The 55,701-nt window shown below is 71.6% G+C and carries 52 protein-coding genes (1 of these 52 only partly in view); 25 read left to right on the top strand and 27 right to left on the bottom strand.

Annotation, left to right across the window (positions count from 1 at the left end; genetic code table 11):
- The 3 genes from ACZ5VD_RS36485 to ACZ5VD_RS36475 all read right to left on the bottom strand — a co-directional run.
- Positions 1-615, bottom strand: partial view of a hypothetical protein gene (locus ACZ5VD_RS36485; protein WP_468684761.1) — the 5' portion only. 381 nt of this gene lie to the left of the window's left edge; 615 of the gene's 996 nt are visible here — the first part of the coding sequence; its start codon is at positions 613-615; its stop codon lies off the left edge, out of view.
- 156 nt (positions 616-771) lie between these two features.
- Entirely contained in the window at positions 772-2,133 is a 1,362-nt protein-coding gene (locus ACZ5VD_RS36480) for a polysialyltransferase family glycosyltransferase (protein WP_468547461.1), read from the bottom strand.
- Positions 2,133-3,119, bottom strand: coding sequence for a glycosyltransferase family 2 protein (locus tag ACZ5VD_RS36475; RefSeq protein ID WP_468547460.1), 987 nt, complete (start codon positions 3,117-3,119; stop codon positions 2,133-2,135). Before ACZ5VD_RS36475 ends, ACZ5VD_RS36480 begins: the two co-directional genes overlap by 1 nt.
- Before the next feature lie 234 nt (positions 3,120-3,353).
- On the opposite strand from ACZ5VD_RS36475, the gene ACZ5VD_RS36470 reads away from it, so the two are divergent.
- The 4 genes from ACZ5VD_RS36470 to ACZ5VD_RS36455 all read left to right on the top strand — a co-directional run bounded on the left by ACZ5VD_RS36470 (position 3,354) and on the right by ACZ5VD_RS36455 (position 8,243).
- Positions 3,354-4,688 carry a DUF6716 putative glycosyltransferase gene (locus ACZ5VD_RS36470; protein WP_468684820.1) on the top strand — a complete coding sequence of 445 codons (1,335 nt, stop codon included), beginning with the start codon at positions 3,354-3,356 and terminating at the stop codon, positions 4,686-4,688.
- A 230-nt stretch (positions 4,689-4,918) separates the two neighbouring features.
- Positions 4,919-6,154 (top strand): cytidylyltransferase domain-containing protein, encoded by a 1,236-nt coding sequence (locus ACZ5VD_RS36465; RefSeq protein ID WP_468684758.1) that lies wholly within the window; start codon positions 4,919-4,921, stop codon positions 6,152-6,154.
- A gap of 14 nt (positions 6,155-6,168) precedes the next feature.
- The gene (locus tag ACZ5VD_RS36460; protein ID WP_468547458.1) at positions 6,169-7,107 is read left to right on the top strand and encodes an N-acetylneuraminate synthase family protein; all 939 of its coding nucleotides are present in this window, start codon (positions 6,169-6,171) and stop codon (positions 7,105-7,107) included.
- 41 nt (positions 7,108-7,148) lie between these two features.
- Entirely contained in the window at positions 7,149-8,243 is a 1,095-nt protein-coding gene (locus ACZ5VD_RS36455; RefSeq protein ID WP_468547457.1) for a hypothetical protein, read from the top strand.
- 101 nt (positions 8,244-8,344) lie between these two features.
- On the opposite strand, the gene ACZ5VD_RS36450 is transcribed toward ACZ5VD_RS36455, so the two are convergent.
- Positions 8,345-9,004 carry a class I SAM-dependent DNA methyltransferase gene (locus tag ACZ5VD_RS36450; protein WP_468684755.1) on the bottom strand — a complete coding sequence of 220 codons (660 nt, stop codon included), beginning with the start codon at positions 9,002-9,004 and terminating at the stop codon, positions 8,345-8,347.
- A 269-nt stretch (positions 9,005-9,273) separates the two neighbouring features.
- Between ACZ5VD_RS36450 and ACZ5VD_RS36445 the strand changes: the two genes are divergently transcribed.
- The 8 genes from ACZ5VD_RS36445 to ACZ5VD_RS36410 all read left to right on the top strand — a co-directional run bounded on the left by ACZ5VD_RS36445 (position 9,274) and on the right by ACZ5VD_RS36410 (position 19,208).
- Complete coding sequence (locus ACZ5VD_RS36445; protein ID WP_468684752.1) at positions 9,274-10,494, top strand: M20 family metallopeptidase; 1,221 nt, start codon at positions 9,274-9,276, stop codon at positions 10,492-10,494.
- Between the two features lie 265 nt (positions 10,495-10,759).
- The gene (locus tag ACZ5VD_RS36440) at positions 10,760-11,818 is read left to right on the top strand and encodes a BMP family lipoprotein (RefSeq protein ID WP_468547454.1); all 1,059 of its coding nucleotides are present in this window, start codon (positions 10,760-10,762) and stop codon (positions 11,816-11,818) included.
- Positions 11,819-12,113: 295 nt separating this feature from the next.
- Positions 12,114-13,163, top strand: a complete 1,050-nt coding sequence (locus tag ACZ5VD_RS36435) for a BMP family lipoprotein (RefSeq protein WP_468547453.1) — start codon at positions 12,114-12,116, stop codon at positions 13,161-13,163.
- A 208-nt stretch (positions 13,164-13,371) separates the two neighbouring features.
- Complete coding sequence (locus ACZ5VD_RS36430) at positions 13,372-15,039, top strand: ABC transporter ATP-binding protein (protein ID WP_468547452.1); 1,668 nt, start codon at positions 13,372-13,374, stop codon at positions 15,037-15,039.
- Positions 15,039-16,169, top strand: coding sequence for an ABC transporter permease (locus tag ACZ5VD_RS36425; protein WP_468547451.1), 1,131 nt, complete (start codon positions 15,039-15,041; stop codon positions 16,167-16,169). Before ACZ5VD_RS36430 ends, ACZ5VD_RS36425 begins: the two co-directional genes overlap by 1 nt.
- Entirely contained in the window at positions 16,166-17,431 is a 1,266-nt protein-coding gene (locus tag ACZ5VD_RS36420; protein ID WP_468547450.1) for an ABC transporter permease, read from the top strand. Before ACZ5VD_RS36425 ends, ACZ5VD_RS36420 begins: the two co-directional genes overlap by 4 nt.
- The gene (locus ACZ5VD_RS36415) at positions 17,428-17,829 is read left to right on the top strand and encodes a cytidine deaminase (RefSeq protein ID WP_468547449.1); all 402 of its coding nucleotides are present in this window, start codon (positions 17,428-17,430) and stop codon (positions 17,827-17,829) included. The genes ACZ5VD_RS36420 and ACZ5VD_RS36415 overlap by 4 nt, the downstream gene beginning before the upstream one ends.
- 101 nt (positions 17,830-17,930) lie before the next feature.
- Positions 17,931-19,208: a thymidine phosphorylase gene (locus ACZ5VD_RS36410; RefSeq protein WP_468547832.1), complete on the top strand. Its 1,278-nt coding sequence runs from the start codon at positions 17,931-17,933 to the stop codon at positions 19,206-19,208.
- 79 nt (positions 19,209-19,287) lie between these two features.
- Here ACZ5VD_RS36410 and ACZ5VD_RS36405 read toward each other — a convergent pair whose 3' ends face one another.
- Positions 19,288-20,208, bottom strand: a complete 921-nt coding sequence (locus tag ACZ5VD_RS36405) for an AEC family transporter (RefSeq protein ID WP_468547448.1) — start codon at positions 20,206-20,208, stop codon at positions 19,288-19,290.
- A gap of 142 nt (positions 20,209-20,350) precedes the next feature.
- On the opposite strand from ACZ5VD_RS36405, the gene ACZ5VD_RS36400 reads away from it, so the two are divergent.
- Complete coding sequence (locus ACZ5VD_RS36400) at positions 20,351-20,737, top strand: STAS domain-containing protein (RefSeq protein WP_468547447.1); 387 nt, start codon at positions 20,351-20,353, stop codon at positions 20,735-20,737.
- On the opposite strand, the gene ACZ5VD_RS36395 is transcribed toward ACZ5VD_RS36400, so the two are convergent.
- Positions 20,621-21,631: a sigma-70 family RNA polymerase sigma factor gene (locus tag ACZ5VD_RS36395; RefSeq protein WP_468547446.1), complete on the bottom strand. Its 1,011-nt coding sequence runs from the start codon at positions 21,629-21,631 to the stop codon at positions 20,621-20,623. The two genes, ACZ5VD_RS36400 and ACZ5VD_RS36395, sit on opposite strands and share 117 nt — an antisense overlap.
- A gap of 289 nt (positions 21,632-21,920) precedes the next feature.
- A complete protein-coding gene (locus ACZ5VD_RS36390; protein WP_468547445.1) occupies positions 21,921-23,198 on the bottom strand; it encodes an MFS transporter in 1,278 nt (425 codons plus the stop codon).
- A 63-nt stretch (positions 23,199-23,261) separates the two neighbouring features.
- Here ACZ5VD_RS36390 and ACZ5VD_RS36385 point away from each other — a divergent pair, with 63 nt between their 5' ends.
- Positions 23,262-24,215, top strand: a complete 954-nt coding sequence (locus tag ACZ5VD_RS36385) for a LysR family transcriptional regulator (protein ID WP_468547444.1) — start codon at positions 23,262-23,264, stop codon at positions 24,213-24,215.
- A gap of 425 nt (positions 24,216-24,640) precedes the next feature.
- Here the strand turns inward: ACZ5VD_RS36385 and ACZ5VD_RS36380 are convergent, their stop codons facing one another.
- Positions 24,641-25,402, bottom strand: a complete 762-nt coding sequence (locus ACZ5VD_RS36380; protein ID WP_468547443.1) for an alpha/beta hydrolase — start codon at positions 25,400-25,402, stop codon at positions 24,641-24,643.
- 113 nt (positions 25,403-25,515) lie between these two features.
- On the opposite strand from ACZ5VD_RS36380, the gene ACZ5VD_RS36375 reads away from it, so the two are divergent.
- Positions 25,516-26,679, top strand: a complete 1,164-nt coding sequence (locus ACZ5VD_RS36375; RefSeq protein WP_468684751.1) for an adenosine deaminase — start codon at positions 25,516-25,518, stop codon at positions 26,677-26,679.
- 137 nt (positions 26,680-26,816) lie between these two features.
- On the top strand, positions 26,817-27,176 hold the full coding sequence (locus ACZ5VD_RS36370; RefSeq protein ID WP_468547441.1) for an ATP-binding protein: 360 nt from the start codon (positions 26,817-26,819) through the stop codon (positions 27,174-27,176).
- A 79-nt stretch (positions 27,177-27,255) separates the two neighbouring features.
- Here ACZ5VD_RS36370 and ACZ5VD_RS36365 read toward each other — a convergent pair whose 3' ends face one another.
- The 5 genes from ACZ5VD_RS36365 to afsQ1 form a co-directional block, all read right to left on the bottom strand.
- Entirely contained in the window at positions 27,256-27,459 is a 204-nt protein-coding gene (locus ACZ5VD_RS36365; RefSeq protein ID WP_468547440.1) for a PspC domain-containing protein, read from the bottom strand.
- A 56-nt stretch (positions 27,460-27,515) separates the two neighbouring features.
- Entirely contained in the window at positions 27,516-28,103 is a 588-nt protein-coding gene (locus ACZ5VD_RS36360; RefSeq protein ID WP_468547439.1) for a VanZ family protein, read from the bottom strand.
- 92 nt (positions 28,104-28,195) lie between these two features.
- Positions 28,196-28,798, bottom strand: coding sequence for a hypothetical protein (locus tag ACZ5VD_RS36355; RefSeq protein ID WP_468547438.1), 603 nt, complete (start codon positions 28,796-28,798; stop codon positions 28,196-28,198).
- Complete coding sequence (locus ACZ5VD_RS36350) at positions 28,798-30,381, bottom strand: ATP-binding protein (protein WP_468684749.1); 1,584 nt, start codon at positions 30,379-30,381, stop codon at positions 28,798-28,800. Before ACZ5VD_RS36350 ends, ACZ5VD_RS36355 begins: the two co-directional genes overlap by 1 nt.
- Positions 30,378-31,055, bottom strand: a complete 678-nt coding sequence (gene afsQ1, locus ACZ5VD_RS36345; protein WP_468547436.1) for a two-component system response regulator AfsQ1 — start codon at positions 31,053-31,055, stop codon at positions 30,378-30,380. Before afsQ1 ends, ACZ5VD_RS36350 begins: the two co-directional genes overlap by 4 nt.
- 255 nt (positions 31,056-31,310) lie before the next feature.
- Here afsQ1 and ACZ5VD_RS36340 point away from each other — a divergent pair, with 255 nt between their 5' ends.
- Complete coding sequence (locus tag ACZ5VD_RS36340; protein ID WP_468547435.1) at positions 31,311-32,057, top strand: SigE family RNA polymerase sigma factor; 747 nt, start codon at positions 31,311-31,313, stop codon at positions 32,055-32,057.
- Between the two features lie 208 nt (positions 32,058-32,265).
- Here ACZ5VD_RS36340 and ACZ5VD_RS36335 read toward each other — a convergent pair whose 3' ends face one another.
- The gene (locus ACZ5VD_RS36335) at positions 32,266-32,901 is read right to left on the bottom strand and encodes a uridine kinase family protein (RefSeq protein WP_468547434.1); all 636 of its coding nucleotides are present in this window, start codon (positions 32,899-32,901) and stop codon (positions 32,266-32,268) included.
- Between the two features lie 127 nt (positions 32,902-33,028).
- Between ACZ5VD_RS36335 and ACZ5VD_RS36330 the strand changes: the two genes are divergently transcribed.
- Positions 33,029-33,433: a hypothetical protein gene (locus ACZ5VD_RS36330; protein ID WP_468547433.1), complete on the top strand. Its 405-nt coding sequence runs from the start codon at positions 33,029-33,031 to the stop codon at positions 33,431-33,433.
- A 102-nt stretch (positions 33,434-33,535) separates the two neighbouring features.
- Here ACZ5VD_RS36330 and ACZ5VD_RS36325 read toward each other — a convergent pair whose 3' ends face one another.
- From ACZ5VD_RS36325 to deoC, 3 genes are read right to left on the bottom strand one after another with little or no spacing between them, the layout of a single operon-like run.
- The gene (locus tag ACZ5VD_RS36325; RefSeq protein ID WP_468547432.1) at positions 33,536-34,444 is read right to left on the bottom strand and encodes an aldehyde dehydrogenase family protein; all 909 of its coding nucleotides are present in this window, start codon (positions 34,442-34,444) and stop codon (positions 33,536-33,538) included.
- A complete protein-coding gene (locus tag ACZ5VD_RS36320) occupies positions 34,437-35,879 on the bottom strand; it encodes an aldehyde dehydrogenase family protein (protein WP_468547431.1) in 1,443 nt (480 codons plus the stop codon). Before ACZ5VD_RS36320 ends, ACZ5VD_RS36325 begins: the two co-directional genes overlap by 8 nt.
- Positions 35,880-35,884: 5 nt before the next feature.
- Positions 35,885-36,835 carry a deoxyribose-phosphate aldolase gene (gene deoC / locus ACZ5VD_RS36315; RefSeq protein ID WP_468547831.1) on the bottom strand — a complete coding sequence of 317 codons (951 nt, stop codon included), beginning with the start codon at positions 36,833-36,835 and terminating at the stop codon, positions 35,885-35,887.
- 202 nt (positions 36,836-37,037) lie between these two features.
- Here deoC and ACZ5VD_RS36310 point away from each other — a divergent pair, with 202 nt between their 5' ends.
- Positions 37,038-37,763, top strand: a complete 726-nt coding sequence (locus ACZ5VD_RS36310) for a PH domain-containing protein (protein ID WP_468547430.1) — start codon at positions 37,038-37,040, stop codon at positions 37,761-37,763.
- 16 nt (positions 37,764-37,779) lie between these two features.
- Here ACZ5VD_RS36310 and ACZ5VD_RS36305 read toward each other — a convergent pair whose 3' ends face one another.
- The 4 genes from ACZ5VD_RS36305 to ACZ5VD_RS36290 form a co-directional block, all read right to left on the bottom strand.
- The gene (locus ACZ5VD_RS36305) at positions 37,780-38,991 is read right to left on the bottom strand and encodes a hypothetical protein (protein WP_468547429.1); all 1,212 of its coding nucleotides are present in this window, start codon (positions 38,989-38,991) and stop codon (positions 37,780-37,782) included.
- 223 nt (positions 38,992-39,214) lie between these two features.
- Entirely contained in the window at positions 39,215-40,846 is a 1,632-nt protein-coding gene (locus ACZ5VD_RS36300; RefSeq protein ID WP_468547830.1) for a phospho-sugar mutase, read from the bottom strand.
- 249 nt (positions 40,847-41,095) lie between these two features.
- A complete protein-coding gene (locus tag ACZ5VD_RS36295) occupies positions 41,096-41,920 on the bottom strand; it encodes a purine-nucleoside phosphorylase (RefSeq protein WP_468547428.1) in 825 nt (274 codons plus the stop codon).
- A gap of 107 nt (positions 41,921-42,027) precedes the next feature.
- The gene (locus tag ACZ5VD_RS36290) at positions 42,028-42,465 is read right to left on the bottom strand and encodes a gamma-glutamylcyclotransferase family protein (protein WP_217241348.1); all 438 of its coding nucleotides are present in this window, start codon (positions 42,463-42,465) and stop codon (positions 42,028-42,030) included.
- A gap of 107 nt (positions 42,466-42,572) precedes the next feature.
- On the opposite strand from ACZ5VD_RS36290, the gene ACZ5VD_RS36285 reads away from it, so the two are divergent.
- Entirely contained in the window at positions 42,573-44,021 is a 1,449-nt protein-coding gene (locus ACZ5VD_RS36285) for an NAD(P)H-quinone dehydrogenase (RefSeq protein ID WP_468547427.1), read from the top strand.
- Between the two features lie 175 nt (positions 44,022-44,196).
- The gene (locus tag ACZ5VD_RS36280; RefSeq protein WP_468547426.1) at positions 44,197-45,159 is read left to right on the top strand and encodes a DeoR/GlpR family DNA-binding transcription regulator; all 963 of its coding nucleotides are present in this window, start codon (positions 44,197-44,199) and stop codon (positions 45,157-45,159) included.
- A gap of 662 nt (positions 45,160-45,821) precedes the next feature.
- Here ACZ5VD_RS36280 and ACZ5VD_RS36275 read toward each other — a convergent pair.
- Positions 45,822-47,594: an acetyl/propionyl/methylcrotonyl-CoA carboxylase subunit alpha gene (locus ACZ5VD_RS36275; protein ID WP_468547425.1), complete on the bottom strand. Its 1,773-nt coding sequence runs from the start codon at positions 47,592-47,594 to the stop codon at positions 45,822-45,824.
- A 373-nt stretch (positions 47,595-47,967) separates the two neighbouring features.
- On the opposite strand from ACZ5VD_RS36275, the gene ACZ5VD_RS36270 reads away from it, so the two are divergent.
- Positions 47,968-48,471, top strand: a complete 504-nt coding sequence (locus ACZ5VD_RS36270) for a hypothetical protein (protein WP_468547424.1) — start codon at positions 47,968-47,970, stop codon at positions 48,469-48,471.
- Between the two features lie 12 nt (positions 48,472-48,483).
- Here ACZ5VD_RS36270 and ACZ5VD_RS36265 read toward each other — a convergent pair whose 3' ends face one another.
- The 4 genes from ACZ5VD_RS36265 to ACZ5VD_RS36250 all read right to left on the bottom strand — a co-directional run bounded on the left by ACZ5VD_RS36265 (position 48,484) and on the right by ACZ5VD_RS36250 (position 51,263).
- Positions 48,484-49,104, bottom strand: a complete 621-nt coding sequence (locus ACZ5VD_RS36265) for a Maf family protein (protein WP_468547423.1) — start codon at positions 49,102-49,104, stop codon at positions 48,484-48,486.
- Between the two features lie 34 nt (positions 49,105-49,138).
- Positions 49,139-49,267: a morphogenic membrane protein MmpB gene (gene mmpB / locus ACZ5VD_RS36260; RefSeq protein ID WP_468547422.1), complete on the bottom strand. Its 129-nt coding sequence runs from the start codon at positions 49,265-49,267 to the stop codon at positions 49,139-49,141.
- Between the two features lie 122 nt (positions 49,268-49,389).
- Positions 49,390-49,599: an acyl-CoA carboxylase subunit epsilon gene (locus ACZ5VD_RS36255; protein WP_468547421.1), complete on the bottom strand. Its 210-nt coding sequence runs from the start codon at positions 49,597-49,599 to the stop codon at positions 49,390-49,392.
- Between the two features lie 53 nt (positions 49,600-49,652).
- Positions 49,653-51,263 carry an acyl-CoA carboxylase subunit beta gene (locus tag ACZ5VD_RS36250; protein WP_468547420.1) on the bottom strand — a complete coding sequence of 537 codons (1,611 nt, stop codon included), beginning with the start codon at positions 51,261-51,263 and terminating at the stop codon, positions 49,653-49,655.
- A 110-nt stretch (positions 51,264-51,373) separates the two neighbouring features.
- Between ACZ5VD_RS36250 and ACZ5VD_RS36245 the strand changes: the two genes are divergently transcribed.
- Together ACZ5VD_RS36245 and ACZ5VD_RS36240 are read left to right on the top strand one after the other, a co-directional pair.
- Positions 51,374-52,234, top strand: a complete 861-nt coding sequence (locus ACZ5VD_RS36245) for a biotin--[acetyl-CoA-carboxylase] ligase (protein ID WP_468547419.1) — start codon at positions 51,374-51,376, stop codon at positions 52,232-52,234.
- 153 nt (positions 52,235-52,387) lie between these two features.
- The gene (locus tag ACZ5VD_RS36240; protein WP_468547418.1) at positions 52,388-53,503 is read left to right on the top strand and encodes an adenylate/guanylate cyclase domain-containing protein; all 1,116 of its coding nucleotides are present in this window, start codon (positions 52,388-52,390) and stop codon (positions 53,501-53,503) included.
- 4 nt (positions 53,504-53,507) lie between these two features.
- Here the strand turns inward: ACZ5VD_RS36240 and ACZ5VD_RS36235 are convergent, their stop codons facing one another.
- Positions 53,508-54,161 (bottom strand): hypothetical protein, encoded by a 654-nt coding sequence (locus tag ACZ5VD_RS36235; RefSeq protein WP_468547417.1) that lies wholly within the window; start codon positions 54,159-54,161, stop codon positions 53,508-53,510.
- A gap of 214 nt (positions 54,162-54,375) precedes the next feature.
- Here ACZ5VD_RS36235 and ACZ5VD_RS36230 point away from each other — a divergent pair, with 214 nt between their 5' ends.
- Entirely contained in the window at positions 54,376-55,176 is an 801-nt protein-coding gene (locus tag ACZ5VD_RS36230; RefSeq protein WP_468547416.1) for an enoyl-CoA hydratase/isomerase family protein, read from the top strand.
- Positions 55,177-55,701 lie beyond the last annotated feature (525 nt).

Below are 55,701 nucleotides of genomic sequence, written 5' to 3'. Positions count from 1 at the left end.
GATCGGCGGCCCCGCGATCTCGATGTACGGCAGCAGGGCGCCCGTGCTCCAGTGCAGCCACGGCAGCCGCGGGCCCGCGAAGTCCTGGTGGAGGACGACCGAGCCGGGCCCGAGCCGGGTCAGGAAGCGCTCGGAGACACAGCGGAAGACCCGGGCCGTCTTGGCGATGTCGATGTGCAGGAACTCGACCGGCGTGGTGTCGTCCGGGTCGGAGGTCTGCCAGAGGTCGCCGGCGTGGATCTCCAGGAACGGCAGGAACGGCTCCAGGCGGCCACGGAAGTCGTTCAGGAACGAGTTGTCGTCCGCCGGCCGGTGGCCGGCCGTGAAGAACTTCTCCGAGGCGAAGGTGCCCTTGCCGACGCGGAAGAAGTCGTACGCGTGCAGCCGCCCCGTCCGCTCGTCGAACACCGGGCTCTCCTTGAGGCCGAGCGCCAGGGCGTACGTCGATCCGCCGCCGCCCGAGCCCAGTTCGACGACGCGGCCCTCGCCCGACAAGGTGTGGCGCCCGACGAGGTACAGGAACTGCAGCTCCCAGGTGCTGCACTGGGTGTAGGGCAGGTCGTCGGGCAGGTGGACGCTGTCGAACATCGAGTAGAGCCGGCCGAGCTTCGTCATGAGTGCCTCACGGGATTCGGATGCGGTGCCCGTGATCCTAGAGTCACGAGCACCGCATCACCATGGAATCAGTGGGGTCGCTGGATGGTTTCCCTCTGTTTCCTCGGCTTTAGCCGGGGGTTCATCCCTGAGTCGCTCAGCGCTTCCCCGCCGTCCTCAGCGCTTCACGGCCTTCTTCAGCGCCTTCGCCCGCCGCACGATCCGCCGTGCCGTCGCGTTGCGCGGCAGGAACGCCAGCTTCTCCGGGATACCGCCGGGCAGCCCCAGCGCGGTCAGCCGCTTGCGCTTGAAGTAGCGCTGGGTGCGCGGCCCGAAGTGCTGTGCGAGATAGCCCTCCGCCGCCGGGCGCAGCCCCGGGTGGATCTGCGGCTGCATGGTGAAGCCGACCGCGGTGACCAGACCGTTCAGCTCCTCGGCGGGCACCGGGTCCTCGCCCTCGCGGGACTCCAGGTCCGCCAGCACCGCGTCCGCCAGGACCGCCGGGACCCGGTTGCTGTTCTGGTACGGCGTCAGCCGCTCCAGCAACGGCCGGGTGCCGATGCGGGCGACCGGGAGGTCGTAGAACGCGGACGCCGTGAACAGGGCCGTGGAGAAGCAGCCCACGACCAGACCCGGGAGGGTCTGCTCGAACAGCACCTCGGCGAGCACCGGAGTGTCCAGCACCGTGAGGTCGACGCCCAGTTTCCCGGCCTCGGTCTCCAGGGCGCGGCTGTAGCGGGCCGGTGCGGTGGGGTGCGGCTTGAAGACGATCGAACGGTGACCGCGCTCGACCGCGCCCCGCATCATCCGCACATGCAGGTCCTCCTCCTCCTGGGCGGAGAGGATGTTCAGCGCGGACAGGTACTGGCCGAGCAGCAGCGCCGCGTTCTCCGGGAGGACCGGCAAGTCCGCCACGGACGCGGAGAGTTCACCCATCACCTTCAGGAACGCGGACGTCGGCACGACCACCGCGGGCACGTCGAACTCGGTGAGCAGCATCGGGACCAGCCCCGGCACCAGGTCCAGGTGCAGCAGCCGGGTCACGCGGGTCCCGACCAGCGGGTCGAGCTTGTTGCGCGTGGGGCCGTAGCTCATCAGGCCGTCGGCGTAGACGTCGACGGGCGCGCCGGTGAACAGCTGGGCCAGCGTGAGCGCGGGGGTGACCTGGATGGACTCCAGGACCAGTTCGACCCGGTCGTCGCCGAGCCCCCACAGCAGGCGCAGATAGCGCTCGAAGAGCGGGACGTCGTCCGGGCGCGGGGTCCAGGCGCCGGGGTGGAAGGGGTGGATGGCCTCGTTCCAGGACAGCACCTCGTCGAAGTGGCTGCGCAGCGGCTCGAAGCCCGGCATCTCGTCGAGCGCCCAAGTGGTCTCCGGGGCCGCGGAGTTGTTGAAGACCAGCAGCACCCGGCGGTCCGGCTCGGCGAACAGGTCGGAGTCGATCGCGGCGGCCAGGGTGGCCGCCCCGTACAGCGTCGAGGCGCAGAAGATCTGCGTGGTGCGCGGGTTGGCGGTGGTACGCGGGTCGGTGGCGGACATCAGGCGGCCGCCTTCGCTGTGCCGACCCGGCGGCGCAGCCGCCGCAGCCTGGCGGATCGGCGCATGTCCATGGTCTCCAGTACGTCACCGAGCGCGCCCTGCGGCAGGCGCTGTATGGCCGCCGCGCTCCTCGTCCGCAGCTCCTTGGCCACGGCCGGCTCCCACTTGGCCTCGTCGGCGAGATGGTGGGCGATGATCGCGCAGTAGGTGCGCACCGCCTTGGGGAGCAGCCGGACGGCGTCCGGATCCGCCGCCGTCTCCTCGACCACCTGGTCGAAGGCGCGGATGAAGTCGAGCTGGCGGGCGTCGCCGATCTGGGTCAGCGAGGAGGCGACCCCGCGCCGGTAGAACACGCCCAGCAGGCTCACCACGGAGAACGACTGCGCCTCGCGGTGCAGCTTCCAGATCCACGGCCGGTCCTCGGCCGTCCGCAGCCCGTCGGTGAAGTGCAGCAGACCCTTGTCGAGGAGGCGCCGGTGGTAGGCCCCGGCCCAGGCGTAGGCGTAGTCCACGGAGGTCGTCCGGTCCGCGGGCAGGATCGCCTCGCGCGGGTTCAGCACCTCCCCGCGCCGCCCCACCGGGGCCCGCTGCACGGTCCGTGCGCGGGCGGTGGCCTGCACATGGTCGGTGCGGACGAAGTCGCAGCCCAGCCCCTCGATCGCCGCCACCAGTTCGGCGAGGTGACCGCGGGCCAGCCAGTCGTCGCCGTCCAGGAACGTCAGGTACTCGCCCCGCGCCGCGTCCAGACCGGTGTTGCGCGCGGTGGCGAGCCCGCCGTTCTCCTCGTGGCGGATATATCTGACCTGGGCGACATCCGAAAGCTCGTCGGCCGCGCGTTCGAGAATGGCCGGGGTGGCGTCCGTCGATTTGTCGTCGACCAGCACGAACTCGAAGTCCGGCCGGGCGTTCATTCGAAGGCTTCTGAGAGTGTCCGGGGCGAATTGCTGCACGTTGTAGAACGGCACGATCACGGAAAGCTTTGGCACCTGCGAAACCCTAGGAGCCGGTCCGGCAGCAGAACCGTACGATGCCCGTACGGGGGGTGAACTCCATGTGTCGGAACGGTGCATCCCGTGTACTTTCCGCTTTCCGGCGGGCCAGTTCGGCTCTCGGTGGGCTGTTGTTAACTTTTCGTTGATTCCCGGTTGGGCCGCACCTAGGAATTGCTTCCTAGCGTCTTCCTCGTGCCACCAAGCCCCTCAAGTACGACCACCCCGCGAATCGCCGTCCTCGCGGACTCGGACACCCGCTGGAAATGGGGTGCGCTGACCGCGGACCGCATAGCGCCGGGCCCGTCCATGGAAACCGCACCGTGTGACGCCGCGCAAGCCGGCCCCGCCCTGAGCGGATTCCTGCTGCGGGGCCGGTCCACCCCCACACCCCGCCAGCTGGCGGAGGTGGGGGTGCGCACCGACTCGCTGCGCGAGGTCACGGCCGTCGAGTTCCTGCGGGCCATGGCCGAGGAGGAGTACGACGTCGTCGTCATCGCCCTCGTCGGCGGCGGCGTCCAGGCCATGCTGCACGGCCTCAAGCGGGCCTGGGAGGGCCGCGAGAGGCGCCCCGTCGTCGTCACCGGCTATGTCGGCGTCGTCTACGAGAAGCTCGCCGACGGCCTGCTGCTGCGGCACGGAGCCGACCTCGTCCTCGCCAACTCCCGCCAGGACGCCGACCGGTTCCGTGCGGTGTACGAGGGAGTGGGCGCCGACGCCTCGTCGGTGACCGAGGTGGCACTCCCGTTCCTCGGCGGAGCGGCCTACGAGGGCGAACACGACCCGTACACCGTGGTGTTCGCCGCCCAGCCGTCCGTCCCGGACAACCGCCGGGACCGGGCGTACCTGCTGGAGCGCCTGGTCCGGCACGCGAAGCTGCACCCCGAGCGCGAGGTGCTGCTCAAGCTGCGCTCCAGGCCCGGCGAACACACCACGCATATCGAGGAGTTGCCGTACCAGAAACTGGTACAGCGGCTCGACCCGCCGGCCAACTTCCGGATGGTCTACGGCCACATGGGCGAGGTCCTGGACCGGACCGACCTGCTGGTGACCGTCAGCTCCACGGCCGCCCTGGAGTCGCTGCACCGCCGGATCCCGACCGTGGTCCTCACCGACCTCGGTATCCGCGAGGTGCTCGGCAACCACCACTTCGTCGGCTCCGGCTGCCTCGCCTCCTGGGACCGGCTCGACGCCGGTCACCGGCCGGAGCCCGAGGCCGGGTGGGTGGCACGGCAGGGTGTCGCCGCCGGGGGATCCGCCTCCGGGGGAGGCTCGTACGCCCACGCCTTCGACACGGCCCGCGAGCGCATCGCCGAGCTGCTCGACCGGCCCGGCGGCCTGCCGCCCCTCACCCCGTACTACACCCCCGCGACCGCGCCCGGCTATCTGCCCGGCATCCTCGCCCGCCACCACCTCGGCCCGGACGGCAGCCCGTTGCCCGGGGCCCCCGCCGCCGACAAGGAACCCGGCCCGGTCCGGCAGATCGTGCGCCGGGCGGCGCGCGGCGCCTACCGGCACGGCGTGCAGCGGGTCGCCCCCGTCATCCGACGGATGGGGGAGCTGTGAGCCCTCAGACCCCGGCATCCGACCTGCCCTGCGCGGCCGACCAGTCCCTCGCGGACCGAAAGTCCCTCGTGGACGGTCCGGCCCCCATAGGCGGCCCGGTCCTCGCAGGTGGCCCGGCCTCCCTGGGCGGCCGGCCCCTCTCGGACCGTTCGGTCCCCGCGGACCGCCAGACCCTCGCAGGCGGCCCGGCCGCCACCGACTGCCCGGTCCCCGCTCAAGGAGTAGATCCCATGTCCCATCCGGAAGCGGGCCAAGGCGCCTCGGTGCGCCGGGTGCTCGCGGTGATTCCCGCACGCGGCGGCTCCAAGGGCGTGCCCGCCAAGAACCTCGCCCCCGTCGGCGGTGTCCCGCTGGTGGCCCGCGCGGTCCGCGAGTGCCGCGCCACCCGCCTGGTGACGGACGTCGTGGTCTCCACCGACGACCAGGCCATCGCCACCGCGGCCCGCCAGGCCGGCGCCGAGGTCGTGCTGCGTCCCGCCGCCATCGCCGGCGACACGGCGACCTCCGAGGCCGCGGTGCTGCACGCCATGGACACCCACGAGGCCCTGCACGGCGCGGTCGTCGACGTGGTGCTGCTCGTGCAGTGCACCAGCCCCTTCATCGTCCGCGAGGACGTGGACGGGGTCGCCGCGGCCGTCGTCGAGAACGGCGCCGACACGGCCGTGACCGTGGCCCCCTTCCACGGCTTCGTCTGGCGGGACGGCGACGACTCCGGTGACACCGACGGCGGGCACGGCGTCAACCACGACAAGTCCTTCCGCCCCCGCCGCCAGGACCGCCCCCAGGACCTCCTGGAGACCGGCGCCGCCTACGCGATGGACGCGGCCGGCTTCCGCGAGCACCGCCACCGCTTCTTCGGCCGCACCGACCTCGTGCGCACCGACCCCGCCCGGGTGCTGGAGATCGACGACCAGCACGAACTGGCCCGCGCCCGGGCCCTCGCGCCGCTGTTCGACGCGGACCGCCCCGGCGCCCTCCCGACCGCCGCCGACATCGACGCGGTCGTCCTGGACTTCGACGGCACCCAGACCGACGACCGGGTGCTGATCGACGCCGATGGAAAGGAGTTCGTCTCCGTGCACCGCGGAGACGGCCTCGGTATCGCCGCGCTGCGCGACAGCGGCCTGGACATGCTGATCCTCTCCACGGAGCAGAACCCGGTCGTCGCCGCCCGGGCCCGGAAGCTCCGGCTCCCGGTCCTGCACGGCATCGACCGCAAGGACCTCGCACTGAAGCAGTGGTGCGAGGAGCAGGGCATCGCGCCGGAGCGCGTGCTCTACGTCGGCAACGACGTCAACGACCTCCCCTGCTTCGCCCTCGTGGGCTGGCCGGTGGCGGTCGCGAGCGCCCATGACGTAGTCCGCGGCGCCGCACGTGCGGTCACCACCGTCCCCGGTGGCGACGGCGCGATCCGAGAGATCGCCAGCTGGATCCTCGGCCCCTCTCTCGACTCCCTCAACAAGTAAGGACAGTTCCTGCCATGAGCACCAACTCCCGCCTGCGCACGTTCGGTTCGAAGACCGCCGGCCCCGGCCACCCCGTCTACGTCGTCGGCGAGATCGGCATCAACCACAACGGTGAGCTGGAGAACGCCTTCAAGCTGATCGACGCCGCCGCCGAAGCCGGCTGCGACGCCGTCAAGTTCCAGAAGCGCACCCCCGAGATCTGCACCCCGCGCGACCAGTGGGACATCGAGCGCGACACCCCCTGGGGCCGGATGACGTACATCGACTACCGCCACCGCGTGGAGTTCGGCGAGGACGAGTACCGCCAGATCGACGAGTACTCCAAGAGCAAGAACATCGACTGGTTCGCCTCCCCGTGGGACACCGAGGCCGTCGCCTTCCTGGAGAAGTTCGACGTCCCCGCCCACAAGGTGGCCTCCGCGTCCCTGACCGACGACGAGCTGCTGCGCTCCCTGCGCGACACCCACCGCACGGTCATCCTCTCCACCGGCATGTCGACGCCGAAGCAGATCCGGCACGCGGTCGAGGTCCTGGGCAGCGACAACATCCTTCTCTGCCACGCCACCTCGACGTACCCGGCCAAGGCCGAGGAACTCAACCTGCGGGTCATCAACACCCTCCAGGCCGAGTACCCGAACGTCCCGATCGGCTACTCCGGCCACGAGACCGGGCTGCAGACCACGCTGGCCGCGGTCGCCCTCGGCGCCACCTTCGTCGAGCGTCACATCACCCTCGACCGCGCCATGTGGGGCTCCGACCAGGCCGCCTCCGTCGAGCCGCAGGGCCTCACCCGCCTCGTCCGCGACATCCGCACCATCGAGGCCTCCCTCGGCGACGGCGTCAAGAAGGTCTACGAGTCCGAGCTCGGCCCGATGAAGAAGCTGCGCCGCGTCAGCGGTGTCGTCGCCGAGGCGGAGATCGCGGCGGCGGCGGGCGAGCCGGTCTCGGTCTGAACCACCTCCGGATCCTCCTACGACGGGACGGTCGTACGTAGATGAGCCGCCGCGCCGGGTCCGCCGGCCCCCGCACTCTCGCCTTCGTGGAGAGTCCGGTCCAACTGCTGAACGTGCTGGAGTGGGCGCACGCGCACGCGCGCCCGCCCGAGCACGACCAGGCGCCGCCCGGCGCGGGGCTCACCCTCGTCGTCCTCTCCCCGATCGACCCCATGACCCGCGGCCAGCTGCGCCGTATGTCCGAACTCGCCCGCGAGGAGGGCCACGCGGTCCGCTGGGAGGAGGCGCGGGGTGGTGCGATGGCCCCGTTCCACACCATCGGCGGCCTGGCCGGGATGTTGCGGCGGGCCGAACGGATCGTCCTGGGCGACCCGTTCTCCCGCTACGTCCAGCTGCTCCTGACGATCACCAGGGCCCGCGACCTCGTCGTCGTCGACGACGGCACCGCGACCATGGAGTTCGTCGCCCAACTCGCCGGTGGCGAACGCCTGGTCCGCTGGCACCGCAAGGGGGGCCGCCCCGGCCCCCGCGACCTGCTCTTCGCGCCGGTGTCGTCGGTGGCCCGCCGGCGGCTGACGCCGAACGGGAGCCGCCGGGTGGAGATCTTCTCCTCCATGCCGATGGAGGAGACACCGGAGGGCGTCACGGTCACCGCGCACACCTTCGCCTGGACCCGCTCCCGCTTCGGCCCGCCCCGCCTCACCAAGGGCGCCGACCTGGTCGGCACCTCGCTGGTGGAGACCGGGGTGGTGGACGCCGACCACTACCTGGAGGCCGTCCGCTCGCTGGCCAGGACCCACGGGGCGACCCGCTACTTCGCGCACCGCCGCGAGAGCACCGAGAAACTGCACCGGCTGGCCGTGGAGACCGGCCTGGAGATCGTCCGCCCCGACCTTCCGCTGGAGCTGATCGCCCGGCGCGGCCCGGTCGGCCGGACGATCCTGAGCTTCCCCTCGACCGTCGTCCACACCCTGCCCCTCGCCCTGGCCGGCACGGAGGTACGCGTCGCGGTCTGCGACATCGACCCCGCCTGGCTCACCGAGCACGCCTCACCCCGGGCCCAGGGCTTCCTGTCCGGCGTGACGGGAACGGCCAAGGACGTCCACCGGCTGCCGTCGGTGAGCGGCGCGGTGTAGCCCGCGGGGACGGGCACCCCGAGGAGCGCAGCGCGCGGCTCGGAAGGCGCTCCCCTCGCCGACGCGGCCGACGCGAGGCCCCGAAGGACGCCGCCCGGCTGTCAGAGGGGCTTCCTCGCCAGCACGAAGGCGCGCGGGCGGGTCTCCTCCTCGTACGGCTCACGCAGCATCCGGGCCTGGAGGCGGAGGCCGGCCTTCTCCAGGTGGTGCGCCACGGTCCCCGGCGTACGCCAGTGGTAGTCGAGCGAGACCACCTCGCCGAAGCGCTCGGCCAGGTGCAGCCGGCCCTCCTCGTCCCCGGACTGGAAGACGAGCAGGACGTGCCCGCCCGGCACCAGGACCCGGTGGAACTCGGCGAACATCCCGGGCAACTCCTCGTCCGGCACATGGATGATCGAGTACAGGGCGCAGATCCCGCCGAGCGTCCCGTCCGGCAGATCCAGCGAGGTCAGGGAACCCACGTGGAAGCGCAGCCCGGGATGGGCCCGGCGGGCCAGCTCCACCAGCCGGGGCGACACATCCACGCCGAAGACCGGCAGCCCGAGCGCGTGCAGCCGCGCGGTGACATGGCCGGGCCCGCTGCCGAGGTCGGCGACAGGGGCCGGACCGGTCTCGCGCACCAGCTCGACGAAGGCCGTGACCAGGGCGGACTCCAGCGGTCTGGTCCCGAGCCCGTCGGGGTGGCGCGCGCTGTAGGCGTCGGCGATGGCGTCGTACGAGCTGCGGGCGGCCTGTATGAACCCGGGGTCCTGTGCACTCACGCTGCCGCACCCTAGAGCACCGGCCGCGGGGGAAGAGTCCCGACAGGTGAACAGATCGGCCTCTTCCGGGCGCGGCGTGGTATCCGTGGAGGAAGGGGTCGGGTGCCTCACGGCAGTCACCCGGTCGCAAAGTCGGCCGAGTGTACCCACCCCGAACGGTACATATGCGTCCGGCGATCAGATTTTCTTCCCCTATCGGGTTGAACTTTTGTTGATCGAGGGTCAGTTGACCACCCGGGCGTCCTACCCTTCAGAGGGTGAAGCAATTGATGTCGCTAGAGTCCGAGGCCGACGCCGCCGGGGAAGCCGCGCTTCCCGGTGTGCTGCCCGAGGCGCTCCGTGCCGAGCTCGTCGCCTTCCGCCGTGACCTGCACATGCACCCGGAGCTCGGCAACCAGGAGTTCCGCACCACCGCGGCGATCAAGGAACGGCTCGAAAAGGCCGGCTTGAAGCCGCGCGTGCTCGCCGTCGGCACCGGGCTCGTCTGTGACATCGGCGAGTGGGACGAGGGGCGGCCCGTGCTCGCCCTGCGCGCCGACATCGACGGCCTGCCCATCCCCGACACCAAGACCGAGTGCGCCTACCGCTCCACCGTGCCGGACCGCGCGCACGCCTGCGGCCACGACGTGCACACCACCGTGGTGCTGGGCGCCGGGCTGGTCCTCGCCGACCTGCACCGGCGCGGGCTGCTGCCCCGGCCCGTGCGGCTGATCTTCCAGCCCGCCGAGGAGGTGCTGCCCGGCGGTGCCGCCGACGCCATCGACTGCGGCGTGCTCGAAGGCGTCGGCCGGATGATGGCCGTGCACTGCGACCCCCGGGTCGACGCCGGGAAGATCGGGCTGCGTACCGGCGCCATCACCTCCGCCTGCGACCGCCTGGAGATCTCCCTCGGCGGCCCCGGCGGCCACACCGCGCGGCCCCACCTGACGACCGACCTCGTGACGGCCGCCGCCCGCGTCGTCGTCGACGTGCCCGCGCTGGTCGCCCGCCGCGTCGACACCCGCGCCGGACTGGCCGTGACCTGGGGCCGCATCGAGTCGGGCCACGCCCCGAACGTGATCCCGCAGCACGCCGAGCTCTCCGGGACCGTGCGGTGCCTGGACATCGACGCCTGGAAGCAGGCCCCGGACATCGTGGTCGCCGCGATCGACGAGGTCGCCAACCTGCACCGCGCCAAGTCGGAGATCAACTACGTGCGCGGTGTCCCGCCGGTCGTCAACGACCCGGACGTCACCGAGCTGGTCCGGGACGCCATGATCGCCCGCCGGGGCGTCGAGTCGGTCGAGAGCACCGAGCAGAGCCTGGGCGGCGAGGACTTCTCCTGGTACCTCCAGCACGTCCCCGGCGCCATGGCCCGCCTGGGCGTCCGCACCCCCGGCGAGCGCACGGTCCGTGACCTCCACCAGGGCGACTTCGACGCCGACGAGTCGGCGATCGCGGTCGGCGTGGAACTCTTCACGGCCGCCGCCCTGATCGACGCCGGACGCTAGGGCCCGGCACCCCGGGCCGCTCCGTTCGATATCAGGGTGTGACCCCCGCTCCGGTTGCGGCCGGGGCGGGGTGGGGGGAGTCTGGGCGCGTGTTCCAAAGTGTCCCGCGTGCACCCTTTGGTCCGGTGGTTCACCAGGACGTAACCGGCCATCGGCACGAATGGATAACGGCCAGCCGAAACCCCGTTCCCAGGAGTGTCTACGCGCGTTACTCTGCGCCGAACTGAGCACCCACTGCGGGGCTTTGGAGAATGGGGAACTTCAGATGCGTCGGATATCCAGCCTGACCCGCGTCGCGGTGGGGGTCGCGTCGCTCGCGCTCGCCTCATCCGCCTGCGGCGGCACCAGCACCGACAGCGGCAGCAGCGACAGCAGCGAGTCGAAGGGCAGCCTCGGGCTGGCCCTCGCGTACGACATCGGCGGCAAGGGCGACCAGTCCTTCAACGACGCCGCGTACGCCGGCCTCGAAAAGGCGAAGAAGGAGTTCGGCTACAAGACGGCCGACCTGGAGCCCACCGAGGGCGAGACCGACGCCGACAAGGAACAGCGGCTGTCCTCGCTGGCCAAGCAGGGCTACAACCCGGTCGTCGGCGTCGGCTTCGCCTACGGCCCGGCGATGGAGGCGGTGGCCAAGAAGTACCCGGACACCACCTTCGGCATCGTCGACTCCGTCGTCGCGGGCGACAACGTCGCCTCCCTCGTCTTCGCCGAGCAGGAGGCCTCCTACCTCGCCGGTGTCGCCGCGGCCAAGGCCACCAAGACCAACACCGTCGGCTTCGTGGGCGGCGTCGACATCCCGCTGATCCACAAGTTCGAGGCCGGTTACAAGCAGGGCGTCGAGGACACCAGCGGCGGCAAGGTCAAGGTCATCTCGCAGTATCTGACGCAGACCGCGGAGGAGGGCGGCTTCTCCAGCCCCGACAAGGGCAAGGCCGCCGCCGAGGGCCAGATCGAGAAGAAGGCCGACGTCGTCTACCAGGCGGCCGGTCTCTCCGGTCAGGGCGTCATCGAGGCCGCCGCCAAGGCAAAGGTCTGGGCGATCGGTGTCGACTCCGACCAGTACGAGCAGGCCGCCCTGGCGTCGTACAAGAGCTACATCCTGACCTCCGCGCTCAAGGACGTAGGCGGTGCGGTGTACTCGCTGGCCAAGTCCGTGGAGGAGGGCAAGCCGCTGACCGGCACCCAGACCTTCGACCTGAAGGTGAACGGCGTCGGCCTGGCCGAGAGCAACCCGGAGTTCGCGAAGATCTCGGGCCTGTCCGCGGCCGTGGCCAAGGCCAAGGCGGCGATCATCGACGGCACCATCAAGGTCAAGACCGAGTAGTCACGCCGAGCGGTCCGCCCGAACGGGCGAAACCGCACCGAACGGTATGAAGCGCAACGAAGCGGGCGGGCGCCCAGGAGTGCCCGCCCGCTTCGGCATGGTCGGCGCCGGTCACCGGCTGCCACGCTCCGTTTGCGGTCGGCAAGCCCGCGAGTAAAGGGGCCGTCGAGTTGGCCACGGCCGCATAACAAGGTGGACAGAAGGGGTTTTCAGGCAGGTCTACGCGCGTTAATCTGCGGCGAAGCCCAGCGCCGTAAGCCGAACAGACCGGCGCCGTACGACAGGAGCACCACACATGCGCCGGATTTCCCGGATCACGGTCGCAGGCGCAGCGACCGCCTCCCTGGCCCTCGCTCTCGCCGCCTGCGGCGGTACCTCGACCTCCAGCTCGTCCTCGGAGTCGAAGGGCGACAAGGGTCTCGCCATCGCGTACGACGTCGGCGGCAAGGGCGACCAGTCCTTCAACGACGCCGCGTACGCGGGCCTGGAGGAGGCGAAGAAGGAGTTCGGCTACACCACGGCCGACCTGGAGCCCACCGAGGGCGAGACCGACGCCGACAAGCAGCAGCGTCTGGAGTCGCTCGCCAAGCAGGGCTACGACCCGGTCATCGGCATCGGCTACGCGTACGCGCCGGCCGTCAAGGAGGCCGCGGCCAAGTTCCCGGACACCACCTTCGGCATCGTCGACGACTCCACCGTCGAGGCGAAGAACGTGGCGGACCTGGTCTTCTCCGAGGAGGAGGCCTCCTACCTCGCCGGTGTCGCCGCGGCCAAGAGCACCAAGACGGACGTCGTCGGCTTCGTGGGCGGCGTGGACATCCCGCTGATCCACAAGTTCCAGGCGGGCTTCGAGCAGGGTGTCAAGGACACCGACTCCAAGGTCAAGGTGCTCTCGCAGTACCTGACGCAGACCGCGGAGGAGGGTGGCTTCTCCAGTCCTGACAAGGGCAAGACGGCCGCCGAGGGCCAGATCGAGAAGAAGGCCGACGTGGTGTACGCGGCGGCCGGTCTCTCCGGTCAGGGCGTCATCGAGGCCGCCGCCGCGAACAAGGTCTGGGCGATCGGTGTCGACTCCGACCAGTACCAGCAGGAAGCCCTCGGGAAGTACAAGGACTCGATCCTCACCTCGGCGATGAAGGACGTCGCCAAGGCGGTGTACAACCTGGCGAAGTCGGTCGAGGACGGCAAGCCCGAGACCGGTATCGTCAGGGGCGATCTGAAGACCGGCGAGGTCGGTCTGTCGAACTCCAACCCGAAGTTCGCGGACAACACCGAGCTCCAGGACGCTGTCAAGACGGCCAAGGAGAAGATCATCAGCGGCGAGATCAAGGTCAAGAGCAGCTGAAGAAACACACCCTGAGCAGCGTGTAACCGCGGGGTTACGTCCGCTCAACGGGGTACGGGGAGGCTGTCTCCCCGTACCCCGTTGTCAGCGGTGCGTCGGCCCCTTTCGATGCCGTAGGGGCGCTACGCGCGTAGACGACCCCCTTCCACAGGAGAGCGCCATCAACGCGTCCAGCAGCCCTCCGGCCGACGCGGCGGTCAACGGTCAGGTGACCGCCGTCGAACTCGCCGGGATTACCAAGCGTTTCCCGGGCGTCGTGGCCAACCACGACATCCACCTCACCGTCCGCAAGGGCACCGTCCACGCCCTCGTCGGCGAGAACGGGGCCGGCAAGTCGACGCTGATGAAGATCCTCTACGGCATGCAGAAGCCGGACGAGGGCACCATCGCGATCGACGGCGAGCAGGTCGCCTTCTCCTCCCCGGCCGACGCCATCGTCCGCGGCATCGGCATGGTCCACCAGCACTTCATGCTGGCCGACAACCTCACGGTGCTCGAAAACGTCGTCCTCGGCAGCGAGAAGCTGTACGGCATCGGCGGCAGGGCCCGCCGCAAGATCAAGGACCTCTCCGAGCGCTACGGCCTCGACGTACGCCCCGACGTCCTGGTCGAGGAACTCGGTGTCGCCGCCCGCCAGCGCGTGGAGATCCTCAAGGTCCTCTACCGCGGCGCCCGCACCCTGATCCTCGACGAGCCGACAGCCGTGCTCGTACCGCAGGAGGTGGACGCGCTCTTCGCCAACCTCCGCGAACTCAGGGCCGAGGGACTGTCGGTCATCTTCATCTCGCACAAGCTGGGCGAGGTCCTCTCCGTCGCCGACGAGATCACCGTCATCCGCCGCGGCACCACCGTCGGCACCGCGGTCCCCGCCGAGACCACCCCGCGCCAGCTCGCCGAGATGATGGTCGGCAGCGAACTGCCCACCCCCGAGACCGCCGAGTCCACGGTCACCGACCGCCCGGTCATCACCGTCGACCGGCTGCGCCTGGAGGCGCCCGGCGGCAAGGCCCTCCTCGACGACATCACCTTCACCATCCACGAGGGCGAGATCCTCGGCATCGCCGGCGTCGAGGGCAACGGCCAGACCGAACTGGTCGACGCGCTCATCGGCCTCAAGGGCGCCGACTCCGGCACGATCAGGCTGATCGACGAGGAGATCACCGGCTGGCCCACCCGCAAGCGCCGCGAGCAGGGCATCGGCTACATCCCCGAGGACCGGCACCGCCACGGCCTGCTCCTGGAGGCCCCCCTCTGGGAGAACCGCATCCTCGGCCATGTCACCGAGAAGCCCAACGCCAAGGGCGTCTGGCTGGACCCGAAGGCCGCGCAGGAGGACACCCGCCGGATCGTCGCGGAGTACGACGTCCGCACCCCCGGCATCGACGTCACCGCCGCCTCCCTCTCCGGCGGCAACCAGCAGAAGCTGATCGTCGGCCGCGAGATGACCCACAAGCCGCGCTTCCTGATCGCCGCCCACCCCACCCGGGGTGTGGACGTCGGCGCCCAGGCCGCGATCTGGGACCACATCCGCGAGGCCCGCCGCGAGGGACTCGCCGTCCTGCTGATCTCCGCCGACCTCGACGAGCTGATCGGCCTGTCCGACACCCTCCGCGTGATCTACAACGGCGAGCTGGTCGCCGACGCCGACCCCGCCACCATCACCCCGGAGGAACTCGGCTCGGCCATGACCGGCGCCGCCACCGGTCACCTGGAGAACGAGGAACTCGCGGAGCAGCTCGAAGAGGCAGAGCAGCTGCAAGCAGAGCAGCTCGAAGCAGAGGCAGCGCTCGAAGAGCACGCCGAGAACCCGGCAGACACCCCCGAGACTCCCGAGACCCGCACGTCTCCGAAGTCTCCGGAAGACGAGGCCCGCTGATGAAGAAGTTCGACAGGGAGCGCGTGCTCCTCGCGGTGGCCGGACCGGTCATCGCGCTCGCCGTGGCCTTCGTGCTCAGCGCGATCGTGCTGATCGCCTCGGGCAAGAGCCCGGTCGAGCCGTTCGCGATCATGTTCGAGCAGGCCACGTTCTCCGACATCCAGGTCCTGATCATCAACCAGGCCTCGATGTACTACATCGCGGCGCTGGCGGTGGCCATCGGCTTCCGGATGAACCTGTTCAACATCGGCGTCGACGGCCAGTACCAGCTCGCCGCCATGATGGCCGCCGTCGTCGGCGCCCACGCCAACCTCCCGGCCGTCCTGCAGATCCCGCTGCTCCTCCTCACCGCCGTCCTCACCGGCGCCTTCTGGTCCGGCATCGCCGGTGTCCTCAAGGTCACCCGCGGGGTCAGCGAGGTCGTCGCGACGATCATGCTGAACGCCATCGCGAGCTCCGTCATCGCCTACCTGTGGCTGCCCAGCGTCTTCGGCGTCAAGGTCGGCAACAACAGCACCACCGGCGAGATGCACGCGTCCGGCTGGGTGCCCGGCATCAACATGGGCGACGCCGGTGAGATCTACGGCCTGGTGATCCTCGCCGTGCTGCTCGGCATCGGCTACTGGGTCGTCCTCAACCGCACCCGCTTCGGCTTCGACCTGCGCGCCTCCGGCGCCTCCGAGTCCGCCGCGGCGGCCAGCGGCGTCGACCCCAAGCGCATGGTGCTGACCGCGATGCTGCTCTCCGGCGGTCTCGCCGGTCTCGCCGGTCTGCCGATCCTGCTCGGCGACGCGCACACCTACAACCTGAACTTCCCGACCGGCATCGGCTTCCTCGGCATCGGCATCGCCCTGCTCGGCCGCAACAGCCCGGTCGGCATCGCCTTCGCCGCCCTGCTGTGGGCCTGGCTCGACAAGGCCTCGCCCGAACTGGACTTCCACGACTACGACAAGGAGATCGCGGTCATCATGCAGGGCCTGATCGTCCTCTCCGTGGTCGTCTCCTACGAGGCCGTACGCGAGTGGGGCCTGCGCCGTCAGCAGCGCCGGGTGGGCGCGGAACTCGCCGCGGGTCATGTCATCGGTGCCACCGCCGACACCAACGTCAAGAAGGAGGTGGCCGGCCGATGACCACCGTGACCGACCTCAACCAGCCCACGCTGCAGCCCGCGGCGCCGACCGGCCGCCGGATGTCCCTCCAGGTGCTGCTGCTGGTCATCGCCGGCGCCCTGGCGCTGACCTCGCTCGTGCGCATCATCACCGGCGCCGACGGCATCACCAACGTCAGCCAGATGTCCACCGCGCTCCAACTGGCCGTCCCCATCGGCCTCGCCGGTCTCGGCGGGCTGTGGGCCGAGCGGGCGGGCGTCGTCAACATCGGCCTCGAAGGCATGATGGTTCTCGGCACCTGGTTCGGTGCCTGGGCCGGCTTCCAGTGGGGCCCCTGGACGGGCGTCCTGGTCGGCATCCTCGGCGGCGCGATCGGCGGCCTGCTGCACGCGATCGTCACCGTCACCTTCAACGTCAACCACATCGTCTCCGGTGTGGCCATCAACATCCTCGCCCTCGGCGCCACCCGCTACCTCGCCCCGCTCGCCTTCGAGGGCCACCAGGGCGGCTCGGCCAAGCAGTCCCCGCCGGTGGACTCCCTCGGCCACTTCACCGTGCCGGGACTGTCGGACGCGCTGACCGACCTGAACGCCAAGGGCTGGTTCTTCCTCTCCGACATCGCCGGCCTGCTCGGCGGCCTGGTCACCAACGTGTCCTGGCTGACCCTGATCGCCGTCGCGCTGATCCCCGGCACCTGGTGGGTCCTGTGGCGGACCGCCTTCGGGCTGCGGCTGCGGTCCTGCGGCGAGAACCCGGTCGCGGCCGAGTCCCTCGGCGTCAACGTCTACAAGTACAAGTACCTCGCCGTGATCATCTCCGGCGGCCTGGCCGGCCTCGGCGGTGTCTTCCTCGCCATCGTCGCCAACCCCTTCTACCTGGAGGGCCAGACCAGCGGTCGCGGCTACATCGGCCTCGCCGCGATGATCTTCGGCAACTGGATGCCGGGCGGACTCGCCATCGGCGCCGGCCTGTTCGGCTACACCGACAGCCTCAACCTGCGCGGCGGCTCCGAGAACGTCCACGCGCTGCTGCTGCTCGGCGCCCTGCTGCTGCTCATCGGCGCCGTCTGGATCGCGCTCCGCAAGAAGTACGTCCAGGCCGCGATCACCTTCGTCGTCGGCGCCCTGGTGTTCGCCTGGTACGCGGGCACCAACGAGGTTCCCAACCAGGTCGTCTCCGCGACGCCGTACGTCATCACGCTCGTCGTGCTCGCCCTGTCCGCCCAGCGCCTGAGGATGCCGAAGGCGGACGGCATGCCGTACCGGAAGGGGCAGGGCAAGTGACCTCCCCCGCCGAGGTCGACTGGGAGCGGCTGCGCGCGGTTGCCCGGGACGCCATGTCGCGGGCGTACGCCCCGTACTCCGGCTACCCGGTCGGCGTGGCGGCCCTGGTCGACGACGGGCGGACGGTCTCCGGCTGCAACGTCGAGAACGCCTCGTACGGCCTCGGCCTGTGCGCCGAGTGCGGACTGGTCTCGGAGCTGCACAACACCGGCGGCGGCCGGCTGACGCACTTCACCTGCGTCGACGGCCACGGCGAGATCCTCGTCCCGTGCGGCCGCTGCCGTCAGCTGCTGTACGAGTTCGGCGGCCCCGACCTGATCCTGGAGACCCCGGACGGCGTCCTGCCGCTCTCCGAGATGCTGCCGCAGGCCTTCGGGCCGGGGCATCTCACCAAGTAACTCCCGTGCGGCCCCTCAGAGTTGCCCACTTCGGCCACTCGGGGGGCCGCGCGGTTTCCGCATGCTTTTCGGAAGGAAGCCAAGCCATGGCGTTGTTGTCGATGGATGTCATCTCCGTGATCCGCACCAAGCGGGACCGCGGTGAACTCAGCGACGAGCAGATCGACTGGGTCATCGACGCGTACACCCGCGGGGAGGTCGCCGACGAGCAGATGTCCGCGCTCGCGATGGCCATCCTCCTCAACGGCATGAACCGCCGGGAGATCGCCCGCTGGACGGCCGCGATGATCGCCTCCGGCGAGCGCATGGAGTTCTCGGCGCTCTCCCGCCCCACCGCGGACAAGCACTCCACCGGCGGTGTCGGCGACAAGATCACCCTGCCGCTCGCCCCGCTGGTCGCGGCCTGCGGCGCGGCCGTCCCCCAGCTGTCGGGCCGCGGCCTCGGCCACACCGGCGGCACCCTCGACAAACTGGAGTCGATCCCCGGCTGGCGGGCCCTGCTCTCCAACGAGGAGATGCTGTCCGTGCTCGACGGGACGGGCGCGGTGATCTGCGCGGCGGGCGACGGCCTGGCCCCCGCCGACAAGAAGCTCTACGCCCTGCGGGACGTCACCGGCACGGTCGAGGCGATCCCGCTGATCGCCTCCTCGATCATGTCGAAGAAGATCGCCGAGGGCACCGGCTCCCTGGTCCTGGACGTGAAGGTCGGCACCGGCGCCTTCATGAAGACCATCGAGGACGCCCGCGAACTGGCCTCCACGATGGTGGGTCTGGGCACCGACCACGGAGTGAGGACGGTCGCCCTCCTCACCGACATGTCCACCCCCCTCGGCCGCACGGCGGGCAACGCCCTCGAAGTCCGCGAGTCGGTGGAGGTCCTGGCGGGCGGCGGCCCCGCCGACGTCGTGGAACTGACCCTGGCCCTGGCCCGCGAGATGCTCGACGCGGCCGGCGTGAAGGACGCCGACCCGGCCAAGGCCCTCGCCGACGGCTCCGCCATGGACGTCTGGCGCCGCATGATCGCGGCCCAGGGCGGTGACCCGGACGCCGCCCTGCCGGTGGCCCGCGAACAGCACGTCGTCAAGGCCCCCGCCTCCGGCGTCCTCACCCGTCTCGACGCCTACGGCATCGGCGTCGCCGCCTGGCGCCTGGGCGCCGGCCGCGCCCGCAAGGAGGACCCGGTGCAGGCGGGCGCGGGCGTCGAGATGCACGCCAAGCCCGGCGACACGGTCACCGAGGGCCAGCCCCTGCTGACCCTCCACACGGACACCCCCGACCGCTTCGCGTACGCCCTCCAGTCGGTCGAGGGCTCCTACGACATCGCGGCGCCGGGCACGGACTTCACGGCCTCGCCGGTGGTACGGGAGCGCATCGCCTGACCCGGACGCTCCTCATCCGTGTGAACGGGACCGGCAGACCCGCGCCGGTCCCGTTCGCCGTGCCCGGCGCAGGCGGCGGTCAGCCCAGTACCGCCGCGATCACCACCAGCACCGGCACCGCCAGCACCGTCGACACCAGGATCGAGTCCCGCGCCAGCCGCTCGCCGACCCCGTAACTCGACGCGTACGCGTACAGGTTCTGCGCGGCCGGCAGGGCCGACGTCACCACCACGTCGAGCAGCGGGGCGCCGCGCAGGCCGAAGACCCCCGCCGCCAGCGCCCAGGCCGCCGCGGGCTGGCCCACCGCCTTCAACGCCACCGACAGCAGGACGAGCCCACGGTCGGGACCCCGGCCCGGCATCGCGCTGCCGCACAGGGAGATACCGAAGGCGAGCAGGACCGCCGGGACGGACATGTTGCCGATCAGGGTGAGCGGGTCCATGACCGGCGCCGGGATCCGCAGCCCGCTCGCCGACACCACGACCCCGGCCAGCGAACCCACCGCGATCGGATTGCGCAACGGCGTCAGCAGCCGCCGCCACAGCGGACCCTTCCCACCCGGGCCCGACAGGTCCAGGACCGTCAGCGCGACCGGGGTGAGGACGAGGAGCTGGAACAGCAGGACCGGCGCCACCAGCGAGGCGTCCCCCAGCACGTACACGGCGATCGGGATGCCGAGGTTGCCCGAGTTGACGTAGCTGGAACACAGCGCGCCGATCGTCGTACGGCCGATTCCCCAGCCACGGGCAACCCCCACCGTGACGAACACGCCCGCTGCCGCCGCCGTGCTCAGCGCGGTCACCAGCAGACGGCTGGAGAAGATCACCGACAGGTCGGTCCGGGCCAGCGTGGTGAACAGCAGGGCCGGCGAGGCCACGTGGAACGCCAGCTTGGTCAGCACCTCACGGCCGTGCTCCCCGAGATGACCGGCCCGCCCGATCGCGTAACCGACGCCGATCACGACGGCGATCACCGCGAAGCCCGTCAGCACTCCCTGCACGGGGCCTCCTCAGACGTGAGGAAGACGTGCGGTGTCCAGGGCGGCGTCGATATGTGGGGCATACAGGCAACCCTCCGGGGAAGGAGGGCGGCAGGTCAATGTGATCCCGGTCGGCGGACCGCAGGGGAGGACGCCGGACGCGATGAGTTACGCCCGCCCCACCGGTCTACCGCTCGTGGACGCCATGACACCCGCTGTACTCACGCTGGCCGGCCCCGTCACCAAGGACGAGGTGACCGGGCTGTGCGACGACGTACGGGCGCTGCTGGAGAACGGTGGGGCCCGGACAGTGGTGTGCGATGTCGGAGGGCTCGGACCACCGGGCCTCGGCACCGTCGACCTGCTCGCGCGGTTGGAGCTCACCGCCCGGCGGGCCGGGGGCCGGATCCGGCTGCGCGACCCCGACCCGGCCCTACACGCCCTCCTCGACCTGGTCGGCCTCCGCTTCGAGACGGAGCGGCAGCCCGAACAGCGGGAACCAGCGCTGGGTGTCGAGGAAGCAGTGGAACCCGGTGATCCGCCCCTCTGAGATCTCCAGAACCTGCACCGCCCACGAGGTGAAACCGCCCGACTCCGGGTCCGGCTTGTACTGCGCGAAGCCCGGCAGGCCGTTGACCTGCACCGGCACCAGACGCGAGCCCGCGCAGGGCGCGCCGAGCGTCGTCATGAAGCCGGTGATGTCCGAGGTGCCGGTCAGCCACAGGTCGAACGGCGGCATCGTCATGATGGCGTCCTCGTGCAGCAGGGCCGTCAGCGCCGCCATGTCATAGCCCTCGAAGGCCGCCACATAGCGGTCCAGGAGCTTCTGCTGCTCGTCGTCCAGCGGGTCCGAGACGGCAGCGTCCGCGCCGCGCTGCTCCCGCTCGGCGAGCGTCGCCCGGGCCCGCTGCAACGCGCTGTTGACCGAGGCGACCGAGGTGTCGAGCAGCTCGGCGACCTCGCTCGCCTTCCACGCCAGCACCTCGCGCAGGATCAGCACCGCGCGCTGCTTGGCGGGCAGCTGCTGGAGCGCGGCCATGAACGCGAGCCGCACCGACTCCTTGGCGACGGCCGCCTCCGCGGGGTCCTCGGTCGTGGGCAGCACGCGGGCGTCCGGCATCGGCTCCAGCCAGGTGTGGTCCGGGCGCGGGGAGAGCGCGGCCTGCGCGAGGGGCGTGGAGTCCGTCAGGTCCATCGGCCGGGCGCGTTTGTTGCCGGCCGTCAGCATGTCCAGGCAGACGTTCGTCGCGATGCGGTAGAGCCAGGAGCGGAGGCTGGAGCGGCCCTCGAACTTCTCGTAGCTCCGCCAGGCCCGGACCATGGTGTCCTGCACCGCGTCCTCGGCCTCGAAGGAGGAGCCGAGCATCCGATAGCAGTAGCCCGTCAGCTCGGTCCGGTGTTTCTCCAGCCGGACATCGAGATCCGTTGTCAATGTGTCGCTCATCGTCCACCCACCCCTGTGGCCGTTCCTGCCCGCACGCCTCATTGCGCCCAGCACGTTCGAAGCTATCGCAGGGCACTGACAATGGCGTGCCGAGTGGATGAACGCCCCCACCGCCCCTTCCCGTCCCGACCCGGGGGCCAGCCCCCGGACCCTCGCTCCTCAAACGCCGGAGGGGCTGATTCCAGCCCGTCCGGCGTTTGAGGACGAGGCCCTTTCGGGGCCGAAGCGGGGGTCTGGGGGCGGCAGCCCCCAGGGACGGGACGGGAAAGGGCGGCGGGGGCGAGGAACGTCAGTGGGCCGGCAGGAGCTCTCGTCGTGCGGCGACTCGCGCCGCCCTCGTGCCGAGGACCGTGATCGCCACGACGCCGAACACCGCCAGCAGGCCGACACCCACCGTGCCGCCCCAGCCCCCCGCGTGGAACGCCACCGCCCCGACCGTACTGCCCGCGCTGGACCCGATGTAGTACGCCGACTGGTACAGCGCCGACGCCTGCGCCCGCCCCTTCGTCGCCGTCTTGCTGACCGCGGACGAGGCGACCGCGTGCCCCGCGAAGAAGCCCCCGGTGATCAGGACCAGGCCCAGCAGGACCAGTGGGAGGGAACCGGACAGGGACACCAGCAGACCCGTCGCCGTCGTACCGCCCGCCGCGTACAGCGCACCGCGCCGGCCGAGGCGGCCCACCAGCCGTCCGGCCGTGGACGCCGACACCGTACCCACCAGGTAGACGAGGAAGACCGAGCCGATGATGCCCTGGGGCAGGCCGAACGGGGCCTCGGTCAGGCGGTAGCCGATCACCGTGTAGACGCCGCCGAACACCGTCATGAACAGGGCGCCGATCGCGTACAGCCGCCGCAGCAGCGGGTCGGCGAGGTGGTCGCGGACCGTGCGGGCCAGCACCCGCGGCCGGAGCGAACCGGGCGCGAAGTGCTTCGGGGCGGGCAGCAGCAGCCGGAAGGCCACCGCGCAGGCCACCGCGAGCGCACCGATCACCCCGACGGCGACCCGCCAGCCCCACTCCTGCGCGACCCAGCCGGTGATGACCCGGCCGCTCATCCCGCCGACACTGTTGCCCGCGACGAAGAGACCGATCGCGGTGACCAGCGCCTTCGGCGTGACCTCCTCCGCGAGATAGGCCGTCGCCGAGGCCGGCAGCCCGGCCAGCGCCGCGCCCTGGACCGCGCGCAGCGCGACCAGCCAGGTCAGCGAGGGTGCGAAGGGGACCAGCAGCCCGACGGTCACCGCGACCGCCAGCGAGGCCGTCATCACCGTACGGCGGCCGAAGCGCTCCGACAGGGCGCTCATCGGCAGCACGAACAGCGCCAGCCCACCGGTCGCCGCCGCCACCGTCCAGCTCGCCTCGCTCGCCGCCACCCCGAGGTCGCCGGAGATCAGCGGCAGCAGGGCCTGGGTGGAGTAGAGGAGGGCGAAGGTCGCGACCCCGGCGAGGAAGAGGGCGAAGCTCATCCGGCGGTAACCGGGACCGCCCGGGACCATACGGGTGTCGGCGACGGGGGCGGGGGAGGTGGCGTCCAGAACGGTGGACGCCCCGGTACTTGCGGGAGACATGCTTCGAAAGTACGGACGCGTCCGGTGATCCGTCCAATGCATGGAATCGCCATAATCGTTCCCATGAAGCATCAGCAGAGGTCACACGCTCGCCTGTCACCGTCCGGTGACACAGAAGACATGGTGATGTTGCTGGCGCCCCGCCTCGCGTACTTCGCCGGCGTCGCCCGCACCGAGCACGTCACGCGCGCCGCGCAGGAGATGCAGGTCCCGCAGTCCACCCTGTCCCGGGCGATGGTCCGGCTCGAACAGGACCTGGGCGTCGACCTGTTCGCCCGCCGCGGCCGTACGGTCTCCCTCACGCCCGCCGGCCGCACCTTCCTCGGCTCCGTCGAACGGGCCCTCGCCGAGATCGGACGCGCCGCCGACGAGGTCCGCGCCGACGCCGACCCGGCCACCGGCAAGGTCGCCTTCGGCTTCCTGCACACCATGGGCGCCGAGACCGTCCCGGGCCTCCTGCACGCCTTCCGCGCCGACCATCCCCGGGTCCGCTTCAGCCTCGTCCAGAACTACGGCGAGGCGATGATCGAGCGGCTGCGCGCGGGCGAACTGGATCTCTGCCTCACCTCTCCCGTCCCGGACGCCCCCGACCTCGTCGCCCTCCGCCTCGACGAACAGAAGCTGCGCCTGGTCGTCCCGGCCGACCACCGGCTCGCCGCCCGCCGGCGTATCCGCCTCGCCGAGGCCGCCGACGACACCTTCGTCACCCTGGAACCCGGTTACGGCCTGCGCCGCATCACCGACGACCTCTGCGAGGAGGCCGGTTTCAGGCCCCGGATCGCCTTCGAGGGGGAGGAGGCGGAGACCCTGCGCGGCCTGGTGGCGGCGGGCCTCGGGGTTGCCCTGCTGCCCCCACCAGCCGTGCCCCGCCCGGGAGTCGTGGAACTGACGGTCACCGCCCCGCGCGCGGCCCGCGAGATCGGCGTGGCCTGGCTCGACGGCCACCCGGACACACCCCCGGTCGCCGCGTTCAAGAAGTTCCTGCTGTCGAGACGGGGGAACCTGCTGCCGGGCTGAACGCCAGAGCAGGCCCGGAGCAGGCCCAGGGCAGCCCCAGAGCGGGTGAGGCCCAGAACCGGCGCAGAACCGGCCCAGAGGCCCGACCCGCGGGCCGACGGCCTCGCCGCCCCGCTGACGAGCGCGCCACAACTCCCGTCAGCCACCTGATCGTTCTGCGCGCCCGACCGGGTCGGCCGGAGGCCACCACGGCACCGGCCCCCCGACCCCGAGGACCCATCGACCCCCGACTCCGAAGGCTCACCGCCCCCTGACTCCGAGGACCCTCCGCCCCCAAGGACCCACCGCCCCCGACCCCGAGGACCCACCGCCCCCAGACCCCGAGGGCTCGCCGCCCCCTTGACTCCGAGGACCCTCCGACCGCCCGCCCCCGGGGCTCACCGACCCCCGACCCCGAGGGCTCGCCGCCCCCAGGCCCCGGAACCTCACCGCCGCAGCGACCGCCCGAACCCGGACGCGAGCGGCATCCGCAGTCCCAGCGGCGGTGGCGCCGCCAGTGCGTCGCGGACCGGACGGGAGAGCACCTGGCCGAACAGGGTCCCCATCACGAAGTCCTCGGTCAGCGCGTGGACTTCGGCCCGGTGCTGCTGCAACCCGTGGCCGTCGGAGTGCACTTCGAAGCGGCACACGTCCCGGTTGGCCTTCTTCGCCCGCACCGCCAGCCGGAACGACAGCTCGGGATCCGTGCGTTCGTCGTTCGTGCCGTGTACGAGCAGCACCTGGCGGCCGACGAGCTGCTTCACCGGTTCGGGGGAGGCGGCCACGTCGTCCTCCGGCAGCCAGGGCGCGAGCGCCACCACGGAGTTGACGGCCTCGTGCCCGCTCGCCCGCATCGCCGCGCGGGCGCCCATGTCGACCCCGGCGAGACAGACGGGGACGTCGCCGTAGCGCCGAACCGTCTCCTCGACCGCCCAGGACGCGTCGTGGGCCAGATGCGCCTCGCTGCCGTTCCAGCCGCGATAGCGGTAGTGGACGACATGCGCGGCCAGCCCCTCCCCCCGGCCCGCGCGGGCCAGTCGCCGTCCCAACGCCCTTACGGACGCGGTCGCCATCATCGATGAGGGCCTGCGGCTGGAGACCTCGTCGCCACCGGGGAGCAGCAGCACCACCCCGCTCACCGCCGTCGGCTCCGGCCCCAGTGCCCGTCCCAGCCGGGCCGTGCGAACCGGCGTCGCTTGCTGTGCCATGACAGAACAGTCTCAGAAGCCCGGGTGTACGCCACCGGTCCGGGCGGTCACCGTTACGTATCGACGATTTCGTACAGCGAGCGATCTACGCGCGTAGGCGTTAGAGTGCGGAAATGACGAGCCAGACTGCCCCGATGGGAAACACCCCGAGCTCGGACCAGATCCGCCGGGCGCCCAAGGTTCTGCTGCACGATCACCTCGACGGCGGGCTGCGGCCCGGCACGGTCGTCGACCTCGCCCGGGAGACCGGGTACGCCCAACTCCCGGAGACCGACCCGGACAAGCTCGGCGTCTGGTTCCGGGAGGCCGCCGACTCCGGTTCCCTGGAGCGGTACCTGGAGACCTTCTCGCACACCGTCGGCGTGATGCAGACCCGGGACGCGCTGTTCCGGGTCGCCGCCGAGTGCGCCGAGGACCTCGCCGAGGACGGTGTCGTGTACGCCGAGGTGCGGTACGCGCCCGAGCAGCACCTGAGCGCGGGGCTGAGCCTCGAAGAGGTCGTCGAGGCCGTCAACGAGGGCTTCCGGGAAGGGGAGCGGCGGGCCAGGGAGAACGGCCACCGTATTCGCGTCGGCGCCCTGCTCACCGCCATGCGGCACGCCGCTCGCGCTCTGGAGATCGCCGAACTCGCCAACCGGTACCGCGACCAGGGCGTCGCCGGGTTCGACATCGCGGGCGCCGAGGCCGGCTTCCCGCCCACCCGGCACCTCGACGCCTTCGAGTACCTCAAGCGCGAGAACAACCACTTCACCATCCACGCCGGCGAGGCCTTCGGGCTGCCGTCCATCTGGCAGGCCCTCCAGTGGTGCGGCGCCGACCGGCTCGGCCACGGGGTGCGCATCATCGACGACATCCAGGTCGAGGAGGACGGCTCGGTGAAGCTCGGGCGGCTCGCCTCGTACGTCCGGGACAAGCGCGTCCCGCTGGAACTGTGTCCCAGCTCCAACCTCCAGACGGGGGCCGCGTCCTCGTACGCCGAGCACCCGATCGGACTGCTGCGCCGGCTGCACTTCAGGGCGACCGTGAACACGGACAACCGCCTGATGTCCGGCACCAGCATGAGCCGGGAATTCGAGCACCTTGTCGAGGCGTTCGGTTATACGCTCGACGACATGCAGTGGTTCTCCGTCAATGCGATGAAATCAGCGTTCATTCCTTTCGATGAACGACTCGCGATGATCAATGACGTCGTGAAGCCCGGATATGCCGAGCTGAAATCCGAATGGCTGTTCAAGCAAGCCGCCTCCACCAGCGGTTCTGTGGCTACGGACGGCTGATCCGGCGAAATCCGGTGTCCCGGAATGCGGGCGGGTTTTCACCATCCGTCCGCATTTCGATGTTTGCGGCGGGCGGCTTTGCGTGTTTACGGTCGTGGACCGCTCACATCCCCGCATCCCATTCAAGGACGCATTTCATGAAGCAGTCTGCTGTCAAGACCCTCGGTGTCGCCGCTCTCGGTGCTGCCTTCGCCGCCGCCGGTGCGGGTGCCGCGAACGCCGCCCCGGCCGTCCCGGACGCCACCCAGGCCCTGGGCGGTCTCACCCGGACGCTGCCGGCGGAGAACGTCACCAAGGCGCTGCCGGGGGCCGGCGAGGCGCTGTCCCAGGCGCAGCCGGCGCTCACCACGAGCGTGGCCGCCGCGCAGCCGGTCGCGCAGAAGGTGCTCGCCGAGGGCCCGACCGCCCCGGTCGCCGGCCTCCTCGGCGGACTGCCCATCGGCGGCGCCGGCCTGCCCACCCACGGTCTGCCCGTGAACGGGATCCCGCTCGGCTGACCCGCACCGCCTCCGAACGCGCCGGTGGGGCGCACCCCTTGGACACGGGGTGCGCCCCACCGGCATGCGGTGCGGCCGACTACCAGGCCGTGCGCGCGGCCTTGCCCTCGGACGGGAACAGGATCCACAGCGCGATGTAGAGCAGGAACTGAGGGCCCGGCAGCAGACAGGACACCACGAAGATCACGCGCATCGTGGTCGCGGAGGTGCCGAAGCGCCGAGCCAGCGCTGCGCACACTCCGCCGATCATGCGGCCGTTGGTGGGGCGGGCAAGGCGGTTCATTGCGGCTCCTTCGTGAGCTACGGCGGAGGCGGCCCGTGCGGCTGCCTCATCTGCCCTCAACGGTACGGAGACGAAGGGGGCAAAGCGTCGCTCCACGGTGCGATCCCGACCCTGGGAATCGTCGGGGTCCGACCCTGAGACGCCTCCTCCGGACGGACGGAGCGCCGCAGGACGCGCTCCGCCCTGCGGCGGATCCCGGTACGGGCCACGGGCACCAGGGCCGCGTGCGCGAGCGCCACACCCACCGTGTTCAGGAGCAGCGAGTCGATGTCGACGACCTGTCCGGGCACGCTGGTCTGGAGCAGCTCGATGCCCAGGGAGATCAGGGCGCCGGCCGCCATCGTGCGGAGCAGCGAGGCGAGCGGGGAGACGGTGAGCCTGCCGTGCGCCATCGGGAGCAGCACGCCGAGCGGGGCCAGCAGCGCGAGCCCCTCGGCGATCCGCCGGAGGGCCTCCTGCCAGCCGAGCGCGACATCCGCCCGGATGCCGGCCAGCGGATGCAGGTTGGGCGGCAACACCCAGGGGACGTCGAGCGGACGCAGCGTGAACCAGGCGACGAACGCGAGATGTGCGACGAGGAGGACACCTCCCGTCACACGGATGCGGATCGCGGCGCTGCCGCCGATGGAGCCTTGACGCTGCACGACCCCCTAGACGCGGCCTCCGGCACGAACGGTTCCGGGAAACCGCCCCACACCACAGTGAGGCGTCCGCCACACGGCCCCCTCTCGGGGCCTCAGGCGCCCGCCACGACGCCGGACGGCGGCTCCGAGCTGCCCGGCCGGGAGCGGACCTCGTCCGTGCACTCGTAGCGGCGCAGGAGCCCGTTCCCGGGGCCGCCGACGATGACGGAGCCGTCGCCCTCCGCCGCCGCCGAGTCGGAGAAGGTGCACACGAGCTGGGCGAGGGAGTACGAGGTGAGGTCGCCGGGCGAGGTGCTCAGGCGCAGCGCGTCCTCGGGGTCCCCGCGGCGCGGCCCGCTCACCGTCATCCCGCCGCGCACGTCGGTGGTGTACCCGGCCTCCTTCTCCGCGGCCGAGGGCGTCGCGGCGAGCTCGTCCAGCAGCCCCTGGGCCACCAGCACGCGCCGCTCGGAGTCCGCCGTACCGTCCGGCACCCGTACGGTCCGGTCGACGGCCACCAGCGAGGAACCGCACAGCAGGAACACCTGGACGGGCAGCCCGAGCGAGGTCTGGGTCGAGACGTCCGGCTCGGACAGCGCACAGCGCACCCGGGAGGGCGCGGGACCGAAGTCGGTCGGCACCTCGGTGGCCCGGATCCCGCACCCGGTGAGCAGCGCGGCGAGCACGGGGAGCGCCAACAGGCGTCGTACGTTCATCAGGCGTTCCCCTTGGCCTTCGCGGCGGTCTTCGCCTCGTCCCGCTCGTCCCGCTCCTCCATGAGCGCCGAGGCGTCCCGGGGCAGCCGCAGGGTGAACACCGCGCCGCCCTCGGGGGAGTTCGCCGCGGTGATCTCGCCGCCGTGGATGTGGGCGTTCTCCAGGGCGATGGACAGGCCCAGACCGCTGCCCTCGGAGCGCGGCCGGGAGGCGCTGGCCTTGTAGAAGCGGTCGAAGACGTGCGGCAGGACGTCCTCGGGGATGCCGGGTCCGTGGTCCCGCACCCGGATGACGACCTCCCCACCCGCCTCGTCGCACTCCCGCACCGCGACCCGCACCGGCGAACCCCCGTGCTTGAGGGCGTTGCCGACCAGGTTCGCCATGATGACGTCCAGGCGGCGCGGGTCGAGACGGGCGTGGATGCCCCGCTCGGCGTCCAGGTCCACCGCGTCCAGCCAGGCCCGCGCGTCCATGCACGCGGTGAGCTGGTCGACGACGTCCACGTCGTCCAGGACCAGCCGGGCCGTACCCGCGTCGAAGCGGGTGACCTCCATCAGGTTCTCGACGAGGTCGTTGAGCCGGCGGGTCTCGCTGACCACGAGCCGGACCGCCGGGTCGACCATCGGGTCGATGCCGCCCGACTCCAGCTCGTCCTCCAGCACTTCGGACACGGCGGTGATGGCGGTGAGCGGCGTCCGCAGCTCGTGCGACATGTCCGCCACGAACCGCCGGGACGCGTTCTCCCGCGCGGTCATGTCGTCCACCCGCTTCTCCAGCGCCTCGGCCGTCTTGTTGAACGTCCGGGACAGATCGGCGAGTTCATCGGTCCCCGACACCCGCAGCCGGGTGTCCAGACGCCCCTCCCCGAGCCGCCGGGCCGCGACCCCGAGCCGGTGCACCGGCTTCAGCACGGTGGTGGCGGCGGCCTGCGCGAGCAGCGCGGACCCGATCAGCGCCAGGCCGGTGGCGATACCGAGCGACCAGGCAAGGGAGTTGAGGTCCTTCTCCTCGGGCTCCAGCGACTTGAGCATGTAGCCGCTCTGGCCGCCGTCGATCACCTTCGAGCCGGCCACCAGATAGGGGGTGCCGTCGGTGACGACCCGCTGCCAGTACAGGTGGTACGCGTACTTGTTGGTCGAGTCGACCTGCTGCTCCTTGTTCACCGCCTTGCGCAGGGAGACGGGCACGTCCTGGAGCGAGAAGCCGTTGAGCGCGCCGGAACTGCCGTACACCGCCTTGCCGTTCCCGTCCTCGGCGACCAGCAGCACGCTGAAGCGCTGACTGCTGTTCGCCATCTGGCCGGCGGTGTGCTGCAGTTCGTCCTGGGTGGGGTTGGCCGGGAGCGCGCCCGCGCGGTTCTGCATCTCCTGCTCGAAGTCGCGCAGCACCGCGTCCTGGGTGCGGGTGAGCACCGCCTCGCGGTTGAGCCAGTAGGCGATGCCGGACGCGGACACGGCGGTGGTCAGCGCCACCAGCCCGAAGACGAGGACCAGTCGCAGTCGCAGGCTGGTGAAGCGCAGCCGTGACCAGGTTCCCTTGCGGGCCGCGGTCCAGCCGCCGAGCCCTCCTTGCGCTGGGGTCACTGAGGACTGTCCAGCCGATAACCCACGCCTCGCACGGTCCGGATGAGGGTCGGGGAGGACGGCACGTCCTCCACCTTGGCGCGCAGCCGCTGCACACAGGCGTCCACCAGCCGCGAGTCGCCCAGGTAGTCGTGCTCCCACACCAGCCGCAGCAACTGCTGCCGGGACAGGGCCTGTCCGGGCCGCCGGCTCAGTTCCAGCAGCAGGCGCAGCTCGGTCGGGGTGAGCTGGAGGTCCTCGCCGTTCTTGGTCACGGTCATGGCGGCGCGGTCGATGACCAGCGAGCCGAACGCGGCCGAATCGTTCGACTCCCGCTCACCGCGCCGCAGCACGGCCCGGATCCGGGCGTCGAGCACCCGTCCCTGGACCGGCTTGACGACATAGTCGTCGGCGCCGGACTCCAGCCCGACCACCACGTCGATGTCGTCGCTGCGCGCGGTCAGCAGAATGATCGGCAGCTGGTCGGTGCGCCGGATGCGCCGGCACACCTCGAACCCGTCGATACCGGGCAGCATCACGTCCAGCACGATCAGATCCGGCCGCTGTTCGCGCAACAGCTTCAGACCGTCCTCGCCGGTGGCAGCGGTGGCAACCCGGTGACCCTGGCGCGTCAGAGACAGTTCCAGGGCCGTACGGATGGCGTCGTCGTCCTCGATCAGCAACAGGGAAGGCACGGGGCTCATTCTGGCCCATGGCGGGGTGGGGCTGCGACACCTGTATTTCTCCGGCCCCGAACCTGTATTTCTACGCGCCGGTAGCTCTCTTGTCTGTGTGGGGGTTGTGCCCCGCCTGGGGGCGGCATCCGAGACGGGCCCTGTGACAGGTCTGTGACAGTCGGCGGACAAGGCCATGAAGTGGCCCCGGCAAGCTTTTGGTCACAGGCAAGGAAGCAAGGCGAAACACCGGAAGTCCACGACGGGGGGCGCGAGATGAACACGCTGCACGGCAACAGCTCCAGCGCGGTGATCACGCGTCTTCACGACGTGAACGGGGGCCGGGGTTCTGAGAAGTCCGGCGCCGTGAGCGGGCGGGGGTGCGCTCGCGGCGCCGGGCGTCAGCACACCGCGTACATGACGGTGGTTGACGGCTTCACGGGGGAAGCGGCACACGGGGGAAGCGCGTACAGGGAGGACACGGGGGAGCGTCGTTCGCTGTCGGAGGCGGAGTTCACCGCCTACGTCCAGGAGCGCCGCGCCTCCCTGTACGCAACCGCCTATCACCTGACCGGCGACCGCTTCGAGGCCGAGGACCTGCTGCAGAGCGCACTGTTCTCGACCTACCGGGCGTGGGAGCGGATCAGTGACAAGGCCGCGGTCGGGGGCTACCTCCGCCGCACCATGACCAATCTGCACATCAGCGCGTGGCGCCGCCGCAAGCTGAACGAGTACCCGACCGAGGAACTGCCGGAGACGCCCGGCGACACGGACGCGATGCGTGGCACGGAGTTGCGCGCGGTCCTGTGGCAGGCGCTCGCCCGGCTGCCCGAACTCCAGCGCACCATGCTGGTCCTCCGTTACTACGAGGGCCGCACGGACCCGGAGATCGCGGAGATCCTCGACATCAGTGTCGGCACGGTGAAGTCCAGCATCTGGCGCTCTCTGCGCCGGCTGCGCGAGGACGAGGTCCTCAGCTTCGGCCGTGACGAGGAGAACGCCTTCGGGGAGCTCGTCGCCTGAAGGTTCGGGGGGGGAAGCAGGAAACGGGGGGAGCAGTACCGGGGGAAGCGGTAACCCGGGGGGAGCAGTGACCCGGGGGGGAAGCTGTATCCGGGGGATCGACGGGGGTCACCGGGGGACCAACGGGGGAAACACGGGGGAGCACGAAGGAGCGGGGCTGGAGGGCCGGGGGGTCCGTCCAGTCCCGCTTTCGTGTGCGCGTGTGCGCTCAGACGGTCGGGGTGGCCGCCGGACGGCGGCCCACCGCGGCCGCGGCGAGCCGGCCGAGAGCCTCGTCCCGGTCGCAGGGGTGGGCGCCGAGGGCGGTCTGACGGCTGACGATCGAGCGCTCCTGACGCATCAGACGCCAGCCGCGACGGAGCAGGAAGGGCACGGACTTGCGTCCCTCCCGCAGATCGCGCAGGAAGCGGCGGCGGAAGGTCCGCAGCGGGCCGCGGTTCAGACACAGGGCGTCGCCCAGCACCCCCAGCTCCCGGCAGCGGGTGACGATCTCCGCGGCGAAGATGCCCTCCGCGATGTACAACGGGGTCCGCCCCACGTCGACGGAGCTCTCGCCGGTACGGGCGCTCAGCGCGATGTCGTAGACGGGCACCTTCGTACGGCCCGTGCGGCACAGGTCCAGGATCGCGGCGATCGCGGTGTCCGCGTCCCACGAGTCCGGGTGGTCCCAGTCGATGTCCGAGCTCCCGGCCACCTGCGGCAGCGTCGGGTCGTCACCCTCTTTGTAGAAGTCGTCGAGCCGCAGCACGGGTAGCCCGGAACGGGCGGCGACGAGGGATTTGCCCGAGCCCGAGGGGCCGCAGAGCAGCACGACACGGGCGGATGGCGGGGGAAGGGTGCTCACGGGACACCAGTTTGACGCATTCCGTACGCCGTGCCGACCCCGCGGGTCGGCTTTGATGCGCGCATCACACCTCAACTACCCTTCGTGTCGACCCGCTTACCCTGTGCTGTAGAAGGTGGCAGAAACGATGGCCCGACACCTGTCCTCCCCGAACCCGACCGCCCAGCGTGCCCTGGTCGCCCTCGCGACCGCGGGCGTGGCCCTGGGCGCGGGCGCGGCGGCGGCCTCCGCGGACACCGACCCGGTCGTCGACGCGTTGCGCACCCGGCCCACCTCACTGGGCAACGTCGACCCGCAGGCCGGCCTCCAGGCCGTCACCGGCACCGTCGGTTATGTCACCGGCCCGGTCGCGGGCCTCAAGCCCAACCCGCTCGCCGGTACCGGCGTCGACCCCCTCGACAACGGCGTCGGCACCCAGCTCGCCGACTTCCAGCCGGTCGCCTCGCAGATGCTGACGGCTCCCGTCGCGCAGGCGCAGTCGATCGGGAGCATGCCGGTGGTGGGGCAGGTGATGGGGACGCTGGGGGGTTGAGGCGCGGGGGCCGTCCGGGGAACTGCCGACCGTTGCCGTGCGTGGGTTCGCCATGGCTGGTCGCGCAGTTCCCCGCGCCCCCGGGGAGCGGCCTTCGGCTGCTCAGTACGACGAGCCGCCCGCTCCCAGTGAGCCTGTCGGGTGCCAGACCGTCTTCGTCTCCAGGAAGGCCGTCAGGCGCTCGGTGCCGGGCGTCGCCGACCAGTTGTCCACAGGCTGTGGACGCAGGACCCGCTTCAGATTGTCGGCCGCCGCGATCTCCAGCTCCTTCGCCAGTACGTCGTCGGTGCCGGCGCCGGCCAGGTCGATCGCGTTGACGTCCTGGTGCGCGGCGAGCGGCGCCGCGATCTCGGCGGTCCTGCCGGACAGGACGTTGACGACCCCGCCGGGCAGGTCGGAGGTGGCCAGCACCTCGCCCAGCGAGAGGGCCGGGAGCGGGGACCTCTCGCTCGCGATCACGATCGCCGTGTTGCCGGTCGCGATCACCGGGGCGAGGACCGAGACCAGGCCCAGGAAGGACGACTCCTGGGGCGCGAGCACGGTGACGACCCCCGTCGGCTCCGGGGACGACAGGTTGAAGTACGGGCCCGCCACCGGATTGGCACCGCCGACCACCTGGGCGATCTTGTCGGTCCAGCCCGCGTACCAGACCCAGCGGTCGATCGCCGCGTCGACCTGCTCGGCCGCCTTCGGCTTCGAGAGGCCCTCCGCCTCGGCCACCTCGCGGACGAACTGCGCCTTGCGGCCCTCCAGCATCTCCGCGACGCGGTACAGGATCTGGCCGCGGTTGTAGGCCGTCGCCCCGGACCAGCCGCCGAACGCCTTGCGGGCGGCGACGACCGCGTCACGGGCGTCCTTGCGGGAGGACTGCGGCGCGTTGGCGAGCCACTTGCCCTTGGAGTCCGTCACCTCGTACACCCGGCCGCTCTCGGAACGCGGGAACTTGCCGCCCACGTACAGCTTGTAGGTCTTGAGGACACTCAGACGCTGCTGCTCGGACTTCTCAGACATCGAGGTACGCCTCCAGGCCGTGGCGGCCGCCCTCGCGGCCGAACCCCGACTCCTTGTAGCCGCCGAACGGCGAGGTCGGGTCGAACTTGTTGAACGTGTTGGACCAGATGACGCCCGCGCGGAGCTTGCCCGCCACCGCGAGGATCCGGGAGCCCTTCTCCGTCCAGATGCCCGCCGACAGGCCGTACTGGCTGTTGTTGGCCTTGGCGACCGCCTCGTCCGGTGTGCGGAAGGAGAGGACGGACAGCACCGGGCCGAAGATCTCGTCGCGGGCGATGGTGTGCGCCTGGGTGACGTTCGTGAAGAGCGTCGGGGCGAACCAGTAGCCGGAGGAGGGGAGTTCGCAGGCCGGCGACCAGCGTTCGGCGCCCTCCGCCTCGCCCTGCTCGGTGAGCGCGGTGATCCGGGCCAGCTGCTCGGCGGAGTTGATCGCGCCGATGTCCGTGTTCTTGTCCAGCGGGTCGCCGAGGCGCAGCGTGGAGAGCCTGCGCTTGAGGGAGTCCAGCAACTCGTCCTGGATCGACTCCTGGACGAGGAGGCGGGAGCCCGCGCAGCAGACCTGGCCCTGGTTGAAGAAGATCCCGGTGACGATCCCCTCCACCGCCTGGTCGATCGGGGCGTCGTCGAAGACGATGTTCGCGCCCTTGCCGCCGAGTTCGAGGGTGACCTTCTTCGTCGTGCCCGCCACCTGGCGCGCGATGGCCTTGCCGACCGCCGTGGAGCCGGTGAACGCGACCTTGTTCACGTCCGGGTGCTCGACCAGCGCGGCGCCCGTGTCGCCGTACCCCGGAAGGATGTTGACGACTCCCCTGGGCAGGCCTGCCTGGCGGCAGATGTCCGCGAAGAACAGGGCGGAGAGGGGGGTGGTCTCGGCGGGCTTCAACACCACCGTGTTGCCGGTGGCGAGCGCCGGGGCGATCTTCCAGGCCAGCATCAGGAGCGGGAAGTTCCACGGGATGACCTGGCCCGCGACGCCCAGCGGCCTGGGGTCCGTGCCGAAGCCGGCGTGCGTGAGCTTGTCGGCCCAGCCCGCGTAGTAGAAGAAGTGCGCGGCGACCAGCGGGAGGTCGGCGTCGCGTGTCTCCTTGATCGGCTTGCCGTTGTCCAGCGTCTCCAGGACGGCCAGTTCGCGGCTGCGCTCCTGGATGATCCGGGCGATGCGGAACAGGTACTTGGCGCGCTCCGAGCCGGGGAGGGCGGACCACTTCTCGAAGGCCCTGCGGGCGGCCTTCACGGCACGGTCGACGTCCTCGGAACCGGCCTGGGCGATCTCCGACAGCACTTCCTCCGTGCTGGGGCTGACCGTCTTGAAGACCTTGCCGTCGGCCGCCTCGGTGAACTCGCCGTCGATGAACAGGCCGTAGGAGGGGGCGATGTCGACGACCGAGCGGGACTCGGGCGCCGGCGCGTACTCGAACGCGGATGCAGATGCCATGGTGATCAGTCCACCGTCACGTAGTCGGGGCCGGAGTAGCGGCCGGTGGCCAGCTTCTGACGCTGCATCAGCAGGTCGTTCAGGAGCGAGGAGGCGCCGAAGCGGAACCAGTGGTTGTCCAGCCAGTCCTCGCCGACGGTCTCGTTGACCAGTACGAGAAACTTGACGGCGTCCTTGGTCGTACGGATCCCGCCGGCGGGCTTCACGCCGACCTGGACGCCGGTCTGGGCGCGGAAGTCGCGCACCGCCTCCAGCATCAACAGGGTGTTCGCGGGTGTGGCGTTGACCGCGACCTTGCCGGTGGACGTCTTGATGAAGTCGGCACCCGCGAGCATGCCGAGCCAGCTGGCGCGGCGGATGTTGTCGTACGTCGACAGCTCGCCCGTCTCGAAGATGACCTTCAGGCGGGCCGAGTCCGCGCAGGCCTCCTTCACGGCGACGATCTCCTCGTGCACCTTCAGGTAGTCGCCCGCGAGGAACGCGCCGCGGTCGATGACCATGTCGATCTCGTCGGCGCCCGCGGCGACCGCGTCACGGACGTCGGCCAGCTTCACGGGGAGCGCGGCGCGGCCGGCCGGGAAGGCGGTGGCGACCGAGGCGACCTTGACGGAGGAACCGGCGACGGCCTCCTTGGCGGTGGCCACCATGTCGGGGTAGACACAGACCGCCGCCGTCGCCGGACTCGTCCGGTCGGTCGGGTCGGGGCGGACCGCCTTGGCGCCGAGCGCCCGGACCTTGCCCGGGGTGTCCGCGCCTTCCAGCGTCGTCAGGTCGACCATCGAGATGGCGAGGTCGATGGCGTACGCCTTCGCGGTCGTCTTGATGGAACGGGTGCCGAGCGAGGCTGCGCGGGCCTCCAGGCCGACCGCGTCCACGCCGGGCAGCCCGTGGAGGAAGCGGCGCAGCGTGCTGTCGGACGCGGTGACGTCGGCGAGAGCTTGTGCAGTGGTGGGCATGGTCACCAGCCGAGCATATCTACGCGCGTAGCGGCTGTACACCCCGGCATACATATCAGGTGCTCATCCGCTACGGCGGCACCGCGACGGCATCACGGCAGCCCGACGGCGGCCCGACGGCAGGGGGACGACAGCTCCCGCGGCGGCGCTGCGGCGGCACCGCGTACGGGCGTCGCCGGGGGCGTCGGGCAGAATCGGTGCCATGACGACCCCGGAGCCCCAGTCACCAGCGCCGCAGCCCTCGGCACCCCCGTTGCCCGACCGGATCTACCGGTCGCCCGCGGGCATGGCCGGCGGTTTCCTGCTGCTCGGCATCGCCGGCTGGCTCGGCATCGACGCGGTCGTCTCCGGGGAGGGGCGCACACCGTGGCTGGCGCTCGCCACCCTGATCCTCGTGGTGCCGCTGGTGGTGGCCTTCACCCTGCGGCCGGCCGTGTTCGCCAACCAGGAGCGGCTGCGCGTCCGCAACCCGTTCCGGTTGATCGTGCTGCCGTGGGGGCAGGTCGAGTCGCTGCGCTCGGGCTACTCGAACGAGGTCGTCGTCGCGTCCGGCCGGAAGTTCCAGCTGTGGGCCATTCCCGTGTCGCTGCGGGGCCGCAAGAAGGCGGCCCGGCGGGAGGCCCGGCGAGGCGCGGAGGCCGAGGGGATCCGGGGCCCGTTCGGCGGTGGACTCTCCGGTGGCGGCCTCTCCGGCGGCGGTCCGGCCGGGCTGTCCGGGGGGATGCGGGCCGGTGGGCGCAAGGCGGTGCCCGAGGGGCCCGTGCGTGCGGAGACCGACCGGGTCATGGACGAGCTGCGGGAACTGCGGGAGACCGACGGGAAGCCGGAGGGGGCCCAGGGCGAGGTGACCGTGCGCTGGGCCTACGAGATCGTGGCGCCGGCGCTGGCCGGGCTCGTGCTGCTGGCGATTCTGCTCGCGACCGGGTGAGGAACCGGGACCGGCCTCAGGGCGCTCCGTGCCACACCAGGGTCATGTACGCGCCGAGGTAGGCCGAGCCCGCCACCGCCCCCGTCAGGAACAGGGCACGGTAGCGCCGGGACGCGTGGGACAGGTGGACGGCGAGGGGGAGGAGCAGCGGGAAGGCCGGGAGGAGGAAGCGGGCCCGGGGGAAGTAGACGCCTCCGCTGCCCAGCACGATCGTCAGCAGAACGCCCGTGAAGACCAGCAGGGGCAGCGGCTGGCGGTCCCCCAGGGACAGGCCGAACAGCACCACCGAGGCCAGCACGGTGAGCGTCACCGTCACCAGGAAGAGCTGGGGCGACGCGTCCCGCCACAGCAGGTCCCGCACCATCAGCAGCGTCCGCAGCCCGCCGTCCAGCTCGTTGCGCCACAGCCGCTGTACGGCGAAGTAGCCGTCCCAGCGGTCCAGCCGCAGGCCCACCCAGCCGACGTACCCGCACCAGCCGAGCGGGGCCAGCGCCGCCGCGGCGAGGGCACGGACGTCCCGCGGGCGGCGGCACAGGGAGACCAGGGCGGTGACGGTGACCGCGGCGGCCACCGCGACGCCGGTCGGACGGGTCAGGCCGGCCAGCGCCGCGCAGCTGCCCGCGGTGAGCCAGCGCCCGGTGAGCACCGCGTACAGCGACCAGGCCACGAACGCCGTGAACAGGGACTCCGTGTAGCCCATCCACTGCACCAGGCCGACCGGGAACGCGGCCCACAGTGTGGTGAGGAGGATGCCCGCGCGACGGCCGTACAGCCGGTCGCCGACGGCGAAGATCCCCCAGGCCGCGACGAACGAGGCGAGCACGGCGAGGACCAGGGCGGTACTGGCGCGGGTGCCCGGCGTGAACGCCGCCACGGCCTTCACCAGCACCGGGTACAGCGGGAAGAACGCCAGGCCCTTCGCATCGTGACCGGCGTCGAGGCCGGGCGCGTAGCCGTGGTCGGCGATGCGCAGGTACCAGACGGAGTCCCACTGTGTCGCCAGGATCGACCAGACGCCCTCGTGCCGGCGATGCGCCCAGACGGCGAGGACCAGCAGGCCCGTGACGCGGACGGCGAGGTACGCGAGCAGGGCGGGGGCCGCGTGACGCAGGGCCGGGCGGAGGCACGAGGGGCCGCCCCGCCCGGGGTCGCGGGGGATGCGGGGTGCGGTGACCGCGGTGTTCTCGGTGGTCGCTCGGGGGGTCGGCCGGAATGCGGTCGAGGACACGGCTGCGGCTCCAGGCTGGGTCGGCGGGGCACTTGCCGGTCCACCGTTGCCCGGCGGGCGGGGCCAGACGTGGAGCCCGCGTCAACCTGCCTGGGGAAATCACCCGATGGGGTGCCCCGGGCGGTCCTCGGTGACCTCTGGTCACCTCTGGCCGCCCGTGGCTTCCCCGGTGTGCCGCTGCCGGCCGGTCGTCCGCCGTGTCCTGCCGTGGGCTTCCCCCGGCTCAGATGCCGGCCGCCGCCGAGAGGTCCCGCTTGATCGCCGCCAGCAGGTCCGCCGCCTTCGCGTGGGCCGCCGGGAGACCGGCGTGCGTGGCGACCGGGACGACGACCTCCAGATAGCACTTCAGTTTCGGCTCGGTGCCGCTGGGCCGGACGATGACCCGGGCGCCGTCGAGCGTGTAGCGCAGGCCGTCGGTGGGCGGGAGCCGGTCCGTCCCCAGGGTGAGGTCCTCGGCGCGGGTGATGGCGAGGCCCGCCAGCACGGTCGGGGGCCGCTCCCGGAGCCGCTCCATGGCGGCGGCGATGACCGACAGGTCCTCGACCCGGACCGCGAGCTGGTCGGTGGCGTGCAGACCGTGCTCGACGGCGATGTCGTCCAGCAGGTCGAGGAGGGTGCGGCCCTCCTCCTTGAGCGTCGACGCGAGCTCCGTGATCAGCAGGGCGGCCGTGATGCCGTCCTTGTCCCGTACGCCGTCCGGGTCCACGCAGTAGCCGAGGGCCTCCTCATAGCCGTAGCGCAGGCCCTCGACGCGGGCGATCCACTTGAAGCCGGTGAGGGTCTCCTCGTAGGGAAGGCCCGCCTTCTCGGCGATACGGCCGAGGAGGGAGGAGGAGACGATCGACTCCGCGAAGGTGCCGCGGGCCCCCCGGTTCACCAGATGGGTGGCGAGCAGCGCGCCGACCTCGTCACCGCGGAGCATCCGCCAGTCGCCGGCGTGTCCGACGGCCACGGCGCAGCGGTCGGCGTCCGGGTCGTTCGCGATGATCAGGTCGGGGCCGGTCGCGCGGGCCCGCGCGAAGGCGAGGTCCATCGCGCCGGGCTCTTCCGGGTTGGGGAAGGCGACGGTCGGGAAGTCCGGGTCCGGTTCGGCCTGTTCGGCGACCAGGACGGGCTCGGGGAAGCCGGCGCGGGCGAAGGCGGCCAGCAGGGTCTCCGTGCCGACGCCGTGCATCGCCGTGTAGACCGTGCGGGCCGTGCGGGGGGAACCGGGGGCGAGTACGGCGTCCGTGCGGGCGAGATAGGCGTCGAGGACGCTGTCGTCGAGCGTCTCCCAGCCGCCGCTGGGGCGGGGGACGCTGGTCAGGGACGCGATGGCGTCGATCTCCGCCGCGATCTCCGCGTCGGCCGGCGGCACGATCTGCGAGCCGTCGCCCAGGTACACCTTGTAACCGTTGTCGCGGGGCGGGTTGTGGCTGGCGGTGACCTCCACACCGGCGACCGCGCCGAGATGCCTTATCGCGTACGCCAGGACGGGGGTCGGCAGCGGGCGGGGCAGGACGACCGCGCGCAGGCCCGCGCCGACCATGACGGACGCCGTGTCCTCGGCGAAGTCCGCGGACTTGTGGCGGGCGTCGTAGCCGATCACGACGAGACCGTCGTCCTCGCCCTTCGCCCTGAGGTACGCGGCGAGGCCGGCCGCGGCGCGGATGACCACGGAGCGGTTCATGCGCATCGGGCCCGCGCCGAGTTCGCCCCGCAGACCCGCGGTGCCGAACTGGAGGGTGCCGCTGAAGCGCGCGGCGAGCTCCGCCGTGTCCTCGGCGTCGAGGAGCTCGGCGAGTTCGGCGCGGGTCTCCGCGTCGGGGTCCTCGGCGAGCCATGCCTTGGCCTGTGCGATGACGTCGGCGTGCACGTGGGTCAACCTCTCGTGTGTTCGGTGCGGGTCCGTGGCGGTGCGCGTCTCCGGGGGCCCCGCCCCGGACCCCCGGGCTGTGCCCACCCACCACCCGACTCGCGACCTCAAGAAGCGCACGACCGGGGCCAGGCCCGGTTCTCGGCCGACCGAGCCGGAGGCACGGGGCGCTTCTTGCCCGACCGAGCCGGGCGGTGGGTGGGCAAGGGTTCGGGGCGGGGGCCGGGGGCGGGGCTCCCGGTGCGGTGGCTAGATGCGGCCCAGTACCTGGGCCAGGAGGGAGCCCATCCGGGTGGCCGAGTCGCGGCCGGCCTGGAGGACTTCCTCGTGGTTGAGGGGCTCGCCCGTCATGCCCGCCGCGAGGTTGGTGACCAGGGAGATGCCGAGTACCTCCGCGCCCGCCTCGCGCGCGGCGATCGCTTCCAGGACCGTCGACATGCCCACCAGGTCCGCGCCGATGACGCGGGCCATGCGGATCTCGGCCGGGGTCTCGTAGTGCGGGCCGGGGAACTGGGCGTAGACGCCCTCCTCCAGCGTGGGGTCGATCTCCTTGCACAGGGCGCGCAGCCGCGGCGAGTAGAGATCGGTGAGGTCGACGAAGTTCGCGCCGATGATGGGGGAGGTCGCCGTCAGGTTGATGTGGTCGCTGATCAGGACCGGCTGGCCGGGGCGCATGCCCTCGCGCAGACCGCCGCAGCCGTTGGTGAGGACGATCGTCTTGCAGCCGGCGGCGACGGCCGTACGGACGCCGTGCGCGACGGCGGCGACACCGCGGCCCTCGTAGAAGTGGGTGCGGCCCAGGAAGACCAAGGTGCGCTTCGTACCGATCCGGTACGAGCGGATCTTGCCGCCGTGTCCCTCCACCGCCGGCGGCGGGAAACCGGGCAGCTCGGTGACCTCGAACTCGGCGTCGGGAGCGCCGAGCGCGTCCACGGCCGGCGCCCAGCCGGAGCCCATCACGAGGGCGACGTCGTGGGTCTCGGCGCCGGTCAGTTCGCGCAGGCGCGAGGCGGCGGCGTCGGCGGCGGTATGGGGGTCGCCCTGGATGTCGTCCGGAAGAAGAGATGCGTTCACGCGGTTGAGGGTAGCCGCTCAGGGCCTACGCGCGTAGATGACGGAGCTGACCGGATGGCGATCGTTGTCTTGTCGTTTCCAACCAACGCCCGTCGACCGGGCGCCGGTCAGCACGGGTGCTTGCGGAGTTCCATCACATAGTCGTGCGGGGCGCCCGCCGACTCCGCCGCGTCCGCGATCTCGCCCAGGTAGCGGGCCGAGGGCAGGCCGCCCTCGTAGCCGTTGAGGACGTAGACCCAGGCCGGCTCCTGGCCCTCCAGGGTGTGCACCCGGACCCGCATCCGGCGGTAGATGTCGAGGCCGACGCCTTCCCAGCGGTCCATCGAGTCCTCGTCCATGGGCGCGAGGTCGTACAGCGCGACGAAGACCTGCGCGCCGGGCGCCTCGACGATCGTCGCGAGCGCGCCCTCCCAGCCCATGTGCTCGCCGCCGAAGGTCAGCCGCCACCCGTTCAGCCAGCCCGTCGCGCGCAGCGGCGAGTGCGGTGCGCGGCGGGTCATGAGCCGCGCGTCGAGGTTGCCGGCGTACCCGGCGTAGAGCGACATGTCGTCGAGGGTACGGCAGCCGTTTCGGGTGTCCCTCCCGTCACGGAGGTAACGGATGGGCCTCCCCGGCGCCCCCGGGGCGGTGGCAGCCCGGCGCGTACGGGACAATGGAGTACGTGACTCGGATCGTGATCATCGGTGGCGGACCCGGCGGATACGAGGCGGCCCTGTCGGCCGCCCAGCTCGGCGCGGAGGTGACCGTCGTCGACTGCGACGGTCTGGGCGGGGCGTCGGTGCTCACCGACTGCGTCCCGTCGAAGACCCTGATCGCCACGGCCGAGGTGATGACCACCTTCGATTCCTCGTACGAAGAGCTGGGAATCATCGTCGCCGACGACACCCCGCCGCTGGAGCGGGCCGCCCGGGTGGTGGGCGTCGACCTCGGCAAGGTCAACCGACGGGTGAAGCGCCTCGCGCTCGCGCAGTCCCACGACATCACCGCCTCCGTGACCCGGGCCGGCGCCCGGGTGCTGCGCGGACGCGGACGCCTGGAGGGCATGCAGGGCCTGGACGGCTCGCGGAAGGTCGTGGTGCGGGCCGTCGACGGCAGCGAGGAGACCCTCGTCGCCGACGCCGTGCTCATCGCCACCGGCGGCAAGCCGCGCGAGCTGGCGGACGCCCTGCCCGACGGCGAGCGCATCCTCAACTGGACCCAGGTCTACGACCTCACCGAGCTCCCCGAGGAGCTCATCGTGGTCGGCTCCGGTGTCACCGGCGCCGAGTTCGCCGGCGCCTACCAGGCCCTCGGCTCCAAGGTCACCCTCGTGTCCTCCCGCGACCGGGTGCTCCCCGGCGAGGACCCGGACGCCGCCGCCGTCCTGGAAGAGGTCTTCCGGCGCCGCGGCATGAACGTCATGGCCCGCTCCCGCGCCCAGTCCGCCAAGCGGGTCGGCGACCGGGTCGAGGTCACCCTCGCCGACGGGCGGGTCATCACCGGCTCGCACTGCCTGATGGCCGTCGGCGCCGTCCCGAACTCCACCGGCATGGGCCTGGAGGAGGCCGGGGTCAAGCTCCGCGACTCCGGGCACATCTGGACCGACCGGGTGTCCCGCACCACCGCCCCGGGCGTGTACGCCGCCGGTGACGTGACCGGCGTCTTCGCCCTCGCCTCCGTCGCGGCGATGCAGGGCCGGATCGCCATGTACCACTTCCTCGGCGACGCGGTGGCCCCGCTCAACCTGAAGACCGTCTCGTCGAACGTCTTCACCGACCCCGAGATCGCCACCGTCGGCTACACGCAGGCCGACGTCGACGCCGGGAAGATCGACGCCCGGGTCGTGAAGCTGCCGCTGCTGCGCAACCCGCGCGCGAAGATGCAGGGCATCCGGGACGGCTTCGTCAAGATCTTCTGCCGGCCGGGCACCGGGATCGTGGTGGGCGGTGTGGTCGTCGCGCCGCGCGCCTCGGAGCTGATCCACCCGATGTCGATCGCCGTCGACAACAACCTGACGGTCGAACAGATCGCGAACGCCTTCACCGTCTACCCCTCCCTTTCGGGGTCGATCGCGGAGGTCGCCCGGCAGCTGCACACGCGCAAGGCGGGCGACGAGCTCTGACCGACCGGGCGGCCGAAAGCGGTTCACCGCTGGTCACAGGGAGTTGTCGAGCATGCGTGCGGCATAGTCGCCGGGATTAGGCCCTATACCACTTCCCGTCCTGGTGTACGAACAACTTCTGTAATTCGGCGCAAACTGCTGAAAGCAGACGGTCGTTGGGGTTACTGTCAGTTTCGTGTTCGCTGCAGAACGTCGCCAATTGATCCTCGAAATGGTGCGAGCGAACGGGGCCGTATCGCTCCGTGAGCTCGCCCGCGTCGTCCAGACCTCCGAAGTGACCGTACGGCGGGACGTGCGCGCACTGGAGGCAGAAGGACTCCTCGACCGCCGGCATGGCGGTGCGGTATTGCCGGGCGGGTTTACGCGGGAGTCCGGCTTTCCGCAGAAATCACATCTCGCGACCGCCGAGAAGACGGCCATCGCCGATCTCGCCGCCAGCTTCGTCGGAGAGGGCGAGGCCGTGGTGGTCGGGGCGGGAACCACCACACAGGAGCTGGCCCGCCGGCTCGCCCGGGTACCCGGGCTGACCGTCGTCACCAACTCCCTGTTGGTGGCCCAGGCGTTGGCCCATGCCAACCGCGTGGAGGTCGTGATGACCGGCGGAACGCTCCGCGGTTCGAACTACGCCCTCGTCGGCAGCGGTGCCGAACAGTCCCTCCAGGGGCTGCGGGTGTCCCGGGCCTTCCTCTCCGGAAGCGGGCTGACCGCCGAGCGCGGGCTCTCCACGTCCAACATGCTGTCGGCCTCCGTCGACCGGGCGCTGGTGCAGGCCGCCGCGGAGGTCGTGGTCCTCGCCGACCACACCAAGCTCGGCACCGACACCATGTTCCAGACCGTGCCGACGGACCTCATCACCCGCCTCGTGACGGACGAACCGCCCGTCCACGACGACCGGGCCGCCACCGAGCTCCAGGCACTCGCCGACCAGGGGGTGCAGATCGCCATCGCCGGGGCGGCGGAGAACCCGGGGGGTGATCAGGTCCCGGCGCGTCGGCAACAGCGTCGGGACGTCCCCGTTCCGGGCCCGCGCCGCGGCCAGGTCCCGGGCGGAGCCCCTGGACTGCGCTCCGCCACGGTCCTGGGCGAACAGTCGCCCGCAGCCGAGCGGGCCCGGGTCGCCGACCTCCGCCGCCGCTGACGGCACGCCCCTGAGCGGGGCGTGCCGGGGTGATCTGACGGGACGCCATGGTGATCCCTCGGGACTCCGTGGCGATCCGGTGGGACGCCACGGTGATCCGGTGGAACGCCGTCCTGTCGGTGAGGGCACGGGCCCCCGCCTCCCGGCCCTGCTGCCCCGCCACCTCCCCGGCGGGCCCGCGCCAACAGGAGGCCGCCCGCCGATGGGCCCCGTCCGACGCCCACCGCCCTACGGGCCGATCACGGCCCCGCCCAGGGCACTGAACGCCCTCGCCCGGTGGGCCTGCTGTGAGGGCGGATGACCGGGGGTGGATCGCGGGACGTGGGTGCCCGGCAGGGGGTGGGGCGACGGGAACGCGAGCCGCCCGGCCGGTCGGCGGGCGGTGGGCGGCGGCGCGGTTGACGCCCGCCGCTGTGCGGGGCTCGTCGTGGTCCGCACGGTGAGCCGGTTGTCGCCGCCCGGCAGACCTGCTGTGACGGTCGGTCGTCCGGATGCGGGACGCGGGACATGTGAGGCGTCCGGCTCACCGGTGGGCCGGACGGCAGTACGGGGCGGTCGGCGGGAGGCGGGGGTAAAGGGAGAGGCGCCCGGTGGGCCGACCGTGAGTCGGCTCGCCGGGCGCCTTTCGACGTCGTACCGGAACAGTCGTACCGGAGAAGTCGTCAGTCCTTGATCTCGCAGATCGGCGCGCCCGAGGTGAGGGAGGCGCCGACCTCGGCGGACAGGCCCTTGACGGTGCCGGACCGGTGCGCGTTCAGGGGCTGTTCCATCTTCATCGCTTCGAGGACGACGATCAGGTCGCCCTCCTTGACTTCCTGGCCCTCCTCGACCGCGACCTTGACGATCGTGCCCTGCATCGGGGAGGCGAGGGTGTCGCCGGAGGCCGCGGGGCCGGACTTCTTGGCCGCGCGGCGCTTGGGCTTGGCGCCCGCCGCGAGGCCGGTGCGGGCCAGGGACATGCCGAGCGAGACCGGGAGGGAGACCTCCAGGCGCTTGCCGCCGACCTCGACGACGATCGTCTCGCGGTCCGCGTCCTCGTCCGCCTCGGCGTCCGTGGCCGCCGAGAACGCGGGGATCTCGTTGACGAACTCGGTCTCGATCCAGCGGGTGTGGACCGTGAAGGGGTCGGCGGACCCGGTGAGTTCGGGGGCGAACGCCGGGTCCCTGACGACCGCGCGGTGGAACGGGATGGCGGTGGCCATGCCCTCGACCTGGAACTCCTCCAGCGCGCGGGCGGCACGCTGGAGGGCCTGCTCGCGGGTCGCGCCGGTGACGATCAGCTTGGCCAGCAGGGAGTCCCAGGCCGGACCGATGACCGACCCGGACTCGACACCCGCGTCCAGCCGGACGCCCGGACCGGACGGCGGGGCGAACGCGGTGACCGTGCCGGGGGCGGGCAGGAAGTTACGGCCCGGGTCCTCGCCGTTGATGCGGAACTCGAAGGAGTGGCCGCGCAGTTCGGGGTCGCCGTAGCCGAGCTCCTCGCCGTCGGCGATGCGGAACATCTCGCGCACCAGGTCGATGCCGGCGACCTCCTCGGTGACCGGGTGCTCCACCTGGAGACGCGTGTTGACCTCCAGGAAGGAGATCGTGCCGTCCGTGCCGACCAGGAACTCCACGGTGCCGGCGCCGACGTAGCCGGCCTCCTTGAGGATGGCCTTCGAGGAGGCGTACAACTCGGCGACCTGCGCGTCCGACAGGAACGGCGCGGGCGCCTCCTCGACCAGCTTCTGGTGCCGGCGCTGGAGGGAGCAGTCACGCGTGGACACGACGACCACGTTGCCGTGGCTGTCGGCCAGGCACTGCGTCTCCACATGCCGCGGCTTGTCGAGGTAGCGCTCGACGAAGCACTCACCGCGGCCGAAGGCGGCGACCGCCTCGCGGACCGCCGACTCGTACAGCTCGGGCACCTCTTCGAGGGTGCGGGCGACCTTCAGACCGCGACCGCCACCGCCGAAGGCGGCCTTGATCGCGATGGGCAGACCGTGCTCCTCGGCGAAGGCGACGACCTCGTCGGAGCCCGAGACCGGATCCGGCGTACCGGCCACCAGCGGGGCGCCGGCCCGCTGGGCGATGTGCCGGGCGGCCACCTTGTCGCCGAGGTCGCGGATGGCCTGCGGCGGCGGGCCGATCCAGATCAGCCCGGCGTCCAGGACCGCCTGCGCGAAGTCGGCGTTCTCGGAGAGGAATCCGTACCCGGGATGGATGGCGTCCGCGCCCGACTCGCGCGCGGCGTTCAGCACCTTCCCGATGTCGAGATAGCTGGTCGCCGGAGTGTCACCGCCCAGGGCGAACGCCTCATCCGCGGCGCGGACATGCAGAGCGTCCCGGTCCGGGTCGGCGTAGACGGCCACGCTCGCGATCCCGGCATCCCGGCAGGCCCGGGCAACGCGGACAGCGATTTCGCCACGGTTGGCGATGAGCACCTTGCGCACGATTGAGGCTCCCTCCTTGAAACAAGCTGATTTTAGGGACTGCCGACACGGCACTTCGACCCGTCCCCACTGGTGAGCTTGCCCACACGGAGCGTGATACGAGGCTCGCCCGACCGTGAAATCCCTTGTCGCACCTAGGTACGGGGGACTCCTGTCGAAACCCTAGCCCTCCTTTGTGGCCAAGGTCTCTGTGAGAGCGTGCTGCGGGCCACAGGGTTTCTTTGTGGAGTCCCTACGAATGGCCCAATGATTCTTTGCCGGGCACCGGACCCTTGTCCGTGGGTTTACCCGTGAGTAGCGTTCAGGATGTCCCGAACATACTTGGGGTAACAGACGCCTTGCTCGACTGGCACTCGAAAAAGCTCGGAAGTGGGTGGGACCGGTGGTGCGCAGACCGGTGGCATGGATCGTGGCGGTCGTGCTCTTCGGCGAGGCCCTCGGGGTCGCCGGGCTGAACTGGCTGCTCGGGAACATCGTCCACAACCAGAACATGTCCCTGGCGGGCCTGGACCCGGACGTGATGTCCACGTCGTCGAAGGGCGCCGGCATCGTCTTCGGCCTCTACTTCGTGCTGTGCGGCGTGGTCGCCCTGCTGGTCGCCCTGCGCAACCGCCCGCCGGCCGGCCTCGGCCGCATCCTGCTGATCAGCGCGGCCGTGGTGCACGGACTGCTGGGCGCGTTCGCGTGGGGCCTGATGGGCCGGTCCGCGTTCCTCTTCATGATGGTGGTGCTCGCGCTCATCGTGCTGCTGCTGATGACGTACGACCGGCAGAGCCGGCCCGAGCCCGCGGCCGGGCCGGTCGACCGGACGCCGGACGGCACGAAGGACGGCGACACCTCCCCGCTCACCCCACCGCCGGCGCCCAGCACCACCTGAACGCCGCTCAGGTCACCGCTCCCGGGGTGTCCACAACTCCGTGATGCCGACGCCCAGTTCGGCCAGCAGCCGCCGGACCAGGGGCAGGCTGATGCCGATCACGTTGCCGTGGTCGCCGTCGATGCCGTCGACGAACGGGGCCGAGCGGCCGTCGAGGGTGAACGCCCCGGCGACATGGAGGGGTTCACCCGAGGCGACATAGGCGGCGACCTCCTCGTCGGTCGGCTCGCCGAAGCGGACGACGGTGGAGGCGACCGCGGAGGCGTACCGACCGGCTGCGGTGTCGTACACGCAGTGGCCGGTCTGGAGGGTGCCGGCCCGGCCGCGCATCGCCTTCCAGCGGGCGGTGGCCTCCTCGGCGTCCGCGGGCTTGCCGAGGGCCTCGCCGTCCAGGTCGAGCACCGAGTCGCAGCCGATCACCAGGGCGCCGCGCACCTCGGGCTTCGCCGCCACCACGGAGGCCTTCGCCTCGGCCAGGGCGAGCGCGAGTTCGGCGGGCGTCGGGGCGCTCACGGCGTCCTCGTCGACACCGCTCACGATCACCTCGGGGGCGAGCCCGGCCTGGCGCAGCAGACCGAGCCGGGCGGGGGACTGGGAGGCGAGGACGAGTCGGCGACGCGGCTGATCAGTCATGCGGCCAGAATATCCGCGCGGTACCGGCCCGGCCTCAGCGCAGTCCGAGCACGATCATCGCGAACACCATGGCGACCGCCAGGAAGACGCCGAGGCGCCGAAGGGTGTTCTGCATGTCGCGCAGTTCCTTCGGCGGCTCGTTCTCGGGGTCGGACCACAGCATGCTTCCAGCGTGCGGCGGTTTCGTGCCGGGCGCCTGAGTACGCGTACTCAAGTTCCCGCCCGGCCCCCGGGACCCGTCCTGGCCGGTCCTCCGGGACTCGTCCTGGCCGGGCTACCCGGGCTCTACCCGGGCCAGAACGTACGCGTCCACGCCGTCGGGCCCGGCTGCGGCAGCCGGTGCGCCGCGATGCGGGCCGGATCCGACCAGGAGTCCCGCGGGCGGGGCGCGCCGGACGGCTGCTCGGCCGCCGCCGCGGCGCGGGCCCTGACCACCGCCAGGGCGGCGGCCAGTTCCTCCGGGGTCGGGTTGCCCCGTACGACCTTGATGTTCATGTCGGCTCCTGGAGACGGGAGAAGGCGCTCTCAGAGACGGGAGAACGCACTCCCTAGAGGGGGATGTTGCCGTGCTTCTTCGGAGGCAGGGATTCCCGCTTGGTACGCAGCTGACGCAGGCCGCGCACCAGGTGCCGGCGGGTCTCGGACGGCATGATCACGGAGTCGACATAGCCGCGCTCGGCCGCGATGTAGGGGTTGAGGAGGGCGTCCTCGTACTCCTGGATGAGACGGGCCCGGGTCGCCTCCAGGTCACCGGCCGCCTCCGCCTCGGCGATGGTGCGCCGGTGCAGGATGTTGACCGCGCCCTGGGCGCCCATCACGGCGATCTGGGCGGTGGGCCAGGCCAGGTTGATGTCCGCGCCCAGGTGCTTGGAGCCCATGACGTCGTAGGCGCCGCCGAAGGCCTTGCGGGTGATGACCGTGATGAGCGGGACGGTCGCCTCGGCGTAGGCGTAGATCAGCTTGGCGCCGCGCCGGATGATGCCGTCGTGCTCCTGGTCGACCCCGGGCAGGAAGCCGGGCACGTCCACGAAGGTGATCACCGGCACGTTGAAGGCGTCGCAGGTCCGCACGAAGCGGGCCGCCTTCTCGCTGGCCTGGATGTCGAGACACCCGGCGAACTGCATCGGCTGGTTGGCGACGATGCCCACCGGGCGCCCCTCGACCCGGCCGAAGCCGGTGAGGATGTTCGGCGCGAACAGCGCCTGCGTCTCGAAGAACTCGGCGTCGTCCAGGACGTGTTCGATCACCGTGTGCATGTCGTACGGCTGGTTCGCGCTGTCCGGCACGACCGTGTCCAGCTCGCGGTCCTCGTCGGTGGGGGCGAGGTCCGCCTCCTCCGGGAAGAGCGGCGGCTCGGAGAGGTTGTTGGACGGCAGGTACGACAGCAGCTGCTTGACGTACTCGATGGCGTCCTTCTCGTCCCCGGCCATGTGATGGGCCACGCCCGAGGCCGAGTTGTGGGTACGGGCGCCGCCCAGCTCCTCGAAGCCGACGTCCTCGCCGGTGACCGTCTTGATGACGTCCGGGCCGGTGATGAACATGTGCGAGGTCTGGTCGACCATGACCGTGAAGTCGGTGATGGCCGGGGAGTAGACGGCTCCGCCGGCGCAGGGGCCCACGACGAGGCTGATCTGCGGGATGACCCCGGACGCGTGGGTGTTGCGGCGGAAGATCTCGCCGTACGCCCCGAGGGACGCCACGCCCTCCTGGATACGGGCGCCGCCCGAGTCGTTGATGCCGATGACCGGACAGCCGGTCTTCAGCGCGAAGTCCATGACCTTGACGATCTTCTGGCCGTAGACCTCGCCCAGGGCGCCGCCGAAGACGGTGAAGTCCTGGGAGAACACGGCGACGGGGCGGCCGTCGACCGTGCCGTACCCGGTGACGACACCGTCGCCGTACGGGCGGTTCTGGTCCAGGCCGAAGTTGGTGGAGCGGTGCCGGGCGAACTCGTCGAGCTCGACGAAGGAGTCCTCGTCGAGCAGCAGCTCGATCCGCTCACGGGCCGTCAACTTGCCCTTGGCGTGCTGCTTTTCGACCGCGCGTGCGGAGCCGGCGTGCGTCGCTTCCTCGATACGGCGCTGGAGATCCGCGAGCTTGCCCGCGGTGGTGTGGATGTCGATCCCTGGGATCTCGTGACGCTCTGCCGGCTCGGACATCGGGATGCGGCTCCCTGCCTGCTCAAAAGGGGGGACGGTTACTCATCCGTAGCGTAGTGGCGTGCCTACGAATCAGCAGTGCGGCGTTTACCACACCTAGGGTGGCTTGCATGACGCCGCGCGATGCCTCAGACGACAGCCGCTGGTCCGACCTGGACCGCCCGCCCCTCAACGCCACCGCGCTGCGGCGGGCGCTGGTACGGGACGGCGGACTCTGGTCCGGGGTCGAGGTGGTGCAGCACACCGGCTCCACCAACTCCGACCTCGTGGCGGCGGCCACCGCGGGCACGGCTACCGAGGGCGCGGTCCTGGTCGCGGAGGAGCAGTCCGCCGGGCGGGGCCGCCTCGACCGCCGGTGGACGGCACCGGCCCGCTCGGGACTGTCCTTCTCCGTCCTGCTGCGGCCGAGCGAGGTCCCGGTCGCCCGCTGGGGCTGGCTCCCGCTGCTCACCGGGGTCGCCGTGGCGACCGGGCTGTCCCGGGTGGCGGGCGTCGACACGGCCCTGAAGTGGCCCAACGACCTGCTGGTGACCGTGGACGGCGAAGAGCGCAAGGCCGGCGGCATCCTCGCGGAGCGGGCCGGGGACGACGCCGTCGTCGTCGGGGTCGGCATCAACATCACCCTGCGCGCGGACGAACTGCCGGTGCCGCAAGCCGGGTCCCTGGCCCTGGCCGGGGCCGTGAACACGGACCGGGATCCCCTGCTGCGAGGCGTGCTGCGGTCGCTGGAGGAGTGGTACGGACGGTGGCGTGCGGCCGGCGGCGACCCCGCGGCGAGCGGCCTCCAGGAGACGTACGCGGCGGGCTGCGCCACGCTCGGACGGACGGTGCGGGCCGAGCTGCCGGGAGACCGGTCGATCGTGGGCGAGGCGGTCGCGGTCGACGGGGACGGAAGGCTCGTCATCGCCACCCAGGAGGGCGTGCAGGAGCCGGTGGGAGCCGGCGACATCGTGCACCTGCGGCCGGTGTGACGCACCGGTGGCTCCGTCTCTCCGGCGGAGTGCGCCCGCGTCAGGACATTCGGTCGTATCGTCGGAGACACGCGCGGAGTGAGCTACCGCACACCTGCCGTAAAGTGAAGGCCGGTCGATAACTGACCGCGGCAGATCGGAAGGGCAGCAGGCGTGACCGTCGACGACACGGGCTCCGGCACGGACGCGGACGGCCGGGCGGACCCGGAGTCCGACGAGGATCCGCTCGCCCTGCGCATCGAACAGCTCATCCTGGGCGCCGAGCGCCGCTACACCCCCTTCCAGGCGGCCCGTAGCGCGGGCGTCTCCGTGGAACTCGCCACCCGGTTCTGGCGGGCCATGGGCTTCGCCGACATCGGGCAGGCCAGGGCGCTCACCGAGGCCGACGTGCTGGCGCTGCGCCGGCTCTCCGGCCTCGTGGAGGCGGGGTTGCTGAGCGAGGCGATGGCCGTGCAGGTGGCCCGGTCCACCGGGCAGACCACCGCCCGGCTGGCCGAGTGGCAGATCGACTCGTTCCTGGAGGGCCTCACCGAACCGCCCGAACCGGGGATGACCCGCACCGAGGTCACGTACCCGATCATCGAGCTGCTCCTGCCCGAACTGGAGGAGTTCCTCGTCTACGTCTGGCGCCGCCAGCTCGCCGCCTCGGCCGGCCGGGTCGTCCAGGCCGCCGACGACGAGGAGATGGTCGACCGGCGCCTCGCGGTCGGCTTCGCGGACCTCGTCGGGTTCACGCGCCTGACCCGGCGGATGGAGGAGGAGGAACTCGGCGAACTCGTCGAGGCCTTCGAGACCACCGCCGCCGACCTGGTCGCCGCGCACGGCGGCCGGCTCGTCAAGACGCTCGGCGACGAGGTCCTGTACGCGGCCGACGACGCGGGGGTCGCCGCCGAGATCGCCCTCCGGCTCATCGAGACCATGGCGAACGACGAGACCATGCCCGAGCTGCGGGTCGGCATCGCCTTCGGCACGGTCACCACCCGTATGGGCGATGTCTTCGGTACGACGGTGAACCTCGCCTCCCGGCTCACGTCGATAGCCCCTCGTGACGCCGTCCTCGTCGACAGCGCCTTCGCGGAGGACCTGATCCGCACCGGCGAGGCACCCGCCTCCGAGGCGGAGGCGGCCGAGGCCGCTGCCGCCGCCGAGAAGGAGGGCGAGGAGCCCCCGACGTACCGCTTCGCGCTGCAGCCGATGTGGCAGCGGCCGGTCCGCGGGCTCGGCGTGGTCGAGCCGTGGCTGCTGACGCGGCGCGGCGCGGAGTCGTAGCCCTCTAGTCCTTGACGCCCTTCAGTGCGTCCACGCACACGGCGATGATCGGCAGGCACACGCCGGGGCGCTCCGGCCGGTTCGGCCGGTCCGGCTGCGGGTCCGGGTCCGGTGCGGGTGGGGTGCGCGTCGGGGCGGGTTGTGGGGGCGGCGAGGGATTCGGCGGGGCGGGTGCCGGGGTGCCGGGTGGGTTCGGGGCGTCCGGGATCGTGGTGACGGTGTCTGCCGGTGCCTGGCGCTGCCTGTCCGCGGCCGGGGTGGGGGTGGGAGTGGGAGTCAGGGGCACCCCCGGGGTGGGCAGGGCGGTCGGGCCGCGCAGGAGGGTGGCCGGGGAGGGGAGGGGGGTGGGGGGTCGGGCCGCGGCGAATGTGGCTGCGGCGTTTGCCGGGCGGTCGGTGCCTGTGCCTGTGTCTGTGCCTGGGGTTGTGGTGGTGTCTGTGTCGGGGCCCGGGTCCGCCTCCGCGGTGCCGAAGCCGCCGACGGTGGAGTCCGGGGCGATCCGTACGAGGCTCAGCGCACCGGCGGCCAGGGCCAGGCCGCCCGCTGCGAGCAGCAGCTTGCGGGGGCGTGGGCGGCGGTGCCGGCCGCGTGGGATCCAGGGCCTGGAGGTGGCCTCGTTCTCGGTGCTCCCCGGCATTGTCGGCGTCTCTGTTGTCATCGCGATCACTCCCCCTGTGCCGGTGCCCCCGTGCGTCGGCGGACGCACGCTATGCGTTTCCTGGGCGGTGGGGCGGGAGTTGGGCGGGATGTCACTCGAACGGGGCGTCCGGAGCGGATGTGGGAACCGGCTCCCCCTTTTCCGTGCGGGTCCGGGCTGCGATGATCGGGGTACCGGATGTTAACCGTCGTTAACCGTTGATCGGGAGGGTGTCATGAGCGAGGAGCGGTTCGGGGAGTTCGTGCGGGTACGGCGGCACGCGGAGGGGCATGTCGCGGAGCTGGCCCTGGACCGGCCCAAGGCCATGAACGCGGTCTCGACCGAGATGGCCCGCTCCCTCGCCGGGGCCTGCGCGGCGCTGAGCGCGGATCGGGACGTACGGGTGGTCGTGGTGACCTCGACCCACGAACGGGCCTTCTGTGTCGGCGCCGACCTGAAGGAGCGGAACTCCTTCACCGACGCGGATCTGGTGCGGCAGCGGCCGGTGGCGCGCGGCGCGTACACCGGGGTGCTGGAGCTGCCCGTGCCGACGATCGCGGCCGTACACGGGTTCGCCCTGGGCGGCGGCTTCGAGCTGGCCCTCGCCTGCGACCTGATCGTCGCGGACGGTACGGCCGTGGTGGGGCTGCCGGAGGTGTCGGTCGGGGTGATTCCGGGCGGCGGTGGTACGCAGCTGCTGCCCCGTCGGGTGGGCGCGGCCCGTGCGGCCGAGCTGATCTTCACGGCTCGGCGGGTGGCGGCCGGGGAGGCGGCGGAGCTGGGGCTCGTGGACGTGCTGGTGGACGAGGGGCGGGACCGCGAGGAGGCGCTGGCGCTGGCGTCCCGGATCGCGGCGAACTCGCCGGTCGGGCTGCGGGCGGCGAAGAAGGCGCTGCGGCTGGGGCACGGGCTGGATCTGCGGGCGGGGCTGGAGGTGGAGGACGCGGCCTGGCGCGCCGTGGCCTTCTCGGGGGATCGGGTGGAGGGCGTCGCGGCGTTCAACGAGAAGCGGCGGCCTTCCTGGCCGGGGGAGTAGGGCGTCGGCCGGTTGTGGTGGGGTCGGGGCCGCGTCGGGGGGTGTCCGTCCTCGGAACGGCGCGGAGGCTGTTTCTCGATGGGGTGCTGGCGTTGACCGCGCAGTCCACTGCGGGCGAACACCCCCCGACACGTCCCCTTGCGGCCGTACGACGGGACTGCGGGTGTGTGTGCCTTGCCGCGCCGGTGGCGGCCGAGGCGACGCCCACCTCGTGACCGACCGAGTCGACACCCCCCGCCGCGTCCCCTTGCCGCCGTACGACGGGACTGCGGGCGTGTGTGTGGGTGGGCGCGTGTGCCTTGGTGCGCCGGTGGCGGTCGAGGCGACGTCCACCTCTTGGCCTAACGAGTCGGGCGGTGGGTGGGCATAGGCCCGGGGGTCTGGGGGCGGAGCCCCCAGGGCGGTCACTTCTCGATGCGCCGAGTCGGGTGGGGGGGTGCCCCTATGGGTTTCGTCAAGCTGATGGGGCGGGCTGGGGTTCGTAGAAGGTGCCGTCGCGGAGCATGGCGAAGAGCACGTCGGCTC

The sequence above is a fragment of the Streptomyces sp. NPDC032822 genome, assembly GCF_055578825.1.
Note: the sequence above shows the minus strand (reverse complement) of the source record. Positions and strands in the feature narration are given on the sequence as shown.

Excerpts from the sequence above, each read along its gene's own strand:
- ACZ5VD_RS36480 (WP_468547461.1), bottom strand. The coding sequence starts at position 2,133 with ATGTCCGCCACCGACCCGCGTACCACCGCCAACCCGCGCACCACGCAG.
- ACZ5VD_RS36465 (WP_468684758.1), top strand. The coding sequence starts at position 4,919 with ATGTCCCATCCGGAAGCGGGCCAAGGCGCCTCGGTGCGCCGGGTGCTC.
- ACZ5VD_RS36460 (WP_468547458.1), top strand. The coding sequence starts at position 6,169 with ATGAGCACCAACTCCCGCCTGCGCACGTTCGGTTCGAAGACCGCCGGC.
- ACZ5VD_RS36455 (WP_468547457.1), top strand. The coding sequence starts at position 7,149 with ATGAGCCGCCGCGCCGGGTCCGCCGGCCCCCGCACTCTCGCCTTCGTG.
- ACZ5VD_RS36445 (WP_468684752.1), top strand. The coding sequence starts at position 9,274 with ATGTCGCTAGAGTCCGAGGCCGACGCCGCCGGGGAAGCCGCGCTTCCC.
- ACZ5VD_RS36440 (WP_468547454.1), top strand. The coding sequence starts at position 10,760 with ATGCGTCGGATATCCAGCCTGACCCGCGTCGCGGTGGGGGTCGCGTCG.
- ACZ5VD_RS36435 (WP_468547453.1), top strand. The coding sequence starts at position 12,114 with ATGCGCCGGATTTCCCGGATCACGGTCGCAGGCGCAGCGACCGCCTCC.
- ACZ5VD_RS36425 (WP_468547451.1), top strand. The coding sequence starts at position 15,039 with ATGAAGAAGTTCGACAGGGAGCGCGTGCTCCTCGCGGTGGCCGGACCG.
- ACZ5VD_RS36420 (WP_468547450.1), top strand. The coding sequence starts at position 16,166 with ATGACCACCGTGACCGACCTCAACCAGCCCACGCTGCAGCCCGCGGCG.
- ACZ5VD_RS36410 (WP_468547832.1), top strand. The coding sequence starts at position 17,931 with ATGGATGTCATCTCCGTGATCCGCACCAAGCGGGACCGCGGTGAACTC.
- ACZ5VD_RS36400 (WP_468547447.1), top strand. The coding sequence starts at position 20,351 with ATGAGTTACGCCCGCCCCACCGGTCTACCGCTCGTGGACGCCATGACA.
- ACZ5VD_RS36395 (WP_468547446.1), bottom strand. The coding sequence starts at position 21,631 with ATGAGCGACACATTGACAACGGATCTCGATGTCCGGCTGGAGAAACAC.
- ACZ5VD_RS36390 (WP_468547445.1), bottom strand. The coding sequence starts at position 23,198 with ATGTCTCCCGCAAGTACCGGGGCGTCCACCGTTCTGGACGCCACCTCC.
- ACZ5VD_RS36385 (WP_468547444.1), top strand. The coding sequence starts at position 23,262 with ATGAAGCATCAGCAGAGGTCACACGCTCGCCTGTCACCGTCCGGTGAC.
- ACZ5VD_RS36380 (WP_468547443.1), bottom strand. The coding sequence starts at position 25,402 with ATGGCACAGCAAGCGACGCCGGTTCGCACGGCCCGGCTGGGACGGGCA.
- ACZ5VD_RS36375 (WP_468684751.1), top strand. The coding sequence starts at position 25,516 with ATGACGAGCCAGACTGCCCCGATGGGAAACACCCCGAGCTCGGACCAG.
- ACZ5VD_RS36370 (WP_468547441.1), top strand. The coding sequence starts at position 26,817 with ATGAAGCAGTCTGCTGTCAAGACCCTCGGTGTCGCCGCTCTCGGTGCT.
- ACZ5VD_RS36365 (WP_468547440.1), bottom strand. The coding sequence starts at position 27,459 with ATGAACCGCCTTGCCCGCCCCACCAACGGCCGCATGATCGGCGGAGTG.
- ACZ5VD_RS36355 (WP_468547438.1), bottom strand. The coding sequence starts at position 28,798 with ATGAACGTACGACGCCTGTTGGCGCTCCCCGTGCTCGCCGCGCTGCTC.
- ACZ5VD_RS36340 (WP_468547435.1), top strand. The coding sequence starts at position 31,311 with ATGAACACGCTGCACGGCAACAGCTCCAGCGCGGTGATCACGCGTCTT.
- ACZ5VD_RS36330 (WP_468547433.1), top strand. The coding sequence starts at position 33,029 with ATGGCCCGACACCTGTCCTCCCCGAACCCGACCGCCCAGCGTGCCCTG.
- ACZ5VD_RS36325 (WP_468547432.1), bottom strand. The coding sequence starts at position 34,444 with ATGTCTGAGAAGTCCGAGCAGCAGCGTCTGAGTGTCCTCAAGACCTAC.
- ACZ5VD_RS36320 (WP_468547431.1), bottom strand. The coding sequence starts at position 35,879 with ATGGCATCTGCATCCGCGTTCGAGTACGCGCCGGCGCCCGAGTCCCGC.
- deoC (WP_468547831.1), bottom strand. The coding sequence starts at position 36,835 with ATGCCCACCACTGCACAAGCTCTCGCCGACGTCACCGCGTCCGACAGC.
- ACZ5VD_RS36310 (WP_468547430.1), top strand. The coding sequence starts at position 37,038 with ATGACGACCCCGGAGCCCCAGTCACCAGCGCCGCAGCCCTCGGCACCC.
- ACZ5VD_RS36290 (WP_217241348.1), bottom strand. The coding sequence starts at position 42,465 with ATGTCGCTCTACGCCGGGTACGCCGGCAACCTCGACGCGCGGCTCATG.
- ACZ5VD_RS36285 (WP_468547427.1), top strand. The coding sequence starts at position 42,573 with ATGGAGTACGTGACTCGGATCGTGATCATCGGTGGCGGACCCGGCGGA.
- ACZ5VD_RS36265 (WP_468547423.1), bottom strand. The coding sequence starts at position 49,104 with ATGACTGATCAGCCGCGTCGCCGACTCGTCCTCGCCTCCCAGTCCCCC.
- mmpB (WP_468547422.1), bottom strand. The coding sequence starts at position 49,267 with ATGCTGTGGTCCGACCCCGAGAACGAGCCGCCGAAGGAACTGCGCGAC.
- ACZ5VD_RS36255 (WP_468547421.1), bottom strand. The coding sequence starts at position 49,599 with ATGAACATCAAGGTCGTACGGGGCAACCCGACCCCGGAGGAACTGGCC.
- ACZ5VD_RS36250 (WP_468547420.1), bottom strand. The coding sequence starts at position 51,263 with ATGTCCGAGCCGGCAGAGCGTCACGAGATCCCAGGGATCGACATCCAC.
- ACZ5VD_RS36245 (WP_468547419.1), top strand. The coding sequence starts at position 51,374 with ATGACGCCGCGCGATGCCTCAGACGACAGCCGCTGGTCCGACCTGGAC.
- ACZ5VD_RS36235 (WP_468547417.1), bottom strand. The coding sequence starts at position 54,161 with ATGACAACAGAGACGCCGACAATGCCGGGGAGCACCGAGAACGAGGCC.
- ACZ5VD_RS36230 (WP_468547416.1), top strand. The coding sequence starts at position 54,376 with ATGAGCGAGGAGCGGTTCGGGGAGTTCGTGCGGGTACGGCGGCACGCG.